The sequence below is a fragment of the Paludibacter sp. genome, from assembly GCF_009712605.1.
Classification (GTDB): domain Bacteria; phylum Bacteroidota; class Bacteroidia; order Bacteroidales; family Paludibacteraceae; genus Microbacter.
The window spans coordinates 1-47,579 of the sequence record NZ_WASO01000006.1 but is presented as its reverse complement, the minus strand read 5'-3'; the positions used below and the strand labels follow the sequence as shown (position 1 = coordinate 47,579).

Below are 47,579 nucleotides of genomic sequence, written 5' to 3'. Positions count from 1 at the left end.
TCTATACATAACAAAACACCCCAAAAGTTTTGTCTAACTTTTGGGGTGCACTTCACTTTTGAAACCTTCGGGGTTTAATATGACCATTTTTCACCTTTATTATAGGTCACGGTCATTTGCCGCTATCAAAAAATTTCGTTAGCTTTGCATATCAAAGAGCTGTTAATTAAACACTTAATAATCAACATTTTAAATTTCAGAGGGTATGATTTATTCACATGAAGTAGAACAAATGTGTGTGGTAAAAAAAGGTCCTAACCACGGACCAGCTCCCATTCCTCAAGAAGGAAAATGGGTTCAGGCTAAGGAAATTAAAGATATTTCCGGTTTAACTCACGGTGTGGGATGGTGTGCACCACAACAAGGCGCTTGTAAACTAACACTGAACATCAAAGACGGTATCATCCAGGAAGCTTTGATCGAAACTATCGGTTGTTCGGGTATGACTCACTCTGCAGCTATGTCTGCCGAAGTACTTCCCGGCAAAACCATTCTTGAAGCATTGAATACCGACTTGGTTTGCGATGCTATCAACACTGCAATGCGCGAATTGTTCTTACAAATTGCTTACGGACGTTCTCAGTCTGCTTTCTCGGAAGGTGGTCTGCCAATCGGTGCCGGTCTCGAAGATCTGGGTAAAGGTCTCCGCAGCCAGGTAGGTACAATGTACGGTACTTTGGCTAAAGGCGTTCGTTACCTCGAAATGGCTGAAGGTTACTGCACGCGCATCGGCTTGGACGAAGACGGTGAAGTAATCGGCTACGAATTCGTTCACATGGGCAAATTCATGGACATGGTTAAGAAAGGTGTTAATGCTGCTGAAGCTTTGGAAAAAGCAAAAGGTTCGTACGGTCGCTTCAAAGAAGCTGCTAAATATATTGACCCGCGCCACGAGTAATCTCGTGATGCAGAATGATGTATTATTAATTATTAATTTTTAATTCGAACAAAAATTATGGCTTTATTTGAAAGTTACGACCGCCGTATTAACCAGGTAAATGCGGCTCTCAATCAATACGGAATCAAAGACATCGACGAAGCTAAGGCTATCTGCGATGCAAAGGGCATTGATCCTTACAAAATTTGTGAAGAAACTCAGCCTATCTGCTTCGAAAATGCAAAATGGGCTTACGTAGTAGGCGCTGCCATCGCTATCAAAAAAGGTTGCACAACTGCTGCTGACGCTGCAGAAGCAATCGGTATCGGTTTGCAGTCTTTCTGCATTGCCGGTTCTGTAGCTGACGATCGTAAAGTAGGTATCGGTCACGGTAACCTCGGCGCTCGTTTGTTGCGCGAAGAAACTCAGTGTTTCGCATTCCTCGCAGGCCACGAATCTTTCGCTGCTGCTGAAGGTGCTATCAAAATCGCTGAAATGGCAAACAAAGTACGTACAAACCCATTGCGCGTTATTTTGAACGGTTTGGGTAAAGATGCTGCTATGATCATCTCTCGTATCAACGGCTTTACTTATGTACAAACTCAGTTTGACTATGCTTCGGGCGCTTTGAACGTTGTAAAAGAAAAACCTTATTCAACAGGTCTTCGTGCAAAAGTAAAATGCTACGGTGCTGACGACGTTCGCGAAGGTGTTGCTATCATGCGCGCTGAAGGCGTTGACGTTTCCATCACAGGTAACTCAACTAACCCAACACGTTTCCAACATCCTGTTGCAGGTACTTACAAAAAAGAATGCAACGAATTAGGCAAACCATATTTCTCTGTTGCTTCAGGTGGTGGTACAGGTCGTACCCTTCACCCCGACAACATGGCTGCTGGTCCTGCTTCTTATGGCATGACCGACACTATGGGTCGTATGCACGGTGATGCTCAGTTTGCTGGTTCTTCTTCCGTTCCTGCTCACGTTGAAATGATGGGCTTCCTCGGAATGGGTAACAACCCAATGGTTGGTGCAACCGTTGCTGTTGCCGTTGCTATCGCAGAGGCATGCAAATAAGAAGATTTCAGAATTCAAGATTCCAATGATTCAAGATTATCTCAAATGAGCATCCCGAAAGAAATGGAATACTGGAATTCTCAATCTTGAAATTAGCTAATATAATACTGCCTCAGCATTCGTGCCGGGGCAGTTTTTTTATACACCAACAATTATGAGTCGAATAAAAACTTTCCTTACAGCCTCCATTTTGCTGTTCATTTGTGCTTTAAGCCTGAATGCACAACAAAACCAGAAAGGCAGAACCGATTTATCGGTTAGTCAGTTCAAAAAGTATCTGACAAAAAATCCGTCAGTCACGCTGCTCGATGTCAGAACACCGGAAGAGTTCGCCGCCGGACATCTGAACAATGCGGTCAACATCTCGGTTAACGACCCTGAGTTTGATGCTAAAGTTTCAAAATTCGACAAAACCAAAGCCGTGATGGTCTATTGTCGCTCCGGGCACCGCAGCGTAGTAGCTTCCGGAAAATTGCTGACACTCGGATTTGTCAGCATCCTCAACCTTGAGAAAGGCTTCAACAGTTGGCAGGCAGCCGGCGAAAACGTAGTTAAGTAAATTTTTCAGGCAAAACGGCTATTTCTTTCGATGATGAAATCGACGGAATAGCTCTTAAAACAAAAAGATTATGTGGTTATTATTGGGTGCACTCTCTGCACTTTTGTTAGGAATTTACGATGTTGCAAAAAAGGTTTCGCTTCAAAAAAATGCCGTTATTCCGGTACTTTTTTCTTCCATCGTTATTTCCAGTCTTATTTTATCGCCGCTGCCGGTATTGTCGCACTATTTTCCCGACTTGATGAAAGGCACGCTGCTGTATGTTCCGCCAATGGATGGCAGAGCTCATTTTTTCATCTTACTAAAATCGTTATTGGTACTGTCTTCGTGGCTGTTCGGCTACTTCGCAATGAAGCACCTGCCCATTACAATCGTCACGCCGATTGAAGCCACACGACCACTTTGGACGCTACTGGGAGCGTTGGTCATTTTTTCGGAAAGATTGTCCCCGTATCAATGGATTGGTGTATCAGTAACCTTGATTTCGTTTTACCTTTTTTCAATGGTCGGAAAGAAAGAAGGCGTGGTTTTTCACAACAATAAGTGGGTCTTTTTTATTATCTTAGCAGCGCTTACGGGAGCCGCCAGCGGACTTTATGACAAGTTTCTGATGAGAGAATTCAACCGGGTGGGAGTTCAGGTTTATTATCTTTTCTATCAGTCAATTATCATGGGAATCATCACTTTATTTCTCTGGTATCCCAAACGCAAAACATCGACTCCGTTTCAGTGGCGATATTCGATTATCGGCATTTCGGTATTTCTTACTCTGGCCGACTTCGTCTATTTCTTTGCACTCTCCGATCCCGACGCCATGATATCGCTTCTGTCTACCGTTAGAAGAGCCGGAGTTGTAGTATCATTCTCAATCGGAGCTTTTGTCTTTAGAGAAAAGAATATTAAAGTCAAATTTATTTGTCTTGCAGGCGTCATAACCGGTACTTTAATCTTGTTACTGGGGAAATAACCGACACTAACCTGCATTTTTTCAAAAACTCTTTAATAACAGACAAAGTGAGCATATTATTAAGGATAAGCGGTCACACGTTCATTGAATTAAAACATACACTATCAGATTGATAAATGACCTTCGTGTCAATTTGCTCGAATTATATTTTAGATACATATTTTTTGTATATTTAATACATAAAATTACCAAATAACAGTTCGAAAAGTTGTTTTCTGCTCCGAGAATGCTTAAAATTGCAGCAAAAATATCACACCATGGATATAGAAAAACTGATGCATTCGCTGGAAGCAAAACACCCCGGCGAACACGAATATTTGCAGGCAGTACACGAAGTGCTGTTAAGTATCGAGGAGGTTTATAACCAACACCCGGAGTTCGAAAAAGCAAAAATAGCCGAACGTCTGGTGGAACCCGACCGGATTTTCACGTTCAAAGTTCCCTGGATTGACGACAACGGGGAGGTACAGGTCAACCTGGGTTACCGCGTTCAGTTCAACAACGCTATTGGCCCTTACAAAGGAGGCCTCCGGTTTCACTCGTCAGTCAACCTGTCTATTTTGAAATTTTTGGGCTTCGAACAAATATTTAAAAACGCATTGACCACTCTTCCGATGGGAGGAGCAAAAGGAGGTTCGGACTTTAACCCAAGAGGCAAATCGGATGCCGAAGTGATGAGATTCTGCCAGTCGTTTATGCTGGAGCTTTGGAAACACATAGGCCCCGAAACTGACGTACCGGCCGGTGATATTGGTGTGGGAGCACGTGAAATCGGCTACCTGAACGGCATGTACAAAAAACTGACCAATACTGTTACCGGCGTTTTGACGGGCAAAGGCCTCGAATACGGAGGATCATTGATTCGTCCGGAAGCTACCGGTTTTGGAGGTCTATACTTTGTACAACAAATGCTCGAAACGGCCGGTGATTCGTTGAAAGGAAAGACCGTGGCCATCTCCGGTTTTGGAAACGTTGCTTGGGGTGCCGCTCTGAAAGCTAACCAACTTGGAGCAAAAGTGATAACAATTTCCGGTCCTGATGGTTATATTTACGACCCGAATGGAGTTTCGGGAGACAAAATAGACTATTTACTTGAATTACGTGCTTCCTGCAACGACGTTGTGGCTCCTTATGCCGAACAGTTTGGCGCCACTTTCGTACCAAACAAACGTCCGTGGGAAGTAAAAGCTGATATTGCGCTACCTTGCGCAACTCAGAACGAATTGAACGAAGAAGATGCAAAACATTTGATTGCAAATGGAGTACGCTGCGTTGGTGAAATATCCAATATGGGCTGCACTCCCGAAGCAATAGACTTGTTTATTGCAAATAAAATATTGTACGGTCCGGGGAAAGCAGTCAACGCAGGAGGCGTTGCTACTTCGGGACTTGAAATGACGCAAAACGCCATGCATTTGGGATGGCCTGCCGAAGAGGTGGATGCCAAGCTTCACCAGATTATGGGAAGCATTCATTCCCAATGTGTACACTACGGGCGACAGCCCGATGGCTATATCAACTACATGAAAGGTGCAAACATTGCCGGATTCATGAAAGTTGCGCGAGCCATGATGGCACAAGGCGTTATTTAAGATTAAAGTCCCGGGCTTCCTCCACAAGTCCGGGACTTTTTATATAAACCGACGGGTTTATGGATAAGGGTATTATTACCATCAAATATTTTTATAAACATTAGCTATGAGAACAAATCTAAGTTCACAAATTACACTGAACCGGATTCCTGAACGCCTCTACCATCCTACCGATGCTTTCGAGCAGGCAGCTTTGACGCGTTTCGAAAAGGTTCCAGTGGAAATTTTTGACGATGCTTTGCGTGGCTCTAAAAAAGTGGCTGCGGAAATTGAGGGGTTGATAAAAGAGAAGAACAGCAAGGGAGAATTGTTCGTTTTAGGCCTCACCGGCGGAAGAGCCGGCATCGAATTGTATTCGGAACTGGTACGCCTTCACAAGGAAGAAGGGTTAAGTTTCAAGAAAGTAGTAGTAGTAAACCTTTACGAGTATTATCCATTAGTCAAGTCGATGGATAAAAGTTTTTTAGCTCGTATTAAAGAGATGCTGCTCGACCACATCGACATTGATCCGGCCAATATCATTTCGCCGGATGCGACCATTGACCGCAAAGATGTAATGGCACACTGCAAAGCGTTTGAAGAAAAAATCAACGCACTGGGCGGTATTGACCTTCAGTTACTGGGCATTGGAAGAGGTGGCAACATCGGTTTTAACGAACCGGGTTCACAACTGAACTCAGCCACCCGGTTAATCATGCTCAACAGCGAATCGCGTAAGGAAGCTGCTCGCCATCTTGGTTTTTCAGAACCTCCGGTAAGTTCGATTACCTTAGGTATTGGTACAATAATGAAAGCGAAACGTATCGTATTGCTTTCTTGGGGTGAAGACAAATCGGCGGTCGTACGCACTGCTGTTGAAGAACCGGCATCTGTTGCATTTCCGGCATCGTTCCTGCAACTTCACAACAATGCTTCTTTTGTCATTGACATTCACGCAGCGGGAGAATTGACAAGAATAAGCAAACCGTGGCTGGTAACTTCCTGCGATTGGGACGACAAACTAATACGCCGTGCCATTGTATGGCTTTGTCAACAAGTCAACAAGCCCATACTTAAACTTACCGATAAAGATTACACGGAACATAACCTGAGTGAATTGCTCACCATTTTCGGATCTGCCTACAATTGTAACATAAAGATTTTCAACGATCTTCAGCATACAATTACAGGATGGCCGGGTGGCAAGCCGGATGCAGACGACACATATCGGCCCGAACGGGCAAAACCATATCCCAAAAAGGTGCTTGTATTCAGTCCTCACCCCGACGATGATGTTATTTCGATGGGTGGAACGTTAAAACGCCTTGTTGATCAACACCACGAAGTGCATGTGGCATACGAAACATCGGGAAATATTGCAGTAAACGATGACGAAATCATCCGTTTTCTCTCTTTTGTCAAAGGGTACATCGAAATGTTCGAACCTGACAACAAAGATCTGAAAGCACGTTACGAAATACAATCGAAGTTTCTGGTCAGAGGCGAAGGCCAGATTCCTTTGTCGGAAATATTATCCATGAAAGGATTGATTCGCAGGGGAGAAGCAAAAGCGGCTTGTCGTTTCGAAGGTGTTTCCTCCAGGAATGTACATTTTTTGAATCTGCCGTTTTATGAAACCGGCACCATTAAGAAAAAACCGATTTCGCAAGCTGACATAGAAATTGTAAAAGCGCTTTTACAGGAGTTAAAGCCACACCAGATCTACGTGGCAGGTGACCTTGCAGACCCGCACGGAACGCACAAAGTGTGTCTTGACGCGGTACTTGCCGCCATCGATGACCTGAAGAACGAATCATGGCTCAACGACTGCCGCATCTGGATGTACCGTGGTGCATGGATGGAATGGGAAATTGACCATATAGAAATGGCCGTACCTCTGAGTCCCGAAGAATTGCGTTCGAAACGCAACGCCATTCTCAAACATCAGTCTCAGATGGAAAGTGCACCCTTTCTGGGCAACGACGAACGCCTTTTCTGGCAACGTTCCGAAGAGAGAAACCGCGCAACAGCAGCTTTCTACAACGAATTAGGTTTGGCAGCCTACGAAGCAATTGAAGCATTCGTACGTTATATTCCAATTCAATAAGAAAACATGATAAAAATAGACGACCGTTTTGCTCACATGCAAAACGGTCGCTTTTGTATACAGCGCTCTTTTTGTAGCTTTGCAAACACATATCACGCCCATCCACAACACCTACAATGACCAGATTTTTAAAATCATACATGCTCCCCATTGCCATGTGCATTGGCATTATCTTCTACCGTTTTTTTACAGAATTGTCATTCATCACCCCATACCTGATCTTTGCAATGCTTTTTATAACCTATTGCAAACTATCAATCAAAGAACTCTGGTTCGAAAAATTTCATTTCTATCTGTTGGCCATACAACTATTCGGCAGTATTGCTGTTTATCTGGCTCTGAGATGGTTCAATCCTCTCATTGCTCAGGGATCAATGATATGTGTTTTAGCACCCACGGCTACCTCGGCTGCTGTAATCACCGGCATGTTAGGCGGGAGCATAGCCAGCCTCACGGCTTATAGCATTCTCAGCAATTTATGCGTAGCTATATTCGCGCCAATTATTTTTTCATTTATTGGAGAACACTCAAATTTTACTTTTTTCGAGTCTTTCCTGTATATTCTGAAAGAGGTTTTTCCCCTACTGATTCTGCCATTAGTATTCGCTTTTACATTAGAAAAACTTGCCCCGAAAGCCAAAATAAAAATACAAGCACTACACGGATGGTCATTCTACCTGTGGGCGCTGGCTCTTACGATAGTTGTAGGAAAAACCGTTTCATTTGTCATGAAACAGCCGGCAGATAATTATGCCGTTGAAATAATAATGGCAGCCTCTACATTTTTTATCTGCATAGGACAATTTCTTGCCGGAAGAAAAATTGGCAAACAATATGATAAAACAGTCACTGGGGGACAAGGATTGGGGCAAAAGAATACGGTATTGACCATCTGGATGGCATTATCATACCTTGATCCAATCTCGTCAATAGGACCCGGAGCCTACGTTTTGTGGCAAAACATAGTTAATTCTTACCAGCTCTGGAGAAAACAACGAAACAGATAAAAATCAATAGTCAGATCTGAAGGCAAATACTAGATGGGGGTTTGCGTAAAAAAATAAAAGTGTGGAATATTCGAGTTATTCGAAATAAACCACACTTTCTTTTTTGCTTAAAAAAATTATTCCTATCGCTGAACCTAAAATTATTAATATAAGACCACCTAGTATTATGAAAACAAAGGTATCCCATTTACGGGAAACAGATTGCAAAATTCGCATCAAATCATAGCAATTTTGAAACACACGCTGTCTTTTTGATAGATATAATTGAAAAAATGAGACATAAAGCCTCCAGTTTAAATAAAACAAGTTCTAAAACCTCAAAAAAAACGAACGTTTTATCACCTCCATATTATTGAAATGTTTTTTAGAAAAAAAGTCAGTCCGAATATTTCGGGACTAAAAAAAATCCTTATCTTTGCACCGCAAAACAGATAAGCATTGAGCTTTCCAAAAAAGCTCTCTCTATTCGATAAAAAAGAACAATGATTGCGAAAGTAGCTCAGTTGGTAGAGCACGACCTTGCCAAGGTCGGGGTCGCGGGTTCGAGTCCCGTCTTTCGCTCAAAGGGATGCCCGGATGGTGGAATGGTAGACACGAAGGACTTAAAATCCTTTGGCTTCACGGCTGTGGGGGTTCAAGTCCCCCTCCGGGTACTTAAAATAAAGGGTTTACACTATCAGGTGTAGACCCTTTTTTTATGCCACCCTCTACATGAATCATTTACAGTGATTGACGGTTTAATCTTACCTGCTGCGTTACCATGAACAAAACGTTATAATTCCAAGGATTAATTACAAATTCTATATAACTTTGTAACTTCAATTTTCACCACCTACAAAAAATCACACAACATGCATTTAGCAGACTCATACAAAGTCTTTTCGGGGTCAAGCAGCCGCTATCTGGCCGAGCAAATCTGCCAGAGTCTTGGCTGTGAACTGGGAAAAATGACAACCACCCGTTTTGCAGACGGCGAATTTGCTGTCAGATATGACGAATCAATTCGTGGTTGCTACGTATTTCTTGTACAATCTACATTCCCTTCATCAGACAACCTGATGGAACTTTTATTGATGATTGACGCAGCAAAAAGAGCTTCGGCTTACAAAGTCATTGCTGTAATTCCCTATTTCGGATGGGCTCGCCAGGACAGAAAGGACAAACCCCGTGTTTCAATCGGCGCAAAACTGATTGCCGACCTTCTGAGTGTAGCTGGCATCGACCGTCTCATCACGATGGATCTACATGCCGATCAAATTCAGGGATTCTTCAATGTACCTGTCGATCACCTCTATGCATCAACTCTCTTTGTACCGCACATCAAATCACTTCATATTGAAGATCTCGCTATTGCATCTCCCGACGTAGGTGGTTCAAAACGCGCTGGATCTTATTCAAAACATTTGGAGTCGCCGATGGTACTTTGCTACAAGCTACGTGAAAAAGCAAACGAAGTGAGCGAAATGAAAATTATCGGTAAGGTAACCGGCAAAAACGTAATCATTCTCGACGACATGGTTGACACCGCGGGCACGTTGACAAAAGCTGCCGGACTTATGATGGAGTATGGCGCAAAATCGGTCCGAGCCGTAGTCACCCACCCCATTATGTCCGCCCCGGCATCTCAACGCATCGAAGACTCCGTACTGAAAGAGATCATCTTTACCGACTCAATTCCTTACAACGGAAATTGCAGTAAAGTGAAGGTGTTATCCGTAGCCGATCTGTTTGCTGATACCATCAAAAAAGTATTCAATAACGAATCAATCAGCAGCCAGTATTTGCTGTAAAAAGAGATGTAATTACGAGGTTTTCCCATACATAAGATTAGGTTGTAAAGATAAAAATCATTATCTTTACAACCTCAAAATCACACATTTGAATAACTTCTTGTCATTTCACAGCCGTGAGTATCCGGCTAAATCGTTGAAATGAAAGAAGTTTTTCGCATTAAATTTGTTGTTTATTTTTGCGAGGAAGAAATTCTTCACTGACTCGCTCTGAGAGACAAAAAAACGACACAAAACAAAACACAAATCCGATAACTCTAAAACTTACTATTATGAAAGAAATTGATGACCTTCCGGAATTTGACGACGATGAAGCCATTGCGTTCATTTTAAAATACATACCTCAAGAACTCAAAGCAAAAGTAACCGAAGATGACATCGCTTACATTTTGGATGTTATCTACGATTTTTACGAGGCCAACGGACTCATAGAAGAAAATTCCACCGAAGAAGCTTCCATTGACGAAGATGACATGTTGCTATTTGTCATGAAAGCGATAAAAAAAGACAAAGTAGTCAATCTTTCCGAAGAAGAAGTCCAATCGTTGCTGGAAGGCGAATTTGAATATGGAAAATCAATAGGCATCTACAACGAAGAATAATTAGAAATCACATAAATATCAACACATAAAAACACTTATGAGCACAACATCCATTTTAGACAGAGCAGCCGATAACATTCGTATTTTGGCAACTAGTATGGTCGAAAAGGCCAAATCAGGTCACCCGGGCGGAGCAATGGGAGGCGCAGACTTCGTAAACGTATTGTTCAGCGAATTCTTAACTTACGATCCCAGCGATCCTCAATGGATCAACAGAGACCGTTTCTTCCTTGATCCGGGTCACATGTCGCCGATGCTTTACAGTGTATTGGCTCTTACAGGTAAATATTCACTGGAAGATCTGAAACAGTTCCGTCAATGGGGCAGTGTAACTCCGGGTCACCCCGAAGTGGATGTTGAACGCGGTGTTGAAAACACATCCGGTCCTCTCGGACAGGGTCATACAATGGCTATCGGTGCTGCTATAGCAGAACGCTTTCTTGCTGCCCGTTTCGGCAACTGGATGAGCCACAAAATCTATGCTTTTATTTCTGACGGTGGCGTACAGGAAGAAATCTCTCAGGGTGCAGGCCGTATCGCCGGTACTCTCGGACTGAGCAACCTGATCATGTTCTATGACTCTAACGATATTCAGCTTTCAACAGTTGTAAGCGAAGTGAGTGTAGAAGACACTGCAAAAAAATACGAAGCATGGGGCTGGAATGTTATCTCAATCGTTGGTAATGACGCAGCTCAGATTCGCGAAGCTTTAACAAAAGCACAAACTGAAACAGAACGTCCTACCCTGATTATCGGCAAAACCATTATGGGTAAAGGTGCTGTTACAGCAGACGGAAGCAGCTACGAAAATAAATGCGCTACACACGGTATGCCATTGAGCGAAGCTGGTGCATCTTATGACAAAACAATTGCCAACCTCGGTGGAAATCCCGAAAACCCATTTGTTATTTTCCCTGAAGTTGAAGAACTCTACGCAAAACGTAAAGAAGCGTTGGTTAAAATCGCTGCCGAAAAGAAAGCTCAGCAAGCTGTATGGGAAAAAGAAAACCCTGAATTGGCTAAAAAACTTGCATCTTTCTTCTCGAAAGAAGCTCCTAAAGTTGACTTTGCTGCTATCGCTCAAAAAGCAGATCAGGCTACACGCGCAGCCTCTTCTACCGTTTTGGCTGCTTTTGCAAGTCAGGTAGAAAACATGATCGTTGCTTCGGCTGACTTATCAAACTCTGACAAAACAGACGGATTCCTCAAGAAAACAAAAGCTTTCACAAAAGGCGATTTCTCAGGTGCCTTCTTCCAGGCTGGTGTTTGCGAACTTACCATGGCTGCTATTGCCAACGGTATGGCTCTCCACGGAGGGGTTATTCCTGCAGTGGGTACATTCTTCGTATTCTCCGATTACATGAAACCTGCCGTACGTATGGCTGCCTTGATGCAATTGCCCGTAAAATACGTTTGGACACACGATGCATTCCGTGTAGGTGAAGACGGTCCTACCCACCAACCTGTTGAACAGGAAGCTCAGATCCGTTTGATGGAACAATTGAAAAACCACCACGGCAAAAACAGCATGTTGGTTCTTCGTCCGGCTGACGCTGACGAAACAACAGTTGCATGGAAACTGGCTCTCGAAAACACATGTACACCAACTGGGTTGATCCTGTCTCGTCAAAATATCAAAAACCTTGTTGCCGAAAACGGCTACACATCCGCTTTGCAAGCAGCAAAAGGAGCCTATATCGTTTACAAACCAGCCACTAAAGCTGATATCATTTTGGTTGCAAACGGATCTGAAGTTGCAACTTTGATTGAAGCTGTTCCATTCCTGAAAGAAAAAGGCATCGAAGCTCAGGTAGTTTCTGCTCCTTCTGAAGGCTTGTTCTTCAACCAGGACGAAAGCTATCGTAACGAAGTAATTCCTGCTTCCACACCGGTATTCGGTCTTACAGCAGGTCTGCCTTCTACCTTGCAACGCCTGGCTGGCGCAAACGGAAAAGTATTCGGTCTGGATCATTTCGGATACTCTGCTCCTTACAAAGTATTGGATAAAGAATTTGGTTTCACTGCAGAAAATGTAGTTAACCAGGTTACAGCACAATTGGGCAAGTAATAGAACTTGCCCTTCAACCTTAGTTTCTGACACCGTGGAAAGATACACAATGGATATTGTTTATCTTTTAATCACTTAGTTATGTACAAAGCAAGACATATAACCGACGACATTTATTACATAGGTGTCAACGACCGGCAAAAAGTGCTCTTTGAAAACCTCATTCCACTACCACACGGAGTTTCATATAACTCCTATCTGATAATGGATGAGAAAACAGTTTTGGTGGATACCGTAGAAGTTTCTTTCGCCGAAGTATTTCTGGATAAACTGTTGAGTGTATTGGGAGATCGCCATCTGGATTATTTGGTAATCAACCACATGGAACCTGATCACTCAGGAGCAATCCGGGCTATTCGACGCATGTTTCCTGATATTAAAATCGTTGGGAACGCGCGAACCTTTAAAATGCTTGATGGGTTCTACGGAATCAATGATGGCTTGCACGAAGTAAAAGATGGGGATAAACTGGTTTTGGGTAAGCATACCCTCCAGTTCTTCCTCACTCCGATGATTCACTGGCCGGAAACTATGATGACTTACGATATTAACGACAAGTTATTATTTACAGGAGATGCTTTCGGTGCGTTTGGCACGTTGGACGGAGGAGTACTGGATACTGATATTGAAACCGGAAACCATTTGGAAGAAAGCCGCCGCTATTTTTCAAATATTGCCGGCAAGTACGGATCTGCCGTTCAGAATGCATTAAACAAGCTGAAGGACATTGAAATCAAGACTATTTGTCCTACCCACGGACCAGTTTGGCGTGAAAAGGTTAATAAAATAATCGAAATCACAGACAAACTAAGCCGGTACGAAGGAGAACGCGGCGTGGTAATTATTTACGGCAGCATGTATGGCAATACCGAACAAATGGCGGAGGCCATCGCGTATGGTCTTTCGGAAGAAGGCGAAAAAAATATCACGATTTACAACGTATCCAAAACGGATGTTTCGTTTATTTTGAGTGACATTTTCCGCTATGACCGTATCGTTATCGGAAGTCCGACATACAGCAATGAATTATTCCCGGAAATAGCCTCTTTGCTGGCAAAACTGGAAACCCGCGATATCAAGAATCGTAAATTTGCTTATTTCGGATCGTCAACCTGGTCGAATGCTTCCATCAAACTATTGGCAGCTTTTGCAGAACGGGTAAAATGGGATGTCGTAAGCCTCCCCATCGAGATCAAGCAAAGCCTCAAAGAGGACAAATACGAAGATTGTATCGCACTGGGACGATTGCTGGCTAAATCATAACAAAAAGTGTATTGCTGATTTACTGACAGTTTTGTTATGGTGCTGATGACAGAGATAGCCTTCGGGTTATCCATACAATGTGAAGATGAAACACAAAATTACAAATCTTTAAATTACACTTACTATGAGACTAATTATTGAGCCGAACTACGAGGTAGTATCAAAATGGGCAGCGGCTTACATCGTATCAAAAATACGAAAAGCAAATCCGACACCGGAGAAGCCTTTCGTTTTAGGTCTGCCTACGGGCTCAACACCACTGGGAACCTACAAAGAATTGATTTCGTTGTACAAAGCCGGAGCTGTATCTTTCAAGAATGTGATCACTTTCAATATGGATGAATATATCGGTATTCCCGAAGATCATCCAGAAAGCTATCACACCTTCATGTGGAAGAACTTTTTCAGCCACATCGACATCCCGAAAGAAAATGTGAATATTCTTGACGGAAATGCAGAAAATACAACAGCAGAATGCGAACGCTATGAAGCAAAGATTAAGGCCGTAGGCGGAATCGATCTTTTCATGGGTGGCGTAGGATCTGATGGACACATTGCTTTTAACGAACCTTGTTCATCGCTATACTCCCGTACAAGAGACAAAGAGCTGACGACCGACACTATCATTGCCAATTCGCGTTTCTTCGATAACGACGTCAACAAAGTGCCTAAAACGGCTTTGACTGTAGGCGTTGCAACTATTCTGGATGCCCGCGAGGTGTTGATCCTTATTTCAGGTCACAATAAAGCCCGCGCTTTACGTCAGGCAGTGGAAGAAGGAGTTAATCACAAATGGACAATCAGCATGCTGCAATTGCATCCGAAAGGAATTATCGTGTGTGACGAGGCATCCTGCGAAGAACTGACAGTTGGTACCTACAAGTACTTCCTTGACATCGAAAGCCAGTGGTTAGATCCTCAGAAAATGCTTTGATAACAAATTATTTAATAGCAAAGGGCTTCGCAAAAATGAATTGCGAAGCCCTTTTTCTATAGTCGTCTTTCAGTAATTTTTCAATCAGTCACTACCCTATCGACAGGTATATCCCATTCATCGACAGGTATATTTTCCACTATTTGCAACCGAAAAGCAACACCTACCTTATATGCTTTTGTGGATGGTAGAAATTGATCATAATAGCCTTTCCCTCTCCCCAAGCGATGCCCCTGCAAGTCAAACGCGACGCCCGGAACAATCACCAGATCCACATCTCCAGAATACGTTTCTCCGGTCGGCTCTAAAATACCGAACGCGCCAATCTGCATTTTATCGCGGCCTTCAAAAAGCTTCAATTCCAGCTTATCGCCGGAAACAACCGGCAAATAGAATTGCTTTTCGTGCCAAAACTTTTCAATTAACGAATCAATTTGTACCTCGTCCGACAAAGGCCAATAGCACAAAACAGAATGAGCAGTGTGAAATTCTTCACACTGCTCAATATTTTGAACCACTTTCTCAGACAAATAAACTTGTTCGTCTTTCGATAATTGCAGTTTGCGCTCTTTAATCAGGGCCCGCACATGCTTTTTATTTTGCATCGCTGTATTACCCATAAAATCAAGATATAGCTAAACGCCTATATTAAATAAGCTTTTTAATCTCAGCAATAATTTCTTCACCCAAACGGTCGGCTTCTGCCGGAGATTTGGCTTCCGAATATATACGAATAATAGCCTCCGTGTTGGATTTCCGCAAATGCACCCATCCTTCCGGAAAATCGATTTTCACCCCGTCAATATCGTTAATGTCGTATTGAGCATATTTTGCTTTGATAGCAGCCAATACTTCGTCAACATTAATATCAGGTGTCAGGTCCATCCGCTTTTTACCCATAAAATAAGATGGATAAGTTGCGCGCAGTTCTGATACTTTTTTGCCGGTTCTTGCCAAATGAGTAAGGAACAGAGCAATACCAACCAAAGCATCGCGTCCATAATGACTGGCAGTATAAATAACACCACCGTTACCTTCGCCACCGATTACCGCATTTGTTTCCTTCATCTTCGTCACAACATTGACTTCGCCCACAGCAGAAGCGGTATAAACACCGCCATGCTGCTGCGTAACATCACGCAACGCACGGGTTGAGCTCATATTTGAAACCGTATTGCCCGGAGTATTTGAAAGGACATAATCGGCCACCGACACCAAGGTATATTCTTCACCAAACATAGAACCATCTTCGCAAATAATAGCCAAACGGTCTACATCAGGATCGACAACAAATCCCACATCAGCCTTTCCACTTTTCAACAGATCCGAAATTGCGGTAAGATGCTCCGGCAGAGGTTCCGGATTGTGCGGAAAATGTCCGTCGGGCGTACAGTATAATTTTTCCACACTGTTAATACCCAGATTCGACAATAATTCCGGTATTGCGATTCCTCCCACAGAATTAACACAGTCGACAGCCACTTTAAAGTCGGCCTTGTAAATAGCTTCCACATCCACCAAATCGAGAGCCAAAACGCTTTCTATGTGCTTTTGAGTATAGGTGAAATCTTCTGTCAATTTACCGATCTCATCCACCTCGGCAAATTCAAAATCCTGCGATTCGGCAATCTGAAGAACTTCTTCTCCATCTTTGGCACTCAGAAACTCACCTTTTTCATTCAACAATTTCAGGGCATTCCATTGTTTGGGATTATGGCTTGCCGTAAGGATTATACCTCCACTTGCACTCTCCATTGTAACGGCGAGCTCTGTTGTTGGAGTTGTCGCCAAGCCAATGTTAACCACATCAAATCCCATTCCAAGTAAGGTGCCGATAACAACATGATTAACCATTTCGCCTGAAATACGGGCATCTCTTCCCACAACGACTTTCAAAGGACGTTGCTGAGTATGCCTTTTGACCCATGTAGCATAAGCTGTTGTAAATTTTACTATATCAAGAGGATTAAGACCATCGCCGGTCTTTCCTCCGATGGTTCCCCTGATTCCTGATATGGATTTGATTAATGTCATAGTGCAAAAATATTAGGTGTGTACAAAAAATTACTGCGAACCAAATATAGTAAATGATTCGCAGCCTTTATATGAGTTGTTCTTGATTATCGCGGAAGTTTTTTAATACTCAGCTTGTAATAATAGGGCGTTACATTTGATTGATCTGTAGATGTTCCAAGCGTTCCGGGAACAATAAGTTCTGCCTGAGCGCCGGAATATTTCATATAAGTGATTGCTTCTTGCCATGCCGAAGGCTCCGAACCGGTAGAACCATAAGTTATACTGCTGGGATAAGCCGAATTCAGTGTTGTCCATGTACTTTCAACTGTATCAGGAGGTAACGTTATACCAATTTTAATGTAACGCACAACTACGTTATCTCCCACGCGAATAGAATCTTTACTATCTATAGCAGCCTGATCTCCAACTTGAAGTAAATGATAATAAAGCCCTGTAGAACTCAAATAATAATCCTTTTTGCCAGACCAAGCCTTAGTAGCATAATTAGATGGTAATGAATTTATTACATTTATCGTATCATATCGAAGAAAAGTACTGATTGTCGCTTTCTGCGTTTTTACAAGATCGGAATAAGTGGATGACCCACTACAACCAACTATAGCAATCACTGCAAAAATGCAGCTTAAAACAAAACCCGAGAATAACTTCATACGTTCTTTTTAAAAGTGTAAAAATGCAAGGTGTATTGATGCGCAAAGTTACAATTATATTTGAATTAGCGAGAAAACAGCGCCATTGTTTTTTGAATCGTTAAGTATAATTTTCGCCAAAGTGCGCCGGTCTTTTACTTCGCAACATCCGTCAAAGCTCCCATACAATAAAAGCGACTCAAAACAACTACCTATCAACACAATACCTCAAAACGACAAAAAACACACCATCAAGTTAAAATTTACTAAATCATTTCAAATTATGCAACGTTTTCCGACACATTTCATCTTACATTACAAAGGCAGTAATTTATTAAATGAAGATAATAGGATTAGTTTGCAGTTGTGCAATTTTATTGTGTGTCACATCTTGTAATAAAGAAGAACAACAATCTTTGGACAAGTATTGGGTTAGTCTTGCTACCGTTTACCAAACCAATCCTTCTGGTAGTTTCGGTGTTCAGTTTGATAACGGAAGCTATGCCATAGCAAACGAAACCGGCTTCAAGGCTGAAAATGGCAAGCGGGTAATCATTAATTACTCCATTTTATCAGACTCCATCAACGAACAGTTGTTGCGTAAAATCAGGATCAACAACATTAACGAGGTAGAGATAAAGAAGATAGAAGTCCTCAATGCAGCAAATCAGGACAGCGTTGGAAACGATCCTGTTGATATTGATGAAATATGGGTAGGAGGCAATTACCTCAATGTATCGTTTCGATATTACGGAGACAAGGTCAAACACCTGTTTAGCATGGTAAGAAACTCGCTGTTACCGGCTGCTGCTGACGGCAAAACGCATCTCGAGTTCAGACAGAACGCATTTAGTGAACGATATGTCATTCAAAATAAAGGTATCATATCTTTTAACTTAAAGGACTTTACAAATACATTACCCTCAGGAAATATTCAATTGGTAATAGAAGCTAAAAATTACACCGGAAATGTTATGCGTTATGAACTAACTTACCCTAAAAAATAGTTCAACAAATTAGCATTCAACAATATAAATACAGCCTCAGCGCTGACAATCTTTATTTTTTTTTGGTTTTTGGTTAGATGGGAGTCCGGTTCACTGTGAAGTGACCGGATTTTTTTTGTCGCCCTTTCAAATTTTACTATCTTTGATGCCTGGTTTTGAAAGCCAGAATAATACATTCAGGGCACTTACCATTCAAAGAAAATTACAATCAGAAACACACCTGAAGATATATATCACCATCAACTCATCTTCTAACATTCATTTTATGTCGACTCGTAACTGGATTACATTTATTATTGTTGCTTTAGGAATCACCGTTTGCGCTTGCACCAGCACCAGCGATAGTTGGAAAGATCTGAACGAAAAATTTCTGACAGAAAATGCGACCAAAGATGGCGTTCATGTCACAAAAAGCGGTCTTCAATACAAAATATTAACAGATGGTGTTGGCCTTAAGCCCAACACATCAAGTTACGCAAAAATAGTCTACACCGGCAGACTGATTGACGGAACCGTATTCGATACAACAATGAACGATACGACTTGGGTTAACACAGCAAGCTCAAGTTATGTTTCTTATTTCGTGAGCGGATTTCAGGAAGCATTGACAAAGATGAACACTGGTTCCCGTTGGGAAATTTACATCCCTCAATCATTAGGTTATAGCTCTAACGCTTACGGAAACATTCCTGCTTACTCAACTTTGATTTTTGACGTACAGCTCTTAGGGTTTCAATAAACGGACATTAACAATACTCTCATAAAACGCATCAACTATGGATATTCTTGTTGTTGGCGGATTAGTAGCGTTATTCATCCTGCTAATCATTTTCTTTTATTACGTTCCTTTCCTGTTGTGGATCTCCGCAAAAGTTTCAGGAGTAAGTATATCGCTGATTCAGCTGTTTCTGATGCGCATCCGTAAAGTGCCGCCTCATGCCATCGTACGATGCATGATTGAAGCACATAAAGCCGGCTTAAACACCATTCGTCGCGATGACCTCGAAGCTCACTATCTTGCCGGAGGACATATTGAAAGAGTAGTTCACGCATTGGTTTCTGCTGCCAAAGCAAACATTGAACTCTCTTTTCAAATGGCAACTGCTATTGACCTTGCAGGTCGCGATGTATTCGAGGCAGTTCAGATGTCTGTTAATCCCAAAGTAATTGATACGCCTCCGGTGACTGCTGTTGCCAAAGATGGCATCCAGATGATCACGAAAGCTCGTGTAACGGTTCGCGCCAATATCCGCCAGTTGGTGGGTGGTGCAGGCGAAGAAACGGTTCTTGCCCGCGTTGGGGAAGGTATTGTTTCATCCATTGGGTCATCGCAGACACACAAAACCGTAATGGAAAATCCTGATTCAATATCAAAACTGGTTTTACAAAAAGGACTGGATGCAGGAACAGCATTCGAAATTCTTTCCATTGATATTGCAGATATAGACATCGGGAAAAACATCGGCGCTCAGCTTCAGATGGATCAGGCCGAAGCCGACAAAAATATTGCTCAGGCTAAAGCTGAAGAGCGCCGCGCAATGGCTGTAGCCTCCGAACAGGAAATGAAAGCCAAAGCGCAGGAAGCCCGTGCCAAGGTAATTGAAGCCGAAGCAGAAGTTCCCAAAGCCATGGCCGATGCTTTCAGAAGTGGCAACCTCGGCATTATGGACTACTATAAAATGAAAAATATTGAAGCCGATACGTCGATGCGCGAATCAATTGCCAAGCCTGCTTCTCCGCAGGGCACAACAGGTGGTAAACCTTCGAAGCCGGCCTAATGAACTATGAATAAACTAAACGGATTGCGTCATTACACAATCCGTTTTTTTGTTATAAAACGACAGAAACAACCGCTCCGGGCTGTTGCCGGAGTTCTCTAATTTTTGTATCTTTGCCCAATTTTATTTCCAAAAAAGAAACTGATATGGCACACTATTTAAATGACATCTCCAGAACGTTTAGTGAATACCTGTTGATCCCGGGTTTAACCACCAAAGAGTGTATTCCTAACCAGATATCATTGAAAGCTCCGCTTGTAAGATTCAAGGCGAACGAAACTCCTGCAATCTCCCTTAACATTCCGTTTGTATCGGCAATTATGCAATCCGTATCGGATCATAAAATGGCGATTGCACTGGCACGCAACGGTGGTCTTTCATTTATCTTCGGTTCGCAGTCTATCGAATCGCAGGCAGAAATGGTGCGCAAGGTAAAAAAATACAAAGCCGGATTTGTAATCAGCGATGCCAACCTCACGCCGGAAAACACACTGGCTGACGTGTTGGCGCTGAAAGAAAAATCGGGACACGCTACTATCGGGATTACCGAAAACGGCGCTTCAGACGGCAAACTACTCGGCATCGTCACCGGCCGCGATTACCGCATCACCCGCGATAGCCTCGACAAGAAAGTCAAAGAGTTTATGACTCCGTTTGACAAGCTGATAACCGGCGAATTCGGTATCTCTCTGGCAGAAGCAAACGACATAATATGGGATCACAAACTCAATTGTTTACCTATTATCGACAACAATCAATGTCTGAAATATTTTGTATTCCGAAAAGATTACGATAGCCACCAGGACAACCCTAACGAAATCTCTGATGCCGACAAGAAATTGCTGGTTGGCGCTGGTATCAACACCCGCGACTATCGCGAACGTGTTCCACAATTGATCGAAGCCGGTGTTGACGTGGTGTGTATTGACTCATCCGACGGATTCTCCGTTTGGCAGAAAGAAACTTTGGAATACGTAAAAAACACTTACGGCGACAAGGTAAAAATCGGAGCCGGTAATGTAGTTGACCGTGACGGATTCCTTTATCTGGCAGAGGCCGGAGCTGACTTCGTGAAAGTAGGTGTCGGTGGAGGTTCTATCTGTATCACCCGCGAACAAAAAGGGATCGGCCGCGGACAGGCCACCGCTTTAATCGAAGTAGCTGCCGCCCGTGACGAATACTTCAAGAAGACGGGCGTTTATGTTCCTATCTGTTCGGATGGTGGTATCGTTCAGGATTATCACATGGTGCTTGCTTTGGCAATGGGAGCCGACTTCATCATGATGGGTCGTTACTTCGCACGTTTCGACGAAAGCCCTACCCGCAAACTGATGGTGAACGGCAATTATATGAAGGAATACTGGGGTGAAGGATCAAACCGCGCACGCAACTGGCAACGCTATGATGCAGGAGGTGCTGAAGGCCTGAAATTTGAAGAGGGCGTTGACAGCTTTGTGCCTTACGCCGGAAAACTAAAAGACAACCTTGATATAACGCTGGGTAAAATACGTTCTACCATGAGTAGCTGCGGCGTTACTTCCATCACCGATTTGCAAAAAAACGGCAAAATCACCTTAGTGTCATCGACCAGTATCATCGAAGGCGGAGCTCACGACGTGATTGTAAAAGACTCACGGAATAACGGATAATATTCGCTTATCACATATACAAAACGGTCGGATTTTCGCTTGAAAATCCGACCGTTTGTTTTTAGAACAAGAAGAGGTTAATCATTCACGTTTACGTCTAAGTCGTTGTAAATATTTACTTCGACTCTGGCACCCGGAACAGCATAACCATATTGATCCTGAAGATATGCACTGACAATAATATCCTGCTTTCCTGTATTTCGCATGTAATTGAACGCATTCATCATGAAATTGTAGAACGCGACATTATTGCGTGAATCGGCAATCGTAATCACTTCTCCGTTTTTATAAACCGGAATATTCGGAAACGAGTATTGCCCAATGCCATCGATATCAACAACTAAGCCCCGAATCACATCTCCAGCCACCAGATCACCGGTAACTTCAACCACGGAACCAAGGAAGCTGAAATCATTGATTTGATTTGCATAGCCGGTAATTGAAATATCTTCAGGATAGGCGACCTGACGTTCTTCAAAATAACCTGTGCGAGAGGTAGTCGGAGCAAATTTATAGTCAAGCGTACCTTGTCGCCATGTATCTTTTTGACACGAGGACAGCAAAACAACTGACAACAACATCAGCCCCATCACGAGTTTTTGTCTCATAAATAACTAAAATAAAACGAATTGGCACATAATTAAATCGCAAACAGACAAAATAATTCTATTCTGTTTTAATGAAACAAATGTATAAAAATTTCATCAGAATTCCCTTGTATCAATTAGAACTCAATTACGTTTATTACTTATCAAACAATTGCGGCGCAAATTCACTCAGATAAATGCGCCAGTTTTTCCAGATATGCCCTTCTTCAGTTTCAAAATATTTATACGGGAACTTATGTTCATCCAAACGTTTCCGATAATCAGCATTGGCTTTGTAGAGAAAGTCAGCCTTCCCGATTGCAATCCAGTATAATTTCGGATGTTTATCGAACTGTACCTGAAGTTTCTTATCCATATCCATGTACACCGGCGAACTATTTTCTTTGTCGGGAAGAATAGCCGCAGAAAACAGGCCGACATAGTCGAACATGTCGGGATACTCTTTTGAAATATGCAAAGAGTGAAAGCCACCCATTGAAAGTCCAGCAATAGCTCGCCCTGATTTTGCTTTCACAGTACGATAGTTCAAGTCGATAAAACTTACAATTTCAGGGAACGCTTTTTCGTACGATCCTTCCATGGTTTTAGGCAACTGAAAAGTCGGCTTATAGAATCCCAACGACGATTCACCAGGAGCGGCTTCCTGCACGGCATTACCATTGGGCATCACCACAATCATCGGTTTGACTTTCCCCGTAGCAATCAGGTTGTCGAGAATCTGTGCGGTACGCCCCAAGGCAATCCAGGCCTCTTCATCGCCACCCATACCGTGCAACAGATACAGTACCGGGTAATTCGCTTTGCTTTCTTCATATCCGGGAGGAGTGTAAATGGTGATACGGCGAGTCAATCCAAGCGACGGACTTTGATACCAACGACGGGTAACGCTCCCGTGAGGCACGGCATTCACCTTACAAAGATCTGCTCGTCCACCTCCAATGATAAATACGCTTGTAACCGAAGCAACGTCGCGTATCATATAAACATTGGAAGGGTCTGTCACTTTGCATCCGTCAATCAGAAAGGAATAGCTGTAAAGTTCAGGTGCAAGCGATTGCGGAGTGGTAAATTCCCAAATACCCTTGTCGTTTTTCTTAAGTTCAGCAGTACCCGGAGCGTCAACCAGTCCAAACGAAGTTTGTTGTTTTTGAGGAGAAAGGAAGTCTCCAGTCACTTCTACTTTCACAGCCTGAGGCGCATTCAATCGGAATGTCACCGTGTTGTCACTGTTAATTTGTGGCGACACTATTTCGCCGGCACCCCACAAAGCCTGTTGTGCATGAATACTCAAACAGGCAATGGCAAAAACAAAAAATAAAGTTAGTTTTTTCATGAATATGATATTGATGGTTAAAAATATAGCACACAGAAAACACGGATTCAAGGGAAAATCACAGCAAATCTCAGTCTATTTATGAGTCTTCGTGTCAATTAATTCTTCCCTGATTTCAGCACCACGCCCCTACTTTTTCTCCCGTCTATTTTAATTACGAAAGGCTGTTCGAAACGCACATGACGAATATTTTCCGTTTCGTGAATGGCTGGCTGGGCATCGAGATAGTCAAAATCGAGGTAACCTTCTTTGATATAAGGATTCACGGTAAAATATCCGACTCCAAATGATGTCAGGTTCTGAAAAAAATGCGTGCCCTGACTCGGATCGATGCGATAGTTGGTCAATCCGGCTTCCACAATCAGCCGTGCCGACGAAATGTGCGGCCACTTAACGGGAATGCCCAGACACGGATCGTTGGTCCCCCAGCGCCCCGGACCAATCAGCACACAGCCTCGCTCGTCGGCGAGCAGTTGGCGATTGAGAGCATCAATCTCGTCCACCATTTTGCGATTATTGGCAGCATTGAACGACTCGGGTTTCACGTAGATAATGTCGCAAACATCATGCGTAATACCATGCCCCAGCGCATTGGTGCAATTTATAATGGTTTCGCCGTCGGGAATATCTTCCAAATCCTCTTCCAGCATCTCCATTGAGTCCACAATAGGACGAATCTGCAACAGATAAAACGTACCTGCCTTATTCTTCCGGTCGAGTTCTACAGCAAACTCAATTTCAACAGGACGCCCCATTTCGCGCTGTCCGGTCTGTAAAACCTTCTGCAAGATAGCCGCCAAAGGAAAAGTATCGTGTTTCAGAATATTGGCAAACGTAATTACCCGTCGCCCCTCTTCAAACATCGAATCGTAAAGTGCTTGTGCCTGCGGATTAAACGTAGATGCCAGCCAAGGCAGCGAATTGTCTTTCTCTGCATCCTTCAATGTCAGTTTCAATAAATTAAACCCGTCATCTACCTGCGGCGTAAAATGCTCCTGCGAAAGGTCGAATGCATAGAAATGAGTCTGCGTCTCTTTCAACGCAATCTCCACATTGTTGGCCTGCAGGCAACTTTTAGGGTGCGCGGGAGAAAAGCGCAACGAAGTACCACCGTCCACAATATATTTACCGAGTCCCAACGCCACGTTAGCAATGCCCTCTTCGGGAGTTTCGTGTCCGATAGGATAGTAATTGAGCGAGCGCGCCACGCCCGAGAATGAGGGATAAAAATGAGTTCCGTAGGCCGATCCGCACACTTCCTGCAAGACAATGGCCATCTTCTCTTCGTCAATCACATTGCGCGTAGCTTTCATGTAAGCCTTGCTGCTTTTGTAATACACCGACGCATAGACAGCCTTGATGGCCTCACACACAGCCAGCAGCGTATTGGTTTTACTGGCCTTTACATTGGGCACCATGTAGGTGGTATAGATACCGGCGAAGGGTTGATAATGCGAATCTTCAAGCAAACTGGACGACCGGATAGCAATAGGGCCCGCTATGGAACCGAGAAATGCGTAGAGATCTGCCACAATATTCTGCGCCATTTTTGCATTGAGAAAATGAGAGAGAATCACCTCATCCGGCTCGTCCTGTAATGCTATAGAATAAAGATCGTTCCTTTCCATAAATTCAGAGAAAACATCGGTACAAAGCACCACCGTACGGGGCACAGCAACCACCGAAGCTCCGAATTCGCTCTCTTCGATATTACGTTTCACCATGGCATCGAGGAATGCCAGACCACGCCCCTTTCCTCCCATCGATCCTTCTCCGATACGGGCAAAATTGGAGTATTCGTCGAAACGTCCCCGCTCGAAAACCGCAACGATTCCCTTGTTTTTGATGCGACGGTAATCGACAATGGCGTCGAAAATAATCTTCCGCACATCGCTCAACGTATCGCCAGGCTCGATAGTAATACGCCGCAGGAATTCGGCCAACGGAAACATGGCACGCGAATAGAGCCAGCGCGAGATATGGTTGCGCGACACATGGTAGAGCAACGAATCATCGGGAATGGTAAAAATCAACTCCTGCAAATCCTTCAGTTTCGTAACGCGAGCCACTTCTTCTCCGGTTACGGGATTTATAAAGACAAAATCACCGAAACCGAAATTATTAATCACCGTTTCCTGCAAGTCGCGTTGAAAAACTTTGGCGTTTTTATTCAGAAAAACGGCTCCGAATCGTTCGGCATACTCGGCATTCTCCTCGTCAGACGACTGCATAATGATCGGCACATAAGGATCTTCCAAGCGTATATCTTCACAAAGCGCCACTCCGGCATATTTATTTTTCACTCCCGAACGATTGAAACTCACATCGGTGATTACACCCTGCAGATGATGCTTGTAACGTTGATAAAGCTCCCAGGCCTCTTCATAATTACGTGCCAGTAAAATTTTGGGACGCCCGCGCATACGCAACATCCGTTCGTGCTCGTTGAGCGCCTCAGTCATAAATGAGCGCGACTGCTTAAACACCAGTTTATAAAGCAACGGAAGAATGGATGAGTAAAACCGTACAGAATCCTCCACTACCAAAATGACCTGCACCCCGACCGACTTTACATCCGCCTCGGCATTCATCTTATCTTCCATCAGTTTGATGATAGCCAACAATAAATCAGCATTTTCCAACCAGCTGAACACGTAGTCGATAGCACTCAGGTCTTCATGCGCCAACCGCCGCGTAACGCCACGGGAGAAGGGAGTAAGCACGGTGATGGGAATTTGAGGAAACTGATCTTTGATTCGTTTAGCAAGCTCAAAGGTATCGCTGTGTTCGCCCGAAGGCATAGAAATAATCAGTTCAAAATTACGGGTTTGAAGCAAATGAAAAGCTTCATCCTCTGTATGAACCAGCGTAATGCGCGGCGGATAGCGCAGGTTGAGAGAGACATATTCGTTAAATATTTGCTCGTCTACCCGACCGTCTTCTTCCAACGTAAACGAATCGTAGGCACTGGCAATGAGAAGAATATTGAACACCCGCTTGTTCATCAGATCGGCAAACGAGGTATCCTTGAAGTATAATTTTTTAATATTGACGTTTCTCATGGATTCAATTTGAAAATGAGACAAACAACGTTCAGAGAAGCTAATGAGCCAATAATCGAACACAGAATCCGACATCAACCATTTTCAAAGCCACACAAATATACACAATTCCCAAAACAAAAGCGCATATCCACTACATTTGATTCTTTGTCATAAAAAAACGCAGCTACCCTAAAGCAGCTGCGTTGCATTATCTATCGTATATCCGATTTATTTTCTTTTGAACGGCATCTTGTGTTGCGATACCATTTTCATCATTTTACGCATTTCGTCGAACTGCTTCAGCAGACGGTTTACATCCTGAATAGTAGTTCCGCTACCTTTAGCAATACGCTGACGGCGGGTTCCGTTTATCACCTCCGGATTTTTCCGTTCGAACGGAGTCATGGAATGAATAATCGCTTCGGTCGATTTGAAAACATTGTCATCAAATTCCACGTCTTTCAATGCCTTGCCCATACCGGGAATCATCGAAGCCACATCTTTCAGGTTACCCATTTTTTTGATCTGAGTCAACTGACCCATAAAATCATCAAAGTCGAATTGGTTCTTAGCCAGTTTCTTGCTCAGGCGACGACTTTCTTCTTCATCGTACATTTCCTGAGCTTTTTCCACGAACGAAACGATGTCACCCATACCGAGAATACGGTCGGCCATACGTTCGGGGTGGAAAGTATCGAGGGCATCCATCTTTTCTCCGGTACCCACAAACTTGATCGGCTTGGTAACCACCGTACGGATAGAGAGCGCGGCACCACCACGGGTATCACCATCGAGTTTGGTAAGAACAACCCCGTCGAAATCGAGACGATCGTTAAATTCCTTGGCAGTATTCACCGCATCCTGACCGGTCATAGAATCGACCACGAACAGGGTTTCGTGCGGCTGAATTGCAGCTTTAACAGCTGCAATCTCTTTCATCATTTGCTCGTCAATAGCCAAACGACCGGCGGTATCGACAATCACCAAATCATGATTGTTCTGTTTCGCAAATTTTACGGCGTTTTGTGCAATTTCGACAGCATTTTTGTTGCCTACTTCAGCATAAACAGGCACGCCGATTTGTTCTCCAAGCACCTTCAACTGGTCAATAGCAGCCGGACGGTAGATATCGCAGGCAACCAACAAAGGATTTTTGCCGCGTTTCGACTTGAGCATGCTGGCCAACTTACCAGAGAAGGTCGTTTTACCGGAACCCTGCAAACCGGACATCAAAATAATTGCCGGATTGGCTTTGATATTGACATCGACAGTAGTACCACCCATCAAACGAGCCAGTTCGTCATGCACGATCTTCACCATCAACTGCCCGGGTTGCAACGAAGTCAACACATCCTGACCAAGTGCTTTTTCTTTTACCTCATCGGTAAAAGTCTTGGCTACCTTGTAGTTTACGTCGGCGTCGATCAATGCTTTACGGATATCTTTCAACGTTTCGGCAACGTTGATTTCAGTAATCGATCCCTGACCTTTCAGTATCTTAAACGACCGTTCAAGTCTTTCGCTTAGATTTTCAAACATATATGAAAAAGATTTGCTTTTTGAATTTCAGTTTTTTCGGAGTGCAAATTTACAATTAATCAGCAAGCTGTGCAAATCGAAGAACGGATTGTCTATATAAAAAAACGGGTTGCCACTTTACAATGACAACCCGACCAATCCAATCACATCCGAGCCACTCTTTTTCTCAATTATTATAAAACTCAGCGACCTTATTTTTCATGAACGCAAGGCTGCCTTTTGCCAGGTCTTCTGAATTATACTTCGACGGGCGCCACAAGGAAGTAGGACCAACCAGTTCTTTAATTTCCGAAGAAAAATTTTCCAACACCAACGGTCCCTGATAATTTATTGCCGCAAGAGCCCGGAAGAGATCATCCCAATGAACATTCCCTTCGCCCAGCATTCCACGGTCGCTTTCGGTGATGTGAAGATGCTTTAGTTTTTTTCCGGCTTTAACCACCGGAGTATAAAAGTCCGACTCTTCGATATTCATGTGGAAAGTATCGAGATGTAGACCAAGATTAAGGAAACCAACGCTATCAATCATTGACAAAACCTCATCTACCGAAGTAAACACATAGCTTTCGTAACGATTGATTGGTTCGGGAGCAATGGTAATATTTCGCTCGGCTGCATAAACGGCCAGTTCCGCAAACACATGGTTAATTACTTTGTATTCGGTATCGCTACAAGGCTGACCGGTAAATGTTCCGATTGCCGAATGGAGTACGCCTCCCAGAAAATCACCTTGCATTTCAGCCACTTTGTCGAGAGCCTGTTTTATCAAGCTAAGAGCCTTTTCCGGATATACCGGCAAATGGCATTCCATTGGTAAATTGAGTGTACATCGACATTCCAGTCCGACGTTGTCCAATTGTTTTTTTACAGTTTTTGCTTCGAAATCGAGCGTGGCAGGCAAAATAATTTCGAGCATATCGAAACCATATTCAGCACACTTTTCGATGGCATATTTTCCTCCCTCAGGTGTCCATGAAGGAATAAAAGAGAGTATTGTTGATCCGAATTTTGGCATAGTATTATTTATTACTTTCTAATTATAAAGCGATTAAAAAATCCACCACTCCGTTTTTACACCGATGTAGGTTCCCCAACGCTTGTTATTGATCTGCAACCAGGGTGAATAGTGGTTGGCCGCAGCATAATCGTTGTAGCGGGCAAGCGTCATCACCAAACGGATATGAGGACGGCACCAGGGATCGCGTTTACCAAGTGGTGCAATTGTAGGAGCAAAAGAGAATTTCCACATGGCAGCATCGGGATTTGCACCGTCTTTACGAACGGCATAGTGCAACTCATTGATCAGGTGCAGCCAGTTGGTAGCATAAAAGATACTGCGCATACCCACCACAAAATCGACTTTCCGGTTATAAATTTCAGATCCATCAAAGTAAGTCGCTTTATTATCATTCGAAGCTCCACCCTTGCTTTGGGTAAACACGCCATATCCGTTCAACGTAATCTTGCGCGACAGGTTCAACAGAAAATGTTCTACCGTGGTAAACGAGTAAGCATTGGTATACTTTCCATTTTCGTCGGGAGCACCGTAAGTCGACCAGGTATAGGTAGTTCCGTTGTCTCCACCGTTGGCAATTCCACGACCGTAACGAACGGCAAACTGGTTGAACGAGCCCGGCATACGGGTTTTGATGAAATTGTTGTACTTTGCACCGATCACCCAGCCGTTATCGGATTTAAAGTGCATGGAAGCCGAATCGGAAGAGGCTGCCACATGATGAAATTCGCCCAGCAATTTCAATGTATTTCCGTTGTTTGCAATAATGCTATGTTCAAGCACATAGACCTGACGCTGGCGAATGACCGGATTGGTAGCTCCTGCAACAGTTACTTTATAGTTGTATGGATATGAATCGGTAGATGCCGGCATGTACATTGCAAGTTCAGTGTTCTTGTAACTCACGCCTGCACCTTGCGCCGAATGGTCGTCGAAATAAAAATAGTCGCAAATGTGAATATCGTCGTAACGACGGAAACGTACGCCTACCCATGCAGACCAACGGCTGCCCAGAATATTGCGGGCTTCGATATACGTTTCGGGCAAAATAAATGTCAGGCCACCATCCGTACGGGTGCCGGTATTGCCCATAAACTGACCATTTGCCGCATACATACCCAGACGAACCTGAAACGTAACATTGGTGCTGTCTTTTCCATTCAACATCGGTGTAAAATGAAGTGCCGGCAATAAGTCCATGTAATCGTTTTGCTCCATTCGGCCGACCAAAGATCCTTGTCCTGTCAAATTCAAAGGTTTCCACATGTTACCTTCACCGGTAGGCGACAATCCGACTCCGATACGACCGGTAGTCCCGAATGACATCCGGGTGTTGGTAATCACCACCTGTCCTCTCACGACATGTACAACCATCAAAAAAACTATTATTGAAATGATGTTTTTCATAAGTTTAAACGTTTAAACTTTCGAGTAAAAAATAGACGGATGACTTAATAAGAAGAGAGATGCGAATTGGCTTCCACCTTTTCTTTGTAGCCTTTCAATGCATAGAAAGCAATAAATACAAAGCAAAGCAGCGGAACGACCAACGAATTCGCAATACCAGCCAAATCGGAAACAGCACCCATAAGCATTGTAAGTGTAGCACCACCGATAATGGCCATTACCAGTACTGAAGAGGCCAGTTTGGTGTGTTGGCCCAAATCGCGGATACCGAGAGAGAAAATGGTCGGGTACATGATCGACATGAAGAAACTGGTGGCAACCAACATCCACGCCCCAATTTTGCCCGGCAACAAAATTCCAGCAATCAGCAAAACAACATTCATTACCGCATAGATTCCCAACAAATTATGTCCCTTAATTTTCTTGAGTAACGCTGTTCCCACAAAACGCCCGATAGTAAAAACGACCAATGAGATAGTCAGAAAGTTGGCAGCGACCTTTTCGGGAGTGCCCGGCATAGTACCCTGAATGTAGCGAATAAGGTAACTCCAGATGCAAACCTGCGCACCAACATAGAAGAACTGAGCCAGCACGGCTTGTTTGAAGTGGCGTTTGCCAAATATAAATTTTAATGTGTTCTTTGCTGAGCTCTGTTCTGAAACCTCTTCGTCTTTTACGGTCGGGAATTTAGTAATGGCGATTGCCAAAGCTGCAATCAATATCACCATACCAATTACCAAATAAGGAGTTTGCACGGCCAAAGCTTCGGTTTGATGGTAAGCCCTGATGGCTTCGGGAGCCATAGCCGCCAGTTGTTCTTTCGAATATTCCACGCCGGAGAAAATGAAATGCTGTCCTACCAAAATCCCTGTCACGCAGCCAATAGGGTTGAACGATTGCGCCAGATTGAGGCGAAAAGTAGCCGTTTCGGGAGCACCCAGCACCGATACATACGGATTGGCGGCCGTTTCCAGAAATGCCAGACCGGAAGCTATTACAAACAAAGCAAACAGGAAGAATCCATAAGAAGCCAGATTAGCCGCCGGGAAAAAGAGAAAAGCACCCGTGGCATAGAGCAACAAGCCGATAATAATCCCTGATTTGTAATTAAAACGGCGCATTACCAACGATGCCGGAATGGCAAACAAAAAATAGCCCATATAAAAAGCCGACTGTACCAAACCTGATTGAAAATCGGTCAATTCGAAAGTCTTTTTGAACTGCTTAATGAGAATATCATTCAGGTTACCGGCCATTCCCCACATAAAGAAAAGACTGATAATGAGAACAAACGGGATCAGATAACTTGCTTTCTGCACTTTTGCATCGAGCGATGCAGTGGCGACAACAGCCTTGGGCGAATTAAAATTTGAAGCTTGCATAGTTTTGTGTTTTTAGGATTCAAGGAATTGATTAACAAACGACTTCTGTTTCTTTTTGAACTATAAATGATTTGAGTTGATCGAGAGTATAAGCCGGACAAGCACCATCGCAGGAAGCCACAAAAGACCCTAAGGCTGACGCATATTTCATACTTTCACAAGGTTCTGCGCCTTGCAGTTTTTGAGCAAGAAATGCAGCCAGAAAAGAATCACCGCTACCTACGGTATCCTGAACATCAACCGGATAGGCAGCAACAGAACAAGTTTCCGAAGCTGAATAATAAGTGGCTCCATCCCCGCCCCGGGTTACAATTACTTCATCAATTCCGAAACGTTCCTGCAACGTTCTTACATTTGCGGCTTCATTATCGGCACTTAGCAAATACCATTGCGACAACAGATACAGCTCATTTTCGTTCATCTTTAACAGATTACACTTCTCAAGCAGTTGTTCAACGATCTCAGAATTGTAAAACGGAGCACGCAGATTAATGTCAAACACTTTGTATTGAGCTTTGTCCAGAAGACGAAAGAGCGTTTCGCGCGAAGTTTCTCCACGGGCAGCCAGACTACCGAAAACAAATGCATCGGCCTTTGAAACAAGAGCTTCCTGCTCTTCACTACAGCTGATATAATCCCAGGCAGCATGATGCTGAATGGTATATTCCATCTCGTTTCCGGGTAAAATTTTTGCAATCACCTGACCGGTAACATGTTCGGTATCGCGGGGACAATAACCGGCCGGAATCTGCCATTGATCCAGTAAATTCAACAAGCGCAGACCCATTTCATCGGCACCCACACGAGAGATCATATGACTATCGACACCGAACTTTCTCAGGTGATAAGCCACATTCATCGGAGCGCCACCGGGTTTCACCTGATTGGGGAAAACATCCCACAGCACTTCTCCAAAACAAACAACTGATTTTGATACATTTTCCATGATAAATAAAATATTTGGGGTTTTAAATCTCAGAAAAAAGAATCTGTTTAATCGATTAAACTTTCGTGCAAAAAAAATTTATCGGAATAAAACAGACGATTGACGGACAACCAATTCGGTTTCAAGCGTAACCGACTTTTGCAAACTACTATCGTCAATAGTTTTAAGCAGCAGATTCACAGCCTCTCTGCCAAGATCGGTCATGGGCTGTTTCACATAAGAGACGGGAGCATAGAAAAGATCGAAAGCGTCGGTTTCGTCAAAACCGACCACAGCAACCTGATCCGGCACTTTTACGTTCAACGAGTTAAGATATTTCAAACCTGCAACTGTCAGTAAGTTAGTGGTAAAGAAAACGGCATCCACCGGTTCGGGCAAAGCAAGAAAACCGGCAATCGCTTCTGAAACGTCTTCCGAAACATGGTCAATACGCACCTCACCCACAGCTGCATTATCACCCAACAGATCAATTGCACCGCGCTTACGTTCATTTAAATGGTGCAAAGCAGTGGCATACGTGACAATACCTATCCTCCGGCGGCCATTCTCCAGCAAATGATTGATTGCCGAAGCTGCGGCGGAATAGTTGTTGATTGACACGCAATTGGAGGTGATTTCCGGAAAATAACGGTCGATCATCACAAACGGGATGCCGATTTGCTTCAGGTATTGAGCCTGAGTTTGCGTATTTTCGGGGAAAGCGATGATAAACCCGTCGACCTGACGATTCAGAAACAGCTTAATAAGCTTTTCAGTTTTGGAAGCTTTCTCGTCTGAACTGCCAAAAATCACCGAGTAGCCGGCTTTTTGCGCTTCGTCTTCAATAATCCGTGCAATCTGGGAAGAAAATGGGTTGGCAATATCGGCCACAATCAAACCAATGGTCATGGTTTTTTGTGCCTGAAGGCTACGGGCAATATGGTTCGGCTGGTAATTGAGATCGATAGCAGCCTGTTTGATTTTAGCCGTAATCTCTTTACTGATTCGTCCTTCTTTCTTATTATTCAGCACATAAGAGACCAATGCCGTCGATACACCGACCTGCACTGCAATATCTTTTAAGGAAGTCTTTTTCTTCATAGCTGAATTTTCAGATTAAAGGTAACATGATTATTACGATGCAAATATAGCAGGTTAAACGTTTAAACGTATCGGCATTTATAAAAATTAGAAACATTTAACTACAGAAAGCCGATACGACAAAGAACCAACATACACATTCAATTATATATCAACAATATACAACCACAATAAAAACACAACTTTAATTTGTACAGACATAAAGTCGGATTAATATTTTTCAAATCAGACCTGATTAATGTACTTTTGTTCTCTGTTTACAAGAATAACCCAATGCCCAATACATATATTGTCTCCATCGGATCAAACTCCAACGCGGAACAAAATGTTACCGCAGTGCAAATATTACTGAATAACGCATTTACCAATGTTCGTTTTTCCAACTTTCAATGGATTCCGGCAATCGGAAATCATTACACACAACCGTTTTATAACGGAGCCGTAAGCTTTGAGAGCAGTCTGACAGCATTGGAACTGAAACCGAAACTGAAGGCCATGGAAGTCATACTTGGCCGGACTCCCGAGCAAAAAGCCCAGGGCATTGTGCCCATGGATCTGGACATTATTGTGTGCAACGAAGAGATTATTCACCCTGATTACAACAGGTTTCCATTTGTCAAAAACGCAGTAAACGCTCTCTTAAAAAACGACAAATAATAAATTTGCATCTAAAGGCACAATTTCTTAAACAAAGTCGTATTTTTGTTTGTCCTCAAAATTAACTAAATTTGGCTTTCTTCAAACTACCTCATCTCTTTGTAGACAAAGTAGTTCTTGTGATTACAATGCCAGAAATTTCCTATAAATTTTACAAACCAAAACAACATCGATATGAAATATTTTCCAAGCTCGGAACTCATTATCAATGATGATGGCTCAATATTCCACTTACACCTGCTCCCGGAGCAACTCGCTGAGAAAATCATTTTAGTAGGCGATCCGGGTCGCGTTGAAATGATCGCCTCCTATTTCGAAAATATTGAGTGCGATGTTGCCAATCGTGAATTTCGCACTATTACCGGCACCTATAAAGGCAAACGTCTGACAGTGGTGGGAACCGGCATTGGAACGGACAATATTGATATCGTTGTCAACGAATTGGACGCATTATCGAATATTGATCTCATCAACAGGACAGAAAAGCCGGAACACAAGCAACTGACTTTAGTAAGAATAGGTACATCCGGCGCCGTCCAACCTGACATCAGACCCGGCACATATGTTCTGTCTGAAAAATCGATAGGATTTGATGGCGTACTGAACTTCTATGCCAACAGAAACGCAGCATGCGATATCGAGTTTGAAAAAGCATTCACGCATCATGTCAACTGGCACCCTCAATGGTGCGCCCCGTATGTTGCCGATAATGATCCGGAACTTGTAGAGCGCATCGGAAAAGACGACATGCTGAGAGGCGTAACTATTTCGGCAAACGGCTTTTACGGGCCACAGGGACGCGAACTCAGGCTTCCTCTTGCCCACCCTACCCTGAACGACCTCATAGAAACCTTCCGCTATGGACGGTTCAAAATTACGAACTACGAAATGGAGAGTTCTGCCATTGCCGGCTTATCGAAATTAATGGGACACAAAGCGGTAACCGTTTGCTGCATTATCGCCAATCGTCGCATTCACGATGCATTTCCCAACTACAAAGAATCGGTTCAGATGCTGGTAGAAAAAGTATTGGACAGAATATAAAACATACACAGACATGAAAGAATCGATATTAACCCGCTTCACAGCGAGAACCGACTGGATGTTTCTTCGCAATATTATCTGCATTGCAGCCGGAGTCCTTCTTTGGATGTATCCCGATGCTTTTGCCACAGGAGTTGTTGTTGGCATTGGTATTTTACTGGTACTTTACGGAGTAATTTCCTTTTTACTATCGTTCCGTCATGTGATTCGTAACATATTGATTCACACAGCATCTATCAATTCGATTGTTTCGTTGGTTGTCGGTTTGGCCTTTATCATCAAACCCTCATTTTTTGCACAATGGTTCATCGTGGTCATTGCTATTTGCATTATCGGTCTCTCCATATTGCAACTCATTGAAATCACCTCGCTCCGCAGCTTCAACAGTTCCGTCTCGGCACTCTACTACCTGAGTCCGCTGGTTTTACTGGGACTTGGCATCCTTGTACTGGTTAAACCTGAAGGAGTTGTCAACCTTATAGGCTACTTTGGTGCTGCAGCCCTTATCTACACAGGCATTTCGGGCATATTCCTGACCATACGGTTAAAGAAGGAAAACAAGCGAAAATCGGTAGCGCCGGCAAGCGGAATGCACTACAACTCAAATCAAGATTTTTCGAATGAATAACGATACTATTTGCGCTATTTCAACAGCTCCCGGACAAGGAGCAATTGCTGTTGTGCGCGTTTCGGGGCAACATGCAATTGCCACCTGCAATGCTATTTTCAAAGCCAAAAACAATACCCGCGATGTTCTCTCTCAAAAGGGACAGACGGTGAGCTTCGGCAATATTATCAATCAAAAAGGAGAAACGGTAGATGAAGTTTTGATTTCCGTTTTTCGCAATCCTCACTCCTATACCGGCGAAGATTCGGTAGAAATTTCGTGCCACGGATCGGCATTTATTCAGCAGCAAATCCTTCAATTGCTTATTGCCAACGGTTGCCGCATGGCCGAACCGGGAGAATATACGCAACGCGCTTTCATGAACGGTAAAATGGATTTGTCGCAAGCCGAAGCCGTTGCCGACCTGATTGCCGCCGAATCGGCAGCTGCCCACAAACTGGCTATCAACCAGCTGAAAGGTGGATTTTCAGATGAATTAAATCGTTTACGCGCAGAATTACTTGATTTCACCTCTTTAATAGAACTCGAACTCGATTTCAGCGAAGAAGAGGTAGAGTTTGCCAACCGCGACCAGCTCAATACACTGATTAACCACATAGAACTGGTTACCACCAAACTAATCAACTCGTTCAGCGTAGGAAATGCCGTTAAAAACGGAATTCCGGTGGCCATAGTCGGCGAAACCAACGTGGGAAAATCGACTTTGCTCAACCGCCTGCTCAACGAAGAACGCGCTATCGTTTCCGATATTCACGGTACTACCCGCGACACCATTGAAGAAGTGATGACTTTTGGAGGCGTGCAATTCCGCTTTATTGACACTGCCGGGATCCGCGATACCCGCGATAAAATTGAAAGCCTCGGAATTGAACGCACTTTTCACAAAATCGATCAGGCAACGATCGTTCTTCCGGTGCTCGACTCTACGCGCAGCATCACCGACCTGACACAATTTGCGACCGATATCGTCGACAAAACAAGTGGCAAACAACGTATCTTCATTGTCAACAAAATCGATTCGCTGACCGAAGAAAAACGCACGGCTCTACAAGCTTTGCCGGTGTTGACGAATGAACCCTGCTGTTTCTTGTCGGCCAAATTCGGTCAGGGCTACGAACAACTGCAACAAGCGCTGATTGCTGCCGCCAATATTCCTGAAATAGGCGCAAGCGACGTAATCGTCACCAATGCCCGACATTACGAAGCTTTACTAAAAGCGCAGGAAGCTATCCTGCGGGTAATAGAAGGATTGAACAACAATATTTCAGGGGAGTTCGTATCGCAGGATATTCGCGAATCAATTTATTATCTGGGACTTATCACCGGAGGCAGCATTACCAACGACGAGATTTTGGGTAACATCTTCCAGAAGTTTTGCATTGGAAAGTGAATTTCCAAATCCGACATTATTAAGTCTACAAAGGAAATCTCTCATAATTTCATGATTTTGTAGATATAATTCAATCCGTGCAAATACAATATCATTTTGAATATCAAATCTAAACACAAAGCACTTTTTACTTATCAACTATCAACATTCTAAACGAGCTATAGTTCAATTTTGAAATTTCGTGAAAAAATTGTTCCTTTGAATTCAAGATCAAATTTATTTCATTTTGAGAGAACACAAATGACTTTAAATTTGTTACTATTTTGATTGTTTTTTAATTTTCCATAAGCGGATTCTAAATGTATAGTACATAAACACATATATAACAGCGATGTAAATGTTTTTATTTTTAACCTTTTTCTTACTGGAAAAAGTTTAGTTATTACTAAACTATGCGTATATTTGCAACACAAATAATGGACGAGATTAGACCTAACAAATATATTTTTCATAAATTATTAATTAATGGAAAATGTTTGTTGGATCAATATGAAATTGAAATAGCTTCGAATCCAATTTATTTCCGTTCCTATCAAAGTATCGGGCAATATATGCAAAGATACGTTGATGGTTTAATGCTTTTACAAAAGCAATGGAGAGAAATAAAACATCCTAGATTACGTAAATTAAATGTCAAATGTTTTGAATTTTAAAAAGGGGATCTTCGTGTTTATGGATTACAATCATTAAAAAATCAAATTGTAATATTAGGTGGTTATAAGAACACTCAACCAGAAGATATTAACCAACTAATTTCTATTGTTTCAGATTATCTCAATTCCTAAAAATTACCAAGTATGACTCGTGAAGAATTAATTTGCAGTCCTGGCTATATTATTACTAAAATTCAAATGGATTTATTTGATCAAGTAAGTCAATATTTGAAAGAAAATGGAAATAGCCAAACCAAATTAGCTGAAAAATTAGGCGTTTCTAAAGGATATATAAGTCAAATACTTAATGGAAACTACGACCATCGTATTTCTAAATTAGTTGAATTATCTCTTGCCGTAGGCATTATTCCTACTCTTTCTTTTCAAAGTAAAGAACAATATATTATTCAAGATTGTTTGGTATCTCAGTGTGCTTCCCCTAATGATATTGAATCTTGTAGAAACTATCTACATAGCAATGGCTATTTTACATATGATAGCAATGCTTATTGTACTCCAATTAATAAACAAGAAGAGAAATTAAAGAACAGAGTTGCTTAAATTCTTATTTTATGATAAATGCGACCAAATCGCCACTGATTCTTATTGACTTTGCAATAGTTAGTAGTTCTGGTTTGTTTAGAGGTAATATTGAATCAAGAGCCGATCTAGAGAAAAAAATGGCTCTGTACCCTATTGAAATTGATTTTGGCATATCACAACAAGACAATACCAAAACATATCAAATTCTTTCAAAAATTGCAATCAATTTCCCTTTAAATGAAAAAGAAGAGCCTAAAGAGGGTTATTCTCTATTTGCTGAAAGTGTTGGTTTTTTTGGATTCGATGCGAATGCAGAATTATCAGACAAGCAGAAACAGGAATTTTTGCAATTTTCTGCATTAAGTATTTGTATTACTAATATGAGATTATATCTTTCTAATCTAACTTCGTATTTCCCTTTCGGAAAGTATAATTTCCCATCTATTGATATTAATGCATTATTGCATGATAAAGCGGAACAAGTAATAAATAATCAAAATCAGTAAACAAACATATTTGTTACAACGAGCTATCAAAGCACATTAAAAACAGATGTTTTTTGTGTGCTTTTCTTTTTATTGTACCACAAAACTATATACGTCTCATTTCCAAAGCACATTACATTTTGCATTGAAGTAGAACTCTTCAACAAAAATATCCCCATGAAAAAAATCGTTGTGTTCTTCTTATGCTGTTGCGCAGCTATCAATATAACTGCCAAAAACACCACCGATTCGCTGCTCAAAGTACTGGACAACACCATCGACCAGTATCAAATTTACATTCAGAAAAAGGAGAACAAACTGAATCACCTGAAAGGATTGCTTTCTTATTCGCCATCCAACGATCAGCTCTATACCATTTGCGGACAGCTATACGACGAATACAAAGCCTACAAATCGGATTCGGCATTGACTTACGCCAGAAAGAAGCTTCAAATTGCAGAAAGACTTGCCAATAGCCGGAACATTGCTGATGCACGGTTGAACCTTGCGTCCATTATGGGTACCGTGGGGATGTATAAAGAAGGCATCGATCTGCTGAAAAGTGTCGATATAAACCGGTCGCCCGATCTGAAAGCATACTATTTCCACATTTACCGAACCATTTATGGAAATATGGCCGATTATGCCGTATCCTATCAGGAAAAGGCGTATTATGAAAAACTGACGGCTTCTTTCCGCGATTCGTTACTGGTGACCAACCCTCCGAAGTCGAGCACTCACATTATGGTGCAAACCGACCAGCTCATTGTGAATAAAAGATATGACGATGCCCTGAAAATACTTTTGAAATATTATCCTACCATTCAGGAAGGCAGTCATGACAGAGCAATCATTGCCTACAGTATCTCAGAAGCTTATCACGGAAAAGGAGACCGGAACAATGAAAAAAAATGGCTGATTGTTTCTTCGATCTATGATTTGCAATCGGCAAATAAAGAATATATCTCGCTCCGTAAACTGTCCATCATGCTTTACGAAGATGGCGACATCGACAGAGCCTACAAATACATCCGGCGCTCACTGGACGACGCCCTGTTTTGCAATGCCCGTCTCCGCACTATTGAAATTACCCAGATGCTGCCCATCATTGACAGGGCTTACCAGATGGAAAATAAGGCACGGCAACGTCAGCTCACCATTTTTCTTATCAGCATCAGTATACTGGCTCTTTTCCTGATTCTTACCATAGGCTTACTTTACAGGCAAATGAAGAAGTTGGCGGTTGCCAGAAAAGAACTCAGTACTGCCAACGAACAATTAATCAGCCTCAACGCCGAACTGTCGGATATCAACGAGCAGTTGAAACATGCCAATTTTACCCTGAGCGAGGCCAACCTTATTAAAGAAGAATATATCGGACGGTATATGGATCAGTGTTCGGTGTACATCGACAAACTGGATTCGTACCGGCGTCTTCTCAATAAAACAGCCGCAGCCGGTAAAATCGACGAAGTGCTTCGTACTATCAAGTCCAAACAGTTTATTGAAGATGAATTGGCCGAATTTTATGCCAATTTCGACACGACTTTTCTTCAACTGTTTCCCGGGTTTGTCGAAGAGTTCAATAAACTACTGGTCGAAAACGGGCGCATCGTACTAAAGCAGGGTGAAGTACTCAATACCGAACTACGAATTTTCGCCCTGATACGTTTGGGCATTACTGATAGTGTGAAGATTTCTCATTTTCTGAGATATTCACTATCGACTATTTACAACTACCGCACCAAACTAAGGAACAAAGCCAGCGTACCCCGCGACGATTTCGAAACTCAGGTAATGCGAATCGGCACCAACATCAAATAATAGACCCTCACATACCTTTTAAAGCCTTTGGAATTGAAATTCCAAAGGCTTTTTCTTTTTCAATACCACTACATTTTTCACCTCCCAAAAATCCATCAGAACTCTGTTTATAAACAGATTAAACACTCAAACACTTTGCTTTTTACTACATTTTCAGTACAGGAAAAATATTGAATTCATCTCTGTTCTAATTTTGCATTGTCAATCCTGAGCTTATTGTGCTTTCAGGAAAACTTATTGTTAACCTTAAATTGAAAAAACATGACCCACCGAACTTCACTCTCGCATTCTTACTCTCCCTGACTCAGCCTAACATCAAGGCATAGTCGTTCCTTTTGTCCCTGATTTCGTCCCTCTTTTATACAGTAATTTCAACATGGTTCTTGTTATTTTTTTACTTGAAAACGAAAGAAGGAATAAACAATCTGAATAAATTATTAGTCCTGAATGAGAAATAAAAATTAATGTGTCAACCTTAATTTCAAAATCAATGAATCATCAAAAATTTAGACTTACCGGAATAGCCACATTGTTATGTATGCTGCTTATTTCGACAGGCATTATTGCACAAAACCCTTCTCCCGTTTCGGGCGTTGTGGTAGATCAAAAAGGAGAAGCGCTAATTGGTGTAAGCATCATGATCAAAGGCACCTCCACAGGTACCATCACCAATGTTGACGGGAAGTTCACTCTTCCGGCAACGAACATTAAAAATCCGGTCCTGCTTGTTTCATACGTCGGATACAATCCTCAGGAAGTGGCAGCAAAAGGATCTTCTATAAAAATAGTAATGGCAGAAAGTTCCAAGGCATTGGAAGAGATTGTAGTAGTTGGATACGGCAGTCAGCGAAAAAAAGATCTGACAGGCTCTGTATCAGTAGTTAAAACGGAAGATTTAAGTTCTTTACCTGTACCAAGTGTGAGCGATGCCATGCAAGGACGCGCAGCCGGTGTACAGGTAATTTCTTCCGGAACTCCGGGTAGCGATGCCACTTTCAGAATCCGCGGAACCGGGACTATCAATGATAGCAATCCTCTTTTTGTTATTGACGGATTGCCGGTTTCGAGCGGACTCAACCAATTGAACATGGACGATATAGAATCGTTACAAATTCTAAAAGATGCGTCTGCTACAGCAATCTACGGATCGAGAGGTGCCAACGGCGTAGTGATTATCACCACAAAAAAAGGGAAAGGAGATAAATCGCACATCAATTTCAACTACTCATTCGGACTGCAGGAAGCAACTCACACGATAAAAATGCTGAATGCTTCACAGTTTGCAACATTGCATAATGAAATGATGACCAATGCAGGACTGGCTAAAAATCCCGAATATTCAAGTCCCGAAAGTCTGGGTGCCGGCACCGACTGGCTGGATGCATTATTCGGCACAGCTCCCATGCACAACTACTCTTTTTCTTACTCGGGTAATTCGGACAAATCAAGTTATTATGTGTCGGGTAACTACCTGAAACAAGATGGCATAGTGACCAACACAGGCTATTCTCGTTACACGTTCCAACTCAACACCGAGTCGAAAGTACTACCCGTTTTGAAATTCGGCAACAACCTGACGTTGAACCACGACATCAAATCGAGCGGCAATTACAGCATCAAAAACACAATGCTGGCACTGCCAACCCAGCCAATTTACCGAAGTAACGGTAATTACTCCGGTCCGGTAGCCCAACCTATGTGGGACGGCGACATTGTGAACCCGATAGGCCTTGCCAAAACAGTAGACAACAGCACTTTGGGCTATAACGTAATGGGATCGGTGTTTGGTGAACTGGAAATAATGAAATACCTGAAACTGAAGTCCAATTTCGGATTACAGGCCAACTTCTGGAATTCACGCAGCTGGGCTCCGAAATATGCATGGGACACCAGCATTAATTCCAATTCCTATTTATCGGAACAATATAATAAAAATCTCACCTGGACCTGGGATAACACCCTGACTTTTGACAAATCATTCGGTCTGCACCGCATCGGCATCATGGCAGGTACCAGTGCTCAAAAAAACCGTTACAATTATATGAACGGTTCCATTCAGACTTTTGCCAGCGATTTGACTCAACAACTCAGCAACGGTACTCTACAACCTACAATTGGCGGAAGCACTTCCAGCTGGGCACTATTCTCCGAAATGGGACGTTTCAACTATGCTTACAACGACAAATATCTGGTTACCGCAACTATCCGCCGCGACGGTTCGTCCCGCTTCGGATCAAACAATAAATACGGGATCTTTCCTTCCGTTTCGTTGGCCTGGAGAGCCAGTCAGGAAGATTTTTTCAAAAACATATCCTTCATCAATGATCTAAAAATCAGAGCCGGATACGGTATAACCGGTAATCAGGAAATCGGTAATTATTCGTTTGCATCCTCACTGAACACCATTAAATACAATTTCAACAATACGGTTGTGTCGGCAGTAGTTCCAACAGTAATGCCCAATCCGAATGTACAATGGGAACAACAAAAACAGGCCAATGCAGGTTTTGATGCCACTTTATTCAATCAAAGAGTAGATATCAGTCTGGATGCCTATATCAAACGCACGGACAAGATGCTGGTTCCGATGGTAGTACCCGTATCTACCGGTTATTCTGACGTTTATGTTCCATCCATCAATGCAGGCAAAATGGACAACCGTGGTGTGGAAGTAACAGTAAACACGAAAAACCTTACCGGAAAACTGAAATGGAATTCATCGTTCAACTTTTCCTACAACCAGAACAAAGTGGTCAGCATCAATGACACCGTTCCTATGTCGAGCGGAAGCATCGGATTGAACTATAATCTGGCATTGATCAAAGCCGGACAACCCATCAACGAATTTTACGGATTCAAAACCGACGGTATCTTCCAGAACCAGAAAGAAGTTGACAACCATGCACTTCAGGTTCCAGGCAACGATCCCTACAACCGTACATCTCCGGGTGATATCCGGTTCAAAGACCTGAATCACGATGGAGTTATCAACGATCAGGATAGAACGTACCTCGGCAGTCCGAACCCGAAATTCATATTTGCGATGAACAATACCTTCAGCTATGGTGGTTTCGACCTAAGCATTTTCATGCAGGGAGTGGCCGGCAATAAAATTTGCAATGCCAACCGTTTCTGGAGTGAAGCAATGGATGTAGCTCAGAACCAAACCACTGAAACACTTAAACGCTGGACGGGAGAAGGCACCATTACCTCTATGCCACGTGCCGTTTACAACGACCCCAACAAAAACACACGACCATCCGATCGTTACATCGAAGATGGTTCTTACGTGAGAATCAAGAATGTAAAATTAGGATATACACTACCAACGCAAACGCTGAAAAAAATATATCTGACCAATCTGCGGTTTTATGTCTCTATTGAAAATCTTTGCACATTCACAAAATATACCGGATTCGATCCGGAAGTGGGTGCAAGCGGCATTGACAACAACGTGTATCCGGTTACAAGAACCTACAGCATTGGTGTGAACATTGGTTTATAATTCCTTAAATGAACGATATTATGCAAATCAAAAAATATATTTCCTTCGCTCTGGCAGCTCTATTGTTAACTGCCTGTAGCAGTGACTTTCTGAATAAAGCACCCGAAGACACCATCAACACTTCAAACTTTTTTCAGACGGAAGATGACGCTATTTCTGCTGTCAACGGGGCATACCAACCCCTGCAATGGCCCAAATTGTATAACATGCGCATGTGGACAACGGATATTATGGCCGGCAACAGTATTGTAGGAGCCGGTGGCGGATCCGACGGTATCGAAACTCAGGACGAAGCCAATTTCGTAACGACAACAGATAACCAGGGAGTTCTCGACCTCTGGCGCGGTCCATGGCCCGGTATTCTGCGTTGCAATATTATTTTGCAAAAAGTACCCGGCATGACTATCAGCGAAACGGTAAAAAATAAAGTTTTGGGGCAAGCCTATTTCTTACGTGCTCAGTATTACTTCATTTTGGTTCGTTTCTTCGGCGATGTACCTCTGGTTCTTCAGCCGGTTAATCCAGGTGACGACCTGCGTCCTTTTAGAACCCCCAAAGCGGATGTGTACAAGCAAATCATTTCTGATCTAACCAACGCTATCAACCTGTTACCTAAACGTGAAGATTATACCGGTTCCGATATTGGACGCGCTTCCAAAGGATCGGCAGTAGGTATGTTGGCCAAAGTTTACCTCACGCTGGGCAACTGGCAACAGGTGTCCGATCTCTGCGATCAGGTAAAAACGTTGGGATATGATCTGAATACCAACTATGCCGACAATTTTAACCCGGCAACCGAAAACTCGAAAGAGTCTCTCTTTGAAATTCAGTACACCAGCAATGCCGGATATGGTTTCTGGTCGAACGAAAACCAATCATCATGGTTGAGCACTTTCACCGGACCAAGAGGCTCGAACATGGTGGCCGGCGGATGGGGCTGGAATCAACCGACGCAAGAGTTTATGGATGCCTATGAAACAGGCGATTTACGCAAAGATGCCACAGTTTTATATGAAGGCTGCCCGAAATTCGACGGTATGGATTACCAGAAATCGTACTCCACCACCGGTTACAACCTACGTAAATTTTTGGTTACAAAATCAGTATCAGCTTCTTACGACAACAGCCCGTTGAATTTCCCGGTATTGCGTTATGCCGACATATTATTGATGAAAGCCGAATCACTGAATGAATTGGGCAAAACCTCTGATGCTCAACTTCCGGCCTCGAATGCCAGTGCCACGTTGAATAAAGTCAGAGCCAGAGCCGGTTTGGGAGATGTAACAGGCCTCAGCCAGGCTGATCTTCGCGCTAAGATTCTTCACGAACGCCGCATGGAACTGGCTTTCGAGGGACAGCGCTGGTTTGACCTTATCAGAATTAACAACGGCCAGTACGGTATTGATTACCTCCACTCTATCGGCAAATCGAACATGAGTAGCAAATTTCTCTTACTGCCGGTTCCACAGAAAGAACGTGATGCCAATCCCAACCTGACTCAGAATCCGGGATATTGATTCAAGTTTAACTTCTAAAATGCATACCAATGAGAAAAATTGATATAACCCACATTTGCAGCGCTCTGACAAAACGGTCCTATTTACGGATTACGCTTTTTGCGCTTTCAGTAGCAACATTACTGACTTCCTGCGATCAGTTCGAAGCATTAAAACTGGCCCTCGCCGGCCCATTAACCCTGTCGAGTACCGCTACGACGGTGGTTCTGAATCAGAAACAGGCCAGCCAGACGGGCTTCACGTTAAGCTGGACAACCGGAAGCAACAACGGTTCGGGCGCTTCTATCTCGTACAAACTATTGATCGACAAAAAAGGAAATAACTTTTCCAAAGCGCTCTCTTACGACATGGGGAAAGGTGTCTATTCGAAAGACTTCAACGTTGCTGCTTTTAATGACTCGTTGTTGAACCGTTGGAAAGCGACTGCCGGCACGACAATTGACATGGAGGCAAAAGTGGTTTCTACGATCTATTCGACACCAGAAAGCTCTGAGACTTCCAATGTCCTGACCATCACGGTAACGCCTTACCAACCGGTCAGCAAAACACTTTATATCATCGGAGATGCTTCTCCAAAGGGATGGGACGCAAACAATGCGCTTGCGCTGACACCTTCGGCAACCGATGCTACCGTTTTTGTTTATCAGGGAGCATTGAGCGCCGGAAGCTTCAAATTTATCACTACACCCGGACAGTTCCTTCCGTCGTACAACATGGGTAGCGATGCCAGCCATATTGTTTACCGTCAGCTAAGTACAGACCCAGACAACAAATTTACGATTACCGAGTCTGCGGTTTACAAAATAACGGTCAGTCTGCTGGATTTGACCATAACGATTGCCAAAGTCGATCTGCCTGCTTATAGCGCTATTTACATGGTGGGGAGCGCCGCTCCGAACGGTTGGGATATTTCCAATGCCACCCAACTCGCACAGGACGCTACCAATCCTTATATATTTACTTATAAAGGAGTTATGAATGTCGGCGAATTCAAATTCCCGGTTAATCGGAATTCGGACTGGGGACAGGATATGTACATGAGAACGGACGATACACA

38 protein-coding genes and 2 tRNA genes are annotated in these 47,579 nt (G+C 43.0%); 28 read left to right on the top strand and 12 right to left on the bottom strand.

Annotated features, from left to right (window positions below; translation table 11 throughout):
* Nucleotides 1-205: 205 nt before the first annotated feature.
* The 14 genes from F8N35_RS06140 to nagB all read left to right on the top strand — a co-directional run bounded on the left by F8N35_RS06140 (nucleotide 206) and on the right by nagB (nucleotide 14,822).
* A complete protein-coding gene (locus F8N35_RS06140; protein ID WP_068703945.1) occupies nucleotides 206-898 on the top strand; it encodes a hypothetical protein in 693 nt (230 codons plus the stop codon).
* 57 nt (nucleotides 899-955) lie between these two features.
* Entirely contained in the window at nucleotides 956-1,954 is a 999-nt protein-coding gene (locus F8N35_RS06135; RefSeq protein ID WP_068703947.1) for a GGGtGRT protein, read from the top strand.
* Nucleotides 1,955-2,108: 154 nt separating this feature from the next.
* Nucleotides 2,109-2,513, top strand: coding sequence for a rhodanese-like domain-containing protein (locus F8N35_RS06130; protein WP_293050479.1), 405 nt, complete (start codon nucleotides 2,109-2,111; stop codon nucleotides 2,511-2,513).
* A 70-nt stretch (nucleotides 2,514-2,583) separates the two neighbouring features.
* Nucleotides 2,584-3,480 carry an EamA family transporter gene (locus tag F8N35_RS06125; protein ID WP_293050478.1) on the top strand — a complete coding sequence of 299 codons (897 nt, stop codon included), beginning with the start codon at nucleotides 2,584-2,586 and terminating at the stop codon, nucleotides 3,478-3,480.
* A 257-nt stretch (nucleotides 3,481-3,737) separates the two neighbouring features.
* Nucleotides 3,738-5,072 carry an NADP-specific glutamate dehydrogenase gene (gdhA, locus tag F8N35_RS06120; protein ID WP_293050476.1) on the top strand — a complete coding sequence of 445 codons (1,335 nt, stop codon included), beginning with the start codon at nucleotides 3,738-3,740 and terminating at the stop codon, nucleotides 5,070-5,072.
* A gap of 106 nt (nucleotides 5,073-5,178) precedes the next feature.
* The gene (locus F8N35_RS06115) at nucleotides 5,179-7,158 is read left to right on the top strand and encodes a glucosamine-6-phosphate deaminase (protein ID WP_293050474.1); all 1,980 of its coding nucleotides are present in this window, start codon (nucleotides 5,179-5,181) and stop codon (nucleotides 7,156-7,158) included.
* 116 nt (nucleotides 7,159-7,274) lie between these two features.
* Entirely contained in the window at nucleotides 7,275-8,165 is an 891-nt protein-coding gene (locus F8N35_RS06110; RefSeq protein ID WP_293050472.1) for a transporter, read from the top strand.
* A gap of 488 nt (nucleotides 8,166-8,653) precedes the next feature.
* Nucleotides 8,654-8,726 (top strand) — tRNA-Gly (locus tag F8N35_RS06105).
* A gap of 9 nt (nucleotides 8,727-8,735) precedes the next feature.
* Nucleotides 8,736-8,818, top strand: a tRNA-Leu gene (locus F8N35_RS06100).
* Nucleotides 8,819-9,016: 198 nt separating this feature from the next.
* Nucleotides 9,017-9,955, top strand: a complete 939-nt coding sequence (locus F8N35_RS06095; protein WP_293050470.1) for a ribose-phosphate pyrophosphokinase — start codon at nucleotides 9,017-9,019, stop codon at nucleotides 9,953-9,955.
* A 272-nt stretch (nucleotides 9,956-10,227) separates the two neighbouring features.
* A complete protein-coding gene (locus F8N35_RS06090) occupies nucleotides 10,228-10,557 on the top strand; it encodes a hypothetical protein (RefSeq protein WP_293050468.1) in 330 nt (109 codons plus the stop codon).
* 37 nt (nucleotides 10,558-10,594) lie between these two features.
* Nucleotides 10,595-12,625 (top strand): transketolase, encoded by a 2,031-nt coding sequence (locus F8N35_RS06085; RefSeq protein WP_293050466.1) that lies wholly within the window; start codon nucleotides 10,595-10,597, stop codon nucleotides 12,623-12,625.
* Between the two features lie 81 nt (nucleotides 12,626-12,706).
* Nucleotides 12,707-13,888: an FprA family A-type flavoprotein gene (locus F8N35_RS06080; protein WP_068703964.1), complete on the top strand. Its 1,182-nt coding sequence runs from the start codon at nucleotides 12,707-12,709 to the stop codon at nucleotides 13,886-13,888.
* Nucleotides 13,889-14,012: 124 nt separating this feature from the next.
* Nucleotides 14,013-14,822: a glucosamine-6-phosphate deaminase gene (gene nagB / locus F8N35_RS06075; protein ID WP_293050463.1), complete on the top strand. Its 810-nt coding sequence runs from the start codon at nucleotides 14,013-14,015 to the stop codon at nucleotides 14,820-14,822.
* An 80-nt stretch (nucleotides 14,823-14,902) separates the two neighbouring features.
* On the opposite strand, the gene F8N35_RS06070 is transcribed toward nagB, so the two are convergent.
* The 3 genes from F8N35_RS06070 to F8N35_RS06060 form a co-directional block, all read right to left on the bottom strand.
* Nucleotides 14,903-15,442: a 5-formyltetrahydrofolate cyclo-ligase gene (locus F8N35_RS06070; RefSeq protein WP_293050461.1), complete on the bottom strand. Its 540-nt coding sequence runs from the start codon at nucleotides 15,440-15,442 to the stop codon at nucleotides 14,903-14,905.
* A 28-nt stretch (nucleotides 15,443-15,470) separates the two neighbouring features.
* Nucleotides 15,471-16,856, bottom strand: a complete 1,386-nt coding sequence (glmM, locus tag F8N35_RS06065; protein ID WP_293050459.1) for a phosphoglucosamine mutase — start codon at nucleotides 16,854-16,856, stop codon at nucleotides 15,471-15,473.
* Between the two features lie 86 nt (nucleotides 16,857-16,942).
* Entirely contained in the window at nucleotides 16,943-17,509 is a 567-nt protein-coding gene (locus F8N35_RS06060) for a DUF4827 family protein (RefSeq protein ID WP_293050457.1), read from the bottom strand.
* Nucleotides 17,510-17,904: 395 nt separating this feature from the next.
* Here F8N35_RS06060 and F8N35_RS06055 point away from each other — a divergent pair, with 395 nt between their 5' ends.
* The 4 genes from F8N35_RS06055 (at nucleotide 17,905) to F8N35_RS06040 (ending at nucleotide 21,922) form a co-directional block, all read left to right on the top strand.
* The gene (locus F8N35_RS06055) at nucleotides 17,905-18,495 is read left to right on the top strand and encodes a NigD-like C-terminal domain-containing protein (RefSeq protein WP_293050455.1); all 591 of its coding nucleotides are present in this window, start codon (nucleotides 17,905-17,907) and stop codon (nucleotides 18,493-18,495) included.
* Nucleotides 18,496-18,640: 145 nt separating this feature from the next.
* A complete protein-coding gene (locus F8N35_RS06050; protein WP_293050453.1) occupies nucleotides 18,641-19,234 on the top strand; it encodes an FKBP-type peptidyl-prolyl cis-trans isomerase in 594 nt (197 codons plus the stop codon).
* A 37-nt stretch (nucleotides 19,235-19,271) separates the two neighbouring features.
* Nucleotides 19,272-20,273 carry a flotillin-like protein FloA gene (floA, locus tag F8N35_RS06045; RefSeq protein WP_068703978.1) on the top strand — a complete coding sequence of 334 codons (1,002 nt, stop codon included), beginning with the start codon at nucleotides 19,272-19,274 and terminating at the stop codon, nucleotides 20,271-20,273.
* A 146-nt stretch (nucleotides 20,274-20,419) separates the two neighbouring features.
* Complete coding sequence (locus tag F8N35_RS06040; RefSeq protein ID WP_293050450.1) at nucleotides 20,420-21,922, top strand: IMP dehydrogenase; 1,503 nt, start codon at nucleotides 20,420-20,422, stop codon at nucleotides 21,920-21,922.
* 77 nt (nucleotides 21,923-21,999) lie between these two features.
* Here F8N35_RS06040 and F8N35_RS06035 read toward each other — a convergent pair whose 3' ends face one another.
* From F8N35_RS06035 to F8N35_RS05995, 9 genes are all read right to left on the bottom strand, one after another.
* Entirely contained in the window at nucleotides 22,000-22,530 is a 531-nt protein-coding gene (locus F8N35_RS06035; protein WP_293050448.1) for a hypothetical protein, read from the bottom strand.
* 136 nt (nucleotides 22,531-22,666) lie between these two features.
* Entirely contained in the window at nucleotides 22,667-23,863 is a 1,197-nt protein-coding gene (locus F8N35_RS06030; RefSeq protein WP_293050446.1) for an esterase, read from the bottom strand.
* Nucleotides 23,864-23,961: 98 nt separating this feature from the next.
* Nucleotides 23,962-26,925: a PEP/pyruvate-binding domain-containing protein gene (locus tag F8N35_RS06025; RefSeq protein WP_293050444.1), complete on the bottom strand. Its 2,964-nt coding sequence runs from the start codon at nucleotides 26,923-26,925 to the stop codon at nucleotides 23,962-23,964.
* A 210-nt stretch (nucleotides 26,926-27,135) separates the two neighbouring features.
* On the bottom strand, nucleotides 27,136-28,446 hold the full coding sequence (gene ffh, locus F8N35_RS06020; protein ID WP_293050442.1) for a signal recognition particle protein: 1,311 nt from the start codon (nucleotides 28,444-28,446) through the stop codon (nucleotides 27,136-27,138).
* A 166-nt stretch (nucleotides 28,447-28,612) separates the two neighbouring features.
* Complete coding sequence (locus F8N35_RS06015; protein ID WP_293050440.1) at nucleotides 28,613-29,461, bottom strand: sugar phosphate isomerase/epimerase family protein; 849 nt, start codon at nucleotides 29,459-29,461, stop codon at nucleotides 28,613-28,615.
* A 33-nt stretch (nucleotides 29,462-29,494) separates the two neighbouring features.
* Entirely contained in the window at nucleotides 29,495-30,868 is a 1,374-nt protein-coding gene (locus F8N35_RS06010; protein ID WP_293050438.1) for a carbohydrate porin, read from the bottom strand.
* Nucleotides 30,869-30,912: 44 nt separating this feature from the next.
* On the bottom strand, nucleotides 30,913-32,250 hold the full coding sequence (gene fucP / locus F8N35_RS06005; RefSeq protein WP_293050436.1) for an L-fucose:H+ symporter permease: 1,338 nt from the start codon (nucleotides 32,248-32,250) through the stop codon (nucleotides 30,913-30,915).
* A gap of 31 nt (nucleotides 32,251-32,281) precedes the next feature.
* Nucleotides 32,282-33,196 carry a carbohydrate kinase gene (locus F8N35_RS06000; RefSeq protein WP_293050434.1) on the bottom strand — a complete coding sequence of 305 codons (915 nt, stop codon included), beginning with the start codon at nucleotides 33,194-33,196 and terminating at the stop codon, nucleotides 32,282-32,284.
* A gap of 78 nt (nucleotides 33,197-33,274) precedes the next feature.
* On the bottom strand, nucleotides 33,275-34,276 hold the full coding sequence (locus tag F8N35_RS05995; protein ID WP_293050432.1) for a substrate-binding domain-containing protein: 1,002 nt from the start codon (nucleotides 34,274-34,276) through the stop codon (nucleotides 33,275-33,277).
* Nucleotides 34,277-34,549: 273 nt separating this feature from the next.
* Here F8N35_RS05995 and F8N35_RS05990 point away from each other — a divergent pair, with 273 nt between their 5' ends.
* The 10 genes from F8N35_RS05990 to F8N35_RS05945 form a co-directional block, all read left to right on the top strand.
* Complete coding sequence (locus F8N35_RS05990) at nucleotides 34,550-34,933, top strand: 2-amino-4-hydroxy-6-hydroxymethyldihydropteridine diphosphokinase (protein ID WP_293050430.1); 384 nt, start codon at nucleotides 34,550-34,552, stop codon at nucleotides 34,931-34,933.
* Between the two features lie 174 nt (nucleotides 34,934-35,107).
* Complete coding sequence (locus F8N35_RS05985) at nucleotides 35,108-35,977, top strand: nucleoside phosphorylase (protein WP_293050429.1); 870 nt, start codon at nucleotides 35,108-35,110, stop codon at nucleotides 35,975-35,977.
* A 13-nt stretch (nucleotides 35,978-35,990) separates the two neighbouring features.
* A complete protein-coding gene (locus tag F8N35_RS05980; RefSeq protein WP_293050428.1) occupies nucleotides 35,991-36,605 on the top strand; it encodes a DUF308 domain-containing protein in 615 nt (204 codons plus the stop codon).
* Nucleotides 36,598-37,995: a tRNA uridine-5-carboxymethylaminomethyl(34) synthesis GTPase MnmE gene (gene mnmE / locus F8N35_RS05975; protein WP_293050427.1), complete on the top strand. Its 1,398-nt coding sequence runs from the start codon at nucleotides 36,598-36,600 to the stop codon at nucleotides 37,993-37,995. Before F8N35_RS05980 ends, mnmE begins: the two co-directional genes overlap by 8 nt.
* Nucleotides 37,996-38,792: 797 nt before the next feature.
* A complete protein-coding gene (locus F8N35_RS05970) occupies nucleotides 38,793-39,209 on the top strand; it encodes a helix-turn-helix transcriptional regulator (RefSeq protein WP_293050426.1) in 417 nt (138 codons plus the stop codon).
* A gap of 11 nt (nucleotides 39,210-39,220) precedes the next feature.
* Nucleotides 39,221-39,697, top strand: a complete 477-nt coding sequence (locus F8N35_RS05965; protein WP_293050425.1) for a hypothetical protein — start codon at nucleotides 39,221-39,223, stop codon at nucleotides 39,695-39,697.
* A 156-nt stretch (nucleotides 39,698-39,853) separates the two neighbouring features.
* Nucleotides 39,854-41,500, top strand: coding sequence for a DUF6377 domain-containing protein (locus tag F8N35_RS05960; RefSeq protein WP_293050424.1), 1,647 nt, complete (start codon nucleotides 39,854-39,856; stop codon nucleotides 41,498-41,500).
* A 490-nt stretch (nucleotides 41,501-41,990) separates the two neighbouring features.
* Nucleotides 41,991-45,005, top strand: coding sequence for a TonB-dependent receptor (locus tag F8N35_RS05955; RefSeq protein WP_293050423.1), 3,015 nt, complete (start codon nucleotides 41,991-41,993; stop codon nucleotides 45,003-45,005).
* A 26-nt stretch (nucleotides 45,006-45,031) separates the two neighbouring features.
* A complete protein-coding gene (locus F8N35_RS05950; protein ID WP_293050483.1) occupies nucleotides 45,032-46,522 on the top strand; it encodes a RagB/SusD family nutrient uptake outer membrane protein in 1,491 nt (496 codons plus the stop codon).
* Nucleotides 46,523-46,551: 29 nt separating this feature from the next.
* The coding region (locus F8N35_RS05945; RefSeq protein WP_293050422.1) for a SusF/SusE family outer membrane protein at nucleotides 46,552-47,579 on the top strand (1,028 nt) is incomplete at its 3' end.

What these genes read in the sequence shown, in the direction of transcription:
- F8N35_RS06115 (WP_293050474.1), top strand. Translation starts at nt 5,179, where the DNA reads ATGAGAACAAATCTAAGTTCACAAATTACACTGAACCGGATTCCTGAA.
- F8N35_RS05995 (WP_293050432.1), bottom strand. Translation starts at nt 34,276, where the DNA reads ATGAAGAAAAAGACTTCCTTAAAAGATATTGCAGTGCAGGTCGGTGTA.
- F8N35_RS06090 (WP_293050468.1), top strand. Translation starts at nt 10,228, where the DNA reads ATGAAAGAAATTGATGACCTTCCGGAATTTGACGACGATGAAGCCATT.
- F8N35_RS06085 (WP_293050466.1), top strand. Translation starts at nt 10,595, where the DNA reads ATGAGCACAACATCCATTTTAGACAGAGCAGCCGATAACATTCGTATT.
- mnmE (WP_293050427.1), top strand. Translation starts at nt 36,598, where the DNA reads ATGAATAACGATACTATTTGCGCTATTTCAACAGCTCCCGGACAAGGA.
- F8N35_RS06110 (WP_293050472.1), top strand. Translation starts at nt 7,275, where the DNA reads ATGACCAGATTTTTAAAATCATACATGCTCCCCATTGCCATGTGCATT.
- F8N35_RS06030 (WP_293050446.1), bottom strand. Translation starts at nt 23,863, where the DNA reads ATGAAAAAACTAACTTTATTTTTTGTTTTTGCCATTGCCTGTTTGAGT.
- F8N35_RS06070 (WP_293050461.1), bottom strand. Translation starts at nt 15,442, where the DNA reads ATGGGTAATACAGCGATGCAAAATAAAAAGCATGTGCGGGCCCTGATT.
- F8N35_RS06040 (WP_293050450.1), top strand. Translation starts at nt 20,420, where the DNA reads ATGGCACACTATTTAAATGACATCTCCAGAACGTTTAGTGAATACCTG.
- ffh (WP_293050442.1), bottom strand. Translation starts at nt 28,446, where the DNA reads ATGTTTGAAAATCTAAGCGAAAGACTTGAACGGTCGTTTAAGATACTG.
- gdhA (WP_293050476.1), top strand. Translation starts at nt 3,738, where the DNA reads ATGGATATAGAAAAACTGATGCATTCGCTGGAAGCAAAACACCCCGGC.
- F8N35_RS06095 (WP_293050470.1), top strand. Translation starts at nt 9,017, where the DNA reads ATGCATTTAGCAGACTCATACAAAGTCTTTTCGGGGTCAAGCAGCCGC.
- F8N35_RS06010 (WP_293050438.1), bottom strand. Translation starts at nt 30,868, where the DNA reads ATGAAAAACATCATTTCAATAATAGTTTTTTTGATGGTTGTACATGTC.
- F8N35_RS06035 (WP_293050448.1), bottom strand. Translation starts at nt 22,530, where the DNA reads ATGAGACAAAAACTCGTGATGGGGCTGATGTTGTTGTCAGTTGTTTTG.
- F8N35_RS06015 (WP_293050440.1), bottom strand. Translation starts at nt 29,461, where the DNA reads ATGCCAAAATTCGGATCAACAATACTCTCTTTTATTCCTTCATGGACA.
- F8N35_RS05965 (WP_293050425.1), top strand. Translation starts at nt 39,221, where the DNA reads ATGATAAATGCGACCAAATCGCCACTGATTCTTATTGACTTTGCAATA.
- F8N35_RS06050 (WP_293050453.1), top strand. Translation starts at nt 18,641, where the DNA reads ATGCCTGGTTTTGAAAGCCAGAATAATACATTCAGGGCACTTACCATT.
- F8N35_RS06140 (WP_068703945.1), top strand. Translation starts at nt 206, where the DNA reads ATGATTTATTCACATGAAGTAGAACAAATGTGTGTGGTAAAAAAAGGT.
- F8N35_RS05985 (WP_293050429.1), top strand. Translation starts at nt 35,108, where the DNA reads ATGAAATATTTTCCAAGCTCGGAACTCATTATCAATGATGATGGCTCA.
- floA (WP_068703978.1), top strand. Translation starts at nt 19,272, where the DNA reads ATGGATATTCTTGTTGTTGGCGGATTAGTAGCGTTATTCATCCTGCTA.
- F8N35_RS05960 (WP_293050424.1), top strand. Translation starts at nt 39,854, where the DNA reads ATGAAAAAAATCGTTGTGTTCTTCTTATGCTGTTGCGCAGCTATCAAT.
- F8N35_RS06025 (WP_293050444.1), bottom strand. Translation starts at nt 26,925, where the DNA reads ATGAGAAACGTCAATATTAAAAAATTATACTTCAAGGATACCTCGTTT.
- F8N35_RS05955 (WP_293050423.1), top strand. Translation starts at nt 41,991, where the DNA reads ATGAATCATCAAAAATTTAGACTTACCGGAATAGCCACATTGTTATGT.
- F8N35_RS05980 (WP_293050428.1), top strand. Translation starts at nt 35,991, where the DNA reads ATGAAAGAATCGATATTAACCCGCTTCACAGCGAGAACCGACTGGATG.
- fucP (WP_293050436.1), bottom strand. Translation starts at nt 32,250, where the DNA reads ATGCAAGCTTCAAATTTTAATTCGCCCAAGGCTGTTGTCGCCACTGCA.
- F8N35_RS06125 (WP_293050478.1), top strand. Translation starts at nt 2,584, where the DNA reads ATGTGGTTATTATTGGGTGCACTCTCTGCACTTTTGTTAGGAATTTAC.
- F8N35_RS06060 (WP_293050457.1), bottom strand. Translation starts at nt 17,509, where the DNA reads ATGAAGTTATTCTCGGGTTTTGTTTTAAGCTGCATTTTTGCAGTGATT.
- F8N35_RS06080 (WP_068703964.1), top strand. Translation starts at nt 12,707, where the DNA reads ATGTACAAAGCAAGACATATAACCGACGACATTTATTACATAGGTGTC.
- glmM (WP_293050459.1), bottom strand. Translation starts at nt 16,856, where the DNA reads ATGACATTAATCAAATCCATATCAGGAATCAGGGGAACCATCGGAGGA.
- F8N35_RS05970 (WP_293050426.1), top strand. Translation starts at nt 38,793, where the DNA reads ATGACTCGTGAAGAATTAATTTGCAGTCCTGGCTATATTATTACTAAA.
- F8N35_RS06130 (WP_293050479.1), top strand. Translation starts at nt 2,109, where the DNA reads ATGAGTCGAATAAAAACTTTCCTTACAGCCTCCATTTTGCTGTTCATT.
- F8N35_RS06000 (WP_293050434.1), bottom strand. Translation starts at nt 33,196, where the DNA reads ATGGAAAATGTATCAAAATCAGTTGTTTGTTTTGGAGAAGTGCTGTGG.
- F8N35_RS05990 (WP_293050430.1), top strand. Translation starts at nt 34,550, where the DNA reads ATGCCCAATACATATATTGTCTCCATCGGATCAAACTCCAACGCGGAA.
- nagB (WP_293050463.1), top strand. Translation starts at nt 14,013, where the DNA reads ATGAGACTAATTATTGAGCCGAACTACGAGGTAGTATCAAAATGGGCA.
- F8N35_RS06135 (WP_068703947.1), top strand. Translation starts at nt 956, where the DNA reads ATGGCTTTATTTGAAAGTTACGACCGCCGTATTAACCAGGTAAATGCG.